At 43.4% G+C, this 57,671-nt stretch carries 33 protein-coding genes (1 of these 33 running past the window's edge); 9 read left to right on the plus strand and 24 right to left on the minus strand.

Features of this window, described 5'->3' with window-relative positions:
* Positions 1–364: 364 nt before the first annotated feature.
* The 7 genes from INQ51_RS18805 to INQ51_RS18835 form a co-directional block, all read right to left on the minus strand.
* Positions 365–2,671, minus strand: coding sequence for a GH92 family glycosyl hydrolase (locus INQ51_RS18805; protein WP_233379495.1), 2,307 nt, complete (start codon positions 2,669–2,671; stop codon positions 365–367).
* Between the two features lie 319 nt (positions 2,672–2,990).
* Complete coding sequence (locus INQ51_RS18810) at positions 2,991–4,631, minus strand: DUF4998 domain-containing protein (RefSeq protein WP_233379496.1); 1,641 nt, start codon at positions 4,629–4,631, stop codon at positions 2,991–2,993.
* Positions 4,632–4,652: 21 nt separating this feature from the next.
* Positions 4,653–5,930 (minus strand): DUF4959 domain-containing protein, encoded by a 1,278-nt coding sequence (locus tag INQ51_RS18815; RefSeq protein ID WP_233379497.1) that lies wholly within the window; start codon positions 5,928–5,930, stop codon positions 4,653–4,655.
* Between the two features lie 29 nt (positions 5,931–5,959).
* Positions 5,960–7,924: a RagB/SusD family nutrient uptake outer membrane protein gene (locus tag INQ51_RS18820; protein WP_233379498.1), complete on the minus strand. Its 1,965-nt coding sequence runs from the start codon at positions 7,922–7,924 to the stop codon at positions 5,960–5,962.
* 17 nt (positions 7,925–7,941) lie between these two features.
* Complete coding sequence (locus INQ51_RS18825) at positions 7,942–11,310, minus strand: SusC/RagA family TonB-linked outer membrane protein (RefSeq protein ID WP_233379499.1); 3,369 nt, start codon at positions 11,308–11,310, stop codon at positions 7,942–7,944.
* A gap of 143 nt (positions 11,311–11,453) precedes the next feature.
* The gene (locus INQ51_RS18830; RefSeq protein WP_233379500.1) at positions 11,454–12,638 is read right to left on the minus strand and encodes a FecR family protein; all 1,185 of its coding nucleotides are present in this window, start codon (positions 12,636–12,638) and stop codon (positions 11,454–11,456) included.
* A 52-nt stretch (positions 12,639–12,690) separates the two neighbouring features.
* The gene (locus INQ51_RS18835) at positions 12,691–13,311 is read right to left on the minus strand and encodes an RNA polymerase sigma factor (RefSeq protein WP_233379501.1); all 621 of its coding nucleotides are present in this window, start codon (positions 13,309–13,311) and stop codon (positions 12,691–12,693) included.
* A gap of 324 nt (positions 13,312–13,635) precedes the next feature.
* On the opposite strand from INQ51_RS18835, the gene INQ51_RS18840 reads away from it, so the two are divergent.
* Both INQ51_RS18840 and INQ51_RS18845 read left to right on the plus strand, forming a co-directional pair.
* Positions 13,636–15,666: a DUF3857 domain-containing protein gene (locus INQ51_RS18840; protein ID WP_233379502.1), complete on the plus strand. Its 2,031-nt coding sequence runs from the start codon at positions 13,636–13,638 to the stop codon at positions 15,664–15,666.
* Positions 15,667–15,738: 72 nt separating this feature from the next.
* Complete coding sequence (locus INQ51_RS18845) at positions 15,739–17,649, plus strand: DUF3857 domain-containing protein (RefSeq protein WP_233379503.1); 1,911 nt, start codon at positions 15,739–15,741, stop codon at positions 17,647–17,649.
* A 74-nt stretch (positions 17,650–17,723) separates the two neighbouring features.
* Here INQ51_RS18845 and INQ51_RS18850 read toward each other — a convergent pair whose 3' ends face one another.
* The 4 genes from INQ51_RS18850 to INQ51_RS18865 form a co-directional block, all read right to left on the minus strand.
* Positions 17,724–19,541 (minus strand): hypothetical protein, encoded by a 1,818-nt coding sequence (locus INQ51_RS18850; RefSeq protein ID WP_233379504.1) that lies wholly within the window; start codon positions 19,539–19,541, stop codon positions 17,724–17,726.
* 33 nt (positions 19,542–19,574) lie between these two features.
* Positions 19,575–22,232 (minus strand): hypothetical protein, encoded by a 2,658-nt coding sequence (locus INQ51_RS18855; protein WP_233379505.1) that lies wholly within the window; start codon positions 22,230–22,232, stop codon positions 19,575–19,577.
* A 121-nt stretch (positions 22,233–22,353) separates the two neighbouring features.
* Entirely contained in the window at positions 22,354–23,925 is a 1,572-nt protein-coding gene (locus INQ51_RS18860) for a SusD/RagB family nutrient-binding outer membrane lipoprotein (RefSeq protein ID WP_233379506.1), read from the minus strand.
* 11 nt (positions 23,926–23,936) lie between these two features.
* The gene (locus INQ51_RS18865) at positions 23,937–27,050 is read right to left on the minus strand and encodes a SusC/RagA family TonB-linked outer membrane protein (protein ID WP_233379507.1); all 3,114 of its coding nucleotides are present in this window, start codon (positions 27,048–27,050) and stop codon (positions 23,937–23,939) included.
* A gap of 408 nt (positions 27,051–27,458) precedes the next feature.
* On the opposite strand from INQ51_RS18865, the gene INQ51_RS18870 reads away from it, so the two are divergent.
* A complete protein-coding gene (locus tag INQ51_RS18870; RefSeq protein ID WP_233379508.1) occupies positions 27,459–30,002 on the plus strand; it encodes a hypothetical protein in 2,544 nt (847 codons plus the stop codon).
* Positions 30,003–30,065: 63 nt separating this feature from the next.
* On the opposite strand, the gene INQ51_RS18875 is transcribed toward INQ51_RS18870, so the two are convergent.
* The gene (locus tag INQ51_RS18875) at positions 30,066–32,477 is read right to left on the minus strand and encodes a thiamine pyrophosphate-dependent enzyme (protein ID WP_233379509.1); all 2,412 of its coding nucleotides are present in this window, start codon (positions 32,475–32,477) and stop codon (positions 30,066–30,068) included.
* 139 nt (positions 32,478–32,616) lie between these two features.
* Between INQ51_RS18875 and INQ51_RS18880 the strand changes: the two genes are divergently transcribed.
* The gene (locus INQ51_RS18880; protein WP_233379510.1) at positions 32,617–34,437 is read left to right on the plus strand and encodes a right-handed parallel beta-helix repeat-containing protein; all 1,821 of its coding nucleotides are present in this window, start codon (positions 32,617–32,619) and stop codon (positions 34,435–34,437) included.
* A gap of 101 nt (positions 34,438–34,538) precedes the next feature.
* Entirely contained in the window at positions 34,539–35,345 is an 807-nt protein-coding gene (locus tag INQ51_RS18885; RefSeq protein WP_233379511.1) for a hypothetical protein, read from the plus strand.
* Positions 35,346–35,417: 72 nt separating this feature from the next.
* Here INQ51_RS18885 and leuB read toward each other — a convergent pair whose 3' ends face one another.
* The 12 genes from leuB to guaB form a co-directional block, all read right to left on the minus strand.
* Complete coding sequence (gene leuB / locus INQ51_RS18890; RefSeq protein WP_233379512.1) at positions 35,418–36,482, minus strand: 3-isopropylmalate dehydrogenase; 1,065 nt, start codon at positions 36,480–36,482, stop codon at positions 35,418–35,420.
* A gap of 93 nt (positions 36,483–36,575) precedes the next feature.
* Positions 36,576–38,159 carry an alpha-isopropylmalate synthase regulatory domain-containing protein gene (locus INQ51_RS18895; RefSeq protein ID WP_233379513.1) on the minus strand — a complete coding sequence of 528 codons (1,584 nt, stop codon included), beginning with the start codon at positions 38,157–38,159 and terminating at the stop codon, positions 36,576–36,578.
* Positions 38,160–38,273: 114 nt separating this feature from the next.
* A complete protein-coding gene (leuD, locus tag INQ51_RS18900; protein ID WP_233379514.1) occupies positions 38,274–38,861 on the minus strand; it encodes a 3-isopropylmalate dehydratase small subunit in 588 nt (195 codons plus the stop codon).
* 33 nt (positions 38,862–38,894) lie between these two features.
* Entirely contained in the window at positions 38,895–39,263 is a 369-nt protein-coding gene (locus INQ51_RS18905; RefSeq protein WP_233379515.1) for a four helix bundle protein, read from the minus strand.
* A 70-nt stretch (positions 39,264–39,333) separates the two neighbouring features.
* Positions 39,334–40,734: a 3-isopropylmalate dehydratase large subunit gene (leuC, locus tag INQ51_RS18910; RefSeq protein ID WP_233379516.1), complete on the minus strand. Its 1,401-nt coding sequence runs from the start codon at positions 40,732–40,734 to the stop codon at positions 39,334–39,336.
* A gap of 117 nt (positions 40,735–40,851) precedes the next feature.
* Positions 40,852–42,357, minus strand: coding sequence for a 2-isopropylmalate synthase (locus INQ51_RS18915; RefSeq protein WP_233379517.1), 1,506 nt, complete (start codon positions 42,355–42,357; stop codon positions 40,852–40,854).
* 590 nt (positions 42,358–42,947) lie between these two features.
* A complete protein-coding gene (locus INQ51_RS18920; protein WP_233379518.1) occupies positions 42,948–44,558 on the minus strand; it encodes an OstA-like protein in 1,611 nt (536 codons plus the stop codon).
* Entirely contained in the window at positions 44,558–45,520 is a 963-nt protein-coding gene (locus INQ51_RS18925; protein ID WP_233379519.1) for an AAA family ATPase, read from the minus strand. The genes INQ51_RS18920 and INQ51_RS18925 overlap by 1 nt, the downstream gene beginning before the upstream one ends.
* A 16-nt stretch (positions 45,521–45,536) precedes the next feature.
* Positions 45,537–46,880, minus strand: a complete 1,344-nt coding sequence (locus INQ51_RS18930) for a peptidylprolyl isomerase (protein ID WP_233379520.1) — start codon at positions 46,878–46,880, stop codon at positions 45,537–45,539.
* 1 nt (position 46,881) lies between these two features.
* Complete coding sequence (locus INQ51_RS18935) at positions 46,882–47,748, minus strand: hypothetical protein (RefSeq protein ID WP_233379521.1); 867 nt, start codon at positions 47,746–47,748, stop codon at positions 46,882–46,884.
* Positions 47,741–49,636 carry a peptidylprolyl isomerase gene (locus INQ51_RS18940; protein ID WP_233379522.1) on the minus strand — a complete coding sequence of 632 codons (1,896 nt, stop codon included), beginning with the start codon at positions 49,634–49,636 and terminating at the stop codon, positions 47,741–47,743. Before INQ51_RS18940 ends, INQ51_RS18935 begins: the two co-directional genes overlap by 8 nt.
* A gap of 54 nt (positions 49,637–49,690) precedes the next feature.
* Positions 49,691–51,166: an IMP dehydrogenase gene (guaB, locus tag INQ51_RS18945; RefSeq protein WP_233379523.1), complete on the minus strand. Its 1,476-nt coding sequence runs from the start codon at positions 51,164–51,166 to the stop codon at positions 49,691–49,693.
* 306 nt (positions 51,167–51,472) lie between these two features.
* Between guaB and INQ51_RS18950 the strand changes: the two genes are divergently transcribed.
* The 4 genes from INQ51_RS18950 to INQ51_RS18965 form a co-directional block, all read left to right on the plus strand.
* Positions 51,473–53,380, plus strand: a complete 1,908-nt coding sequence (locus INQ51_RS18950; protein WP_233379524.1) for an ATP-dependent DNA helicase RecQ — start codon at positions 51,473–51,475, stop codon at positions 53,378–53,380.
* Positions 53,381–53,814: 434 nt separating this feature from the next.
* Entirely contained in the window at positions 53,815–54,351 is a 537-nt protein-coding gene (locus INQ51_RS18955) for an RNA polymerase sigma factor (RefSeq protein ID WP_233379525.1), read from the plus strand.
* 65 nt (positions 54,352–54,416) lie between these two features.
* Positions 54,417–55,574 carry a FecR family protein gene (locus tag INQ51_RS18960; protein WP_233379526.1) on the plus strand — a complete coding sequence of 386 codons (1,158 nt, stop codon included), beginning with the start codon at positions 54,417–54,419 and terminating at the stop codon, positions 55,572–55,574.
* Between the two features lie 96 nt (positions 55,575–55,670).
* Positions 55,671–57,671, plus strand: the 5' portion of a protein-coding gene (locus tag INQ51_RS18965; protein WP_233379527.1) for a SusC/RagA family TonB-linked outer membrane protein. Its footprint extends 1,497 nt past the window's final position; only the first 2,001 of its 3,498 coding nucleotides appear in the window; it begins with the start codon at positions 55,671–55,673; its stop codon lies beyond the right edge, outside the window.

Genomic DNA, 57,671 nt, shown 5'->3' on the forward strand with positions numbered 1-57,671 from the left:
TTCTTTGCTTATTTGCCCGGTTAAAACTTCAGCAACTACCCGTCGCTTGAAGCTTTCATCATAAACTATAAATCCTGACATAAATTTACTTTTTGTGTAAACCTATTTTAGGACAAGACATCATTTGCCTGACTGGGATTTCCCCCTTTGGGGGATCAAGGGGGTGTTTATCGCTTAAGACGTTCTCCTTAAGTTTATTTTTCACGGATACTCAAGTACGAAAATGAAAGCGTGAAGATTTGTGGGCTATCTCTTTAGCGAAGCACAGGCTTGCAAAAAAAGATTCCATCTTTTTTCCGTGAGGAATGGAAAGATGGAATCTTCGTTTACAAGCGCTGGGCCTGTTTTTATATGTACAAGCTTCTTATTTCATCTCGTTGGTCATCGAGTACGGATAACTTTCCGGATTCGTTCCCCGCTCTTTATTGGGGGTGTTTGACATGGAGAAAGTCATTTCACCACCGTTTTGGATGGTGGCGTGTTTCAGGTAATTCTTCGTGTAGTTTTCACCGTTTACGGTGGCAGCATCCACATAAATATTTTCCTTTGAATTGTTGGGCGCATTGATCACAAAGGTATTCCCGTTTTCAAGCTGCAGGGTAACTTTATTGAACAAGGGTGCTCCCAGTACGTATTCATCGGTTCCGGGGCAAACCGGATAAAAACCCATGGAGCTGAAAACATACCAGGCAGACGTTTGCCCATTGTCTTCGTCGCCACAATAGCCGTCGGCCTGGTACGAATACAACTTATCGAGTACGTCGCGCACATGGTATTGCGCTTTCCAGGGCTGGCTAGAATAATTGTAGAGGTAAATCATGTGCTGGATCGGCTGGTTTCCGTGTGCATAGTTACCCATTCCGGCAATCTGCATTTCGCGTATTTCGTGAATAGGGAAACCATAGTACGAATCGTCGAAAATGGGCGGAACCACAAAAATCGAGTCGAGCATAGCCACAAAACCATCGTTTCCTCCCATTAGCTGTTTTAGCCCTTCCACATCCTGGAAAACGCTCCAGGTATAATGCCAGCTGTTTCCTTCGGTAAAGGCGTCGCCCCATTTGTAAGGACTGAACGGAGCCTGGAAAGTTCCGTCTTCGTTTTTACCACGCATCAGTTTGGTTTCCGGGTCAAATACATTGCGGAAGTTGCGGGCCCGTTTCTCAAACAAATCAATTTCTTCCTGCGGACGCTCCAGTGCCTGGGCCAGTTTCCAGATACAGTAGTCGGCATAGGCATATTCCAGCGTACGGGCTGTATTCTCGTTGATTCCCACGTTGTAGGGAATGTAACCCAGTTTGTTGTAGTAATCGGCCCCGTATCTGCCCACCGAGGTAATGTCTTCCATCCAGTTTTCGGTGTTTTTCAGAATGGCCTGGTACAAGGTTTCAATGTCGTAACCGCGGATTCCTTTTAAGTATGAATCAGCAATAAGCGAGGCTGAATTGGAACCAATCATACATCCACGGTGCCCGGGGCTTGCCCATTCAGGCAACCAGCCACTTTCTTTGTAGGTGTTTACCAGTCCTTCCATTATCTGTGCATTCAGCTCCGGGTACATCAGCGTAAAAAACGGGAATACTGCCCGGAAAGTGTCCCAAAAACCGTTGTCGGTATACATATAGCCGGGGAGCACCTCGCCGTTGTATGGGCTGTAATGAATCACTTTGTTGTCCTGGTCGTACTCGTAAAAACTACGCGGGAACAGCAACACGCGGTACAAGGTAGAGTAGAATGTTTTTTGCTGTGCTTCAGTGCCTCCTTCTACTTTTATTCTCGATAGTTCTTTTTCCCAAATGGCCGCTCCTTCATTTTTTACCTGCTCCAGGGTTTTATCGCCGATCTCGCGGGAGAGGTTCAGTTCTGCCTGTTCCTGAGAAATAAAGGAGGAGGCGATTTTTACGTTCACTTTTTCTCCCTTTTGGGTTTTAAAACCTACAATGCCGCCCACGTGAAAGCTTTTGGCTTCGGTGCTTTCCTGAAGGTTTTCGTCTTTCCAGGTTTTTACTTCTTCAAAATCTTTGTCGAATACGGCCACAAAGTAGTTTTTGAAATTGGAAGGAACGCCACCGCTGTTGTTCTGGCAATAACCGATAATTTTTCTTTCCTCGGGGATGATTTTTACCATCGATCCGCCGTTGAACGCATCCAGAACAATGTACGAATGATCGTTCTCTGGAAAAGTAAAGCGGAAAGAAACCGCACGGTCGGTAGGAGAGAACTCGGTTGTTACATCGTAATCGGCCAGGTAAACTTTGTAGTAGTGAGGGCGCGCCACTTCGGCTTTGTGCGAAAACCAGGAAGCGCGCTCGTCTTCATTCCATTTCAGATCGCCGGTTACGGGCATTAACGAAAAAGCTGCGTAATCATTGATCCACGGACTTGGCTGATGGGTTTGTTTAAAACCACGAATTTTATAAGCATCGTAGCCATAGCACCATCCGTCACCCATTTTCCCGGTTTGGGGCGTCCAGAAATTCATACCCCAGGGGCGTGCAATAGCCGGGTAGGTGTTCCCGTTGGAGAGTTTAAACTCCGAATCGGTACCCATCAAGGGGTTTACAAGATCGACCAAACTCGCAGTAGCATTGTTTTGAGAATGGTTCTTTGTCTCCGAATTTGTACAGCCCAGAAAAAGGGCCAGCATAAAAATAAAAATTGAAAATTTCATTATAAATCGAATGTCAGTTTAAGTATTGAGGCAAATGTAAAACTTATGTACTGATTTCCGTGATTGAACTTGTCTATGATCCAATTGTTGACTTGCTGTTCATATATCATTTTGTTCAATATTATTTTGAAACGAAGGTTTTTGAGCGGGAATTAAGGGGATGGTAATAATGAAAAAAGTGAGTTTGAAGGTTGCATGTTTGGTCGTTAATAAAGGCTATAAAAAGAAATTTCCTTCCCGGAAAACCGGGAAGGAAAAACCTTAATGTATGAATTAGTTGGTTTGGGTCCTCAATTTAAGAGGTAAAATCCGTTCAGGTCTATTCCTTTTCGAAACGGATATTCGCAAAATAATAAACCACATCAGGCGAAGGGGCAACGCCGGGTTCTCCTCCAATATTCAGAATGATCACCCTGTTGTGCTTATCCAAAGCCTGCGACATGTCTATCGTAATGTCAGTCCATTTTTGTAACTGAGTATCGTCAATGTAAAATTTATCCAGCGCCCAGTATTGCTGGCCATAGCTTGAGTTGGAGCCAAAAGACCACATTCTGTTCATGAAACGCGGCCATAGACGTTGAAACTCTTTATTGTCGCCGGTAAATACACTTTTAGCAGGTGCATAAACTCTAAATTTCAAATACCTGTAATCCGTCACATTGAACTCATATTCCTTGGGTAAAGCAAATACCATGGAGGCACTTTTGGCCTTGCAAACCACTTTGTAAATATTTTCCAAACCTTCGCCTGTCGGAGCATCGGTGGCAGGGTAGGTCACATCGATGTTAAAGTTGGTCGACTGAACATTTCCGTTTAAAAGGAACTGGTTGTCGATCAGTACCGATGATGGTCCTTCCACTAACTCAACAATTCCGCTTTCAACAAAAGGCTGCAGCAAATTGTCGAGGCCCATTGAATTGGGTCTGTAATAAACCTTTTCCAAAATGCCTGCTTCCATCAGGTCTTTCAGGGTTTGCGCATTTGCTTCCGACATGTCGCCTACTTTTCTCATGAACGGAGAATAACTACCTCCGCCAACTACGTCAGTATACCCACCGCGGTCATAAGTTAATTCAGGCAACAGGAACAGATCTCCTCCTGTTAAATCCAATTCTTTTAACCCCGGGAAATAGAAGATATCCTGCAGAGTATTGGCATGAACCGGGTAAACCAGTTTGGAAACCGATGAAACAGCATCAGAAGTAAAGGTTTCAACCCCGTTGGCGAGTAAGATATCCCTTTCTGCCACTGAAAATTCGGTAGAACCTGTTGGCATATCGATCATCAGTTTGTCGTTTAAAACAACGGTATCCAGAATAGGCGTGCTATTGACAATCGGTATGATTTTATAATCGATATTGATTTCAGTAGCTTGTCCGGCACTAACGTTTCCTACAAAGAAACGGGAATTATCGCCGCGCACACCTTTTCGGGTAACGCCATCCTTGTCAACATATTCAAACGATAAGCCGTAATAGTTGAGCAGAACCGAAGATAATCCGTTGGGCCAGTCGATAACGGCCGCTGTTGGCGATTTCAAAATTCTGGGAGTACTCACTTGCATAGAGGCCAGATCATCTGCGGTGAACGGAATAAGAGCAATTTCCTGTGGTACCGACGGATTGTTGTGCTCGTCGATGGTGTAAATTTTAAAACGGTACAACTTTCTAAGTGATAGTCCGGTAATATTTACATACGATACCAGTGAATCGATGGTAAGCACCTGATCGTCATACTCGACAACGGTTTTTTGAGCCTTGCCCAATTTAATTTGACTGGAAGGGACACGGCCGGCTTTCATCAGATCGATTTCAACGCGCTCATAACCTATGTGCCCAACAATCGTGTCGAAACGCGCCGGATATACTATTTCTCCTTCGTACTTCTCCTGCAATTCATACATATCACTGCATCCGTAAAGAGAAGCAGCTATAATTATTAATAATGCTATGTATTTCATATGATAAACTTTAATCTGTTTTTATTGACCGGCTTTTCGTCCGTAAAGAGTTAGTTCCGATAAGCAGTTTGCATCTTCACGGGTATAATTGGCTGTAAAACCTTTCATAGCCCTGTACCTAAACCATCGGGTAGGTTTGGTGTACTGCGGATCATCGGGATACATATAGGCCATATCGCCGGCTTCTCCTTTTTTCACAAACTCTAATTCGCTTAAGCCAACCGGAACCGGAATCTGGTGTTCAGAGATGATGCTCCACTTTGACGAATCTTCGTCCCAGTAATACATTTCGTAAATACCAACGTTCTCTGACTTGTAGTACTGGCCTCTGTTAACATTGTTCAAGCCACCTGAGTGTCTTTGAACGGTAACGATCCGGCTCAATTCGTAGTAATCTCCCAGGTCAATGATAAAATTCCAGGGCATATTTCCATCATCTTTATTACCGGTACGTCCCCTTGCTTGGGTATGCATAAAGTTGAGGTTATCTCCACGGTCAATAATTCCATCGATCACATAACGCAGGCGTCCTTCCAGGCCGTCGCCAAAACACTGAGGAACTCCTCCGATGGAGTCATTCGCAGCAGGCAGCACCCATTTTTCCTTCGAAATTTCCATGTCTTCGTATAAGGTCAGGGTTCCTTTATCTATTGACTCGGTAATGTTTCCGTAAATATCTTCAACACGCAGCTTTACGGAAATGGGATTGTCAGGTCCCAAATCAAGGTCTTCGACAAAGCGTCTTTCCTCTTGCAGGTTGGACGAGAATACGGATGTGAACGAATGATCCGCTCCGTCTTTGCTGAACGTAAAATCTACGTATACGTTGATGCTTTGTTCCAGATCGTTTTTCCAGTCAACAAAGAATGAACTAAACCCTGGTTTTACTTCCATCGATTCGGCTACCCGGGTGATGGCGGGCTGCAATGGTTTTACCATTACCTTTACCGGAGCTGATTTATTGCCGGCACGGTCAACCGCATAGAGGTCAACCTGGTATTCAATCGTATCTCCAAATCCGTAAACATCCAGAGAATCTTTAAAATAACTCGACGAGAAAGAGAAGGTTTTCCCTTTTTTATTGGTGTAAACAGCATCCACACTTAATAAGTCTTCGTCGCCGGGTATTTCGTAATAGAAACGGGCGCCTCCGTATAGAGGACTATAAGTAATATCGGTTGGCTGGTTAGGCGGAACAGAATCATCAGATCCACTTATGCGTGTTTCTTCCTCGTTACAGGAGAAAACAATGCCAACCAAAGCGATTAAAAATAAGATATTAAATATTCTTGTTTTCATAAGTTCCTTTCTTTAAAGGGTTTTACATGCTACCATCCAGGGTTCTGGATCAACATGGAATTTGTATTCAATTCATTTAAGTCGATAGGCCACAGGCAGTTGTTGATGGTAAACTGACGCGACTGTTTCGCCTGAAGTATAAAAAAGTCGGCTCCGGTTTCGCCTGTGTGAGTCCATCCCCATACCGGGGAAGAGAATTCGTTTATTGCTTTGCGATGTCTGATCATATCCCAGAAATGACTTCCTTCAAAAGCAAACTCAACACCTCTTTCTTCCAGGATAATATCGCGCATGCCTTCTTTGCTTTTGTGCTTGTTAGCTGTTCTTACGATACTTGGATCAGCCCAAACATCTTCAACGTTTGGAATTCCTGCACGTTCACGAACCAGGTTAATGGCATCGTAAACTTCCTGTGTCGGAGCATCGAAATACTCGTTCAAAGCTTCTGCTTTCATCAAATACAGGTCGGCCAAGCGAATGATCGGGTAAGGGTATTTGATGGTACGTTGCCATGCACCCGATTTCGACTCGGGGTGAACAAATTTCTTAATGGCAATTCCTGTTTCGTAAAAGTCTGTTGTATGTTGCGAAGAATTGTAACCGCCATCTTCTCCGGCATACATCATGGTATTGATGCGAACTCCGTGTGTACGCCAGTAACCTCCGGTTATTCCCAGGTTGGCATAAAAGCGCGGTTCACGGTTCAGATAAAGTTTGATTGTTTCCGCCCCCGGCTGCATAATCCCTTTTAACTCGGCATATTCTTCGTCGTCTACTCCCGGAGTTTGTATAATTTCGAATTTTTTGTCATTTTCAAAAGTTACATCCTGCTCAATCGGTACTCCGTTTTTTGTATAATAGCGTTCTGCCATGCGGTAAGTGGCACCCATCCACTGCCATGAAAAGCCAGCTGTATTGGTTGTTCCATCTCCATAACCTTCCGGTAGACGCATGTTGGTTGAGTGGGCTAATTCTCCCTGGTTGTAAATATCAATATTTGAGTATCCCCAGATAAGTTCCTTATTCCAGGGGTCGGTAATCACCATTCTTAAATCATAGAGCTTTTTCATCTTCTCCTGATTTTCGGCAAAGTCTTCACGATCGAATAGATAGGGCTCTTTTTCGTACGTATAAAGAGCTATTCCGGCAGATTCGCAGGTGCTTATTGCATCTTCGATGGCATCAATAGCGTCTTTCCATTTTTCTTTATCGTACTGCAATGGGAAAAATGCCTGGCCGTCGGCATCTACAAAGTCACCAAAGTACTCCATATTGCCGTTGAAGAAAGGACTGGCACGGAACAACATTACACGTGCTTTAATGGCTTTGGCTACCAGCTGGTCAACCTGACCTAGCAGAGTGGCAGGAGCTTTCTCTTTCAGATCAGGAATAGCTTCGTCCATAAGGGTGATGATGTAATCAAAACACTCATCCACTTTCGAACGTGTCAGAAAGAGTTGATCAGGCGAGGCATCTGCTGTAATTAATTCATCGGCAATAACAATCGGGCCGTAGCGCTGAACTAGCAGAAAGTTGTAGTAGGCTTTTAAAAACTTCACCTGTGCTTTCCAGTCTGCTCTTTCCAGATCAGTCATATCAGGTACTTTATCGATGTGCGCAAGGAATACATTGGCTTGCCGGATTCCTTCGTACAAAGGACGTCCACCACCTGTACCTGACCAGTTACCCAATAAGGGGGAGTTGGCAGATTGCAAACCTCTCATAATTCTTATACCTCTTAAATGACCGGTATTGTCGTTAAGGTCCAGTCGTCCCAGCCACTCGTCTCCAAGTGTCCATGAGGTGTTGTGTGTTTCATCATCTGAGGGCATGTAGTTGTACACTTTTGCCAAAGCGTCCCATGCCTCTTCTTTCTTTTTGAACAAGTCCTCCAGCGTAATGGTATTATCCGGAACTACATCCAAATATTCTGTACACGAAGGTATAACTGAAAGAATGTATATGACTGCTAATATTCTTGTCAATATTTTCATATCAAATTTTTTTTAAATTAAAATGCTAATTGAATTCCAACGTTAAACCTTCGGTTGGGTGGATATCCCAGTCCGGCACGCCCCATTTCAGGATCCCACAACTTAAATGGACTAACTACAAACAAGTTTACTCCACTACAATAGATTCGCGCATTTTCAAGCCCAATCTTTTTAAACTTTTTGGAAGAAATGTTGTAACCCATTTCCACCGTTTTCAAACGAAGGAAAGCACCGTTTCTGAGCCACCAAGTTGAAGTCTGGGTGTTGTTGGCGAGTGGATCAACCGATAAACGAGGCCAGAATGCATGTACATCCGGATTGGTTTCAGACCAGTGGTCTTCTGCAATTAAAGCAAGTGCATTTCGGCGCGAAGCAAACGGGGCGATACCATCATCATTTGTTCCCGGGTTAATGAACAGAGAAACCCGTGCATTACCTTGGAAGAAGAAAGATAAATCGAAATTTTTATAACCACCCGACGCTCCAAAGCCGTATTGAACTTCCGGAACAGTTGGTAATCCCAAAGGAACTCGGTCGTTTGAATTAACAATACCATCGCCGTTTACATCCTTGTATTTAATATCACCGGCCTGGTAAGTTCCGAAATCTTGTTTGGGAGAGTTGGCAATTTCAGCTTCGTCGACAAACAAACGTTCGGCAATTAAGCCCCACCATTGATTAATAGAATGACCTTTACGTTTCAGGTATTCATCGGCATATTCTTTTTCGTCAAGCTCAACATATTCGTTGGTGGCAAAAGTAAGGTTGGCGCGTCCGGTCAGCCACCAGTCGTTGGTAGAAATATACTGGTAGTCTGCTGAAGCTTCGTAGCCCCACGATTTCACTTTCCCTACGTTTCCGCTTATTGCGGCTTCCAAGCCTGCTGTTGACGGGAAATTTTGACGCTGCATGTAAATATTATCCCTTACATCCTTGAACATATCTCCCTGTATTTTCAAGGCATCATCCAAGAATGTAAGTTCAAGTCCCAGGTTCATTTTTGTTGAAACTTCCCAGGTAATTTCCTCATTGGCATAACGGTTGATCTGATAGCCACCGTAAGAATTCATGAATGTATTTCCCCAACGATAGCCGTTACCACCTTTAGAGATGTCAGAAAGATAGAAGAAACGGTCTTTGCGCTGAGCAATGGCATCGTTTCCTACTTTACCCCAGGTTGCTTTTAATTTAATGGTGTTGACTATTTTCTTCATCGGTTCCCAGAAGCGCTCGTTGGAAATTAACCAACCCCCACCCACAGAGGGGAAGAAACCAAATCTTTTTGCTCCACTAAATTTTTCCGATCCGTTATAACCATAAGCGAATTCCAGAAAATACCGGGTATCATAATCATAGGTTAAACGTCCTGAATTACCCATGTTTCTCTCGGGCAATGTTTCGTAGATCGAGTTACTGTTTCCACTGGTTAACAGGTATTCTTCGAACATTCCAACGGTCATTAATCCAAGGCTGTGTTTTCCGAATTCTTTGTCCCAGTTCAAACGTGCTTCGTAATAATAATGCGCACTTGCGTCGCGTCCCGGGTTAACGTCTCCCAGATAACCTTGTCCGCTTTGCGAGTTAAGTTCGAATAATTTGTATTCGCCGGTAATCTGGTTGTAGCTTTCCAGGTCGTAATAGAAAGGACTGTAAAAACGCTTACTTGAATACTTGCTCCAGGTGTTTACCGAAGCTTTCGCCTGAAATTTCAGGTTCTCGGTGATAAAGTCCAGGTCTTGCGAAAGCGTGGCCATGGCAGTAATTGAACTTTCGTTTTTGTCCTCATATCCGCGAACCATTTCTGCGTATGGGTTTTGTTTTAAACTACCTGATACGAATGTATTTCCAAACAGGATATGATCGGCATACTTATGTGCCTCGTCCGGTTCATAAACCGCCGGGAAGTCAACCGGGTTGGAGTTCATTACCATGCGGAAGATGGAGCTGGCTGATGCGTTCGGTCCGTTGTATCTTTCGAACCTTCCCTGCAAACGGGTGTCGAGTTTGGTAGTTGGAGTGATTCTGATCACAACGTTGTTACGCAATTGTACACGGTTAATATCAATGTTGTTGTTGAAATTGTTTTTCGAGTCAACTTTTAACAACCCTGTTTCGTTTTCAATTGATCCGGCAACGTAATAGGTTGCCACTTTACCTCCGCCGGAAACATTGAAATTTGCTTTTTTGTTAGTGGTTGATTTTTCAAAAAGTTCATCGTACCAATCAATATTCGGATAAATCATTGGATTTACACCGTCAGCGGTCGACTGAATCTTTTGCTCGCTATAATAGGTGCCTAGTATTGGGTTACGCGAAACCCTGGCTTCGTTGTACAATTTCATGTATTCTACACCGTCGAGCAAGTCATTCATTTTGGTAGGCGTTGCCAGGTGTGTTTCAAGTCTTACATTGATTTTGGCAGGGCCTTCACGTCCCGATTTGGTTTCAACAATGATGATACCGTTGGCGCCCCTTGCACCGTAAAGAACGGTAGCCGAGGCATCTTTTAAGATCGAAAAACTTTCAATGTTGTCCGGTTCCAAACGGGCCAGGTCGTCTGAAGATGCTTCAAATCCGTCGATTAGGATCAAGGGATTGGTTTTATAACCAAAGGTGGTAACCCCGCGAACAAAAAACTGTGCGTTGTCGGCCCCCGGTTCTCCGGATGTTTGGTATGAAATAATCCCGGGAATTTTACCAGCCAGGGCAGAAGTAAGGTTCGATGCTGGTTGCTTCAATTCAGCAGGGCGTACAGTTTCGATCGAGGAAATTACGCTTTCCTTGCGTTGTTTTCCAAAAGCAACTACTTGTACTTCTTCTAGTTGTGTCTCGTCGTCGTACATAGTAACGTTCAGAATGTTTTGAGCACCGATCACTTTTAGTTCACGATTTTTTCCTACAAACGAAAACTGAAGGGTATCGCCCCTGGCAACATCAATATTGTACTCTCCGTTAACATTGGTAACCGTCCCCCGGGTTGTTCCCATAATTATAATTGATACACCGGGAATCGGTTGTCCGTCAACGCCGCTTACAACCCCCGTAACTTGTTTTTGGGGATCCTGTTTTACAGGCTGCAATTCGTTCAGTCTCTTTTTTAGGATAATCTGGTTCTCTTCAATCTCGGCTGAAACGGAAGCCTGATCACAGAATTCCTTTAAAACAACATCCAGAGATTGATTTTTGGCCTGGATCGTAATTCGCTGTCCCTGAACAAAAATCTCGTCACGGTACAGAAAGTAATAATCAGTTTGATCTTCAATCTGATTGATTAACTCCTGAACAGTCGCATTTTTCAGGTTAAAACTCAATTTTGCATTTTGAGAATAGGAATTAGCCCATCCAACCGTACAGACTAAGAAGGTAAAGATAAGTGTTAGTTTCATTTTTTTGAAATTGAGAACATTACCTTTTCTCTTGAAAAGGTATTTCTTTCGTAATTTTCTCATAAATTTGCTAGGTTAAATTATTTATTATTTACACTATTTAAAGCCGGGAAGTGGTGGCTCACGACCTGGCTTTCTCTTTTTTATCTTAACATATATTCAGATTCATTTGTATTTACCAAATCCAACGATGCGGCTTTGGCAAAGATGTTTAATACTGTTTCTTTATCGCCCCGCAGTTCCAGCTTCCCGGTAATTCTCAACATTCCCATGGTTGGATCGGCCAAGCCAATCTGTATGTTGTAGTACCGTTCCAGCTTTTTGATGACTCTGTTTAGCTCCTGAGTTTCGAAGATCAGGTATCCCTGGTGCCAGGAAATGTAGTTCTCGACATCAACCTTTGAAATACTGGTTTTCTTTGTTTCGATGTCGAAGGCTGCGCGTTGGTTGGGTTCCAAAATGTATTCCTTGCTTCCCAGGTGAAAACCGGGTTTGCTTATTTTCACTTTTCCTTCCACCAAGATGGTTTCAACGATTTTGTCAGCCGGGTAGGCTGATAAGTCAAACTGGGTGCCCAGTACTTCAATATTCAGTTCTTCCGTTTTTACAATAAAAGGTTTGCTTACATCGTGCGCTACTTCAAAATAGCCTTCACCTATTAAGGAAACAACCCTTTTCCCGCCGTCAAAACTGGAAGGATATGCCAAACGCGACCCTGCATTCAAATGGGCAAGTGTTCCGTCGGGTAGTTTTATCGATGCATTTTTGCCATAGGGAACAAAAAGCTCGTTAATATTTTCATTGTTGGTTATTCTGGGAGTTGAAACCGTATCTTTTTTATTGATAACAATTTGTCCGTCCGATTTATATTCGATCTCCGATTTTTTTTCCGGTATCTGAACATTACTCCCATCAGAAAGGATCAGAGTTGAATAGCCAGGGGAATTACTAACCTGGATATTCTCGAGAACCCCGTTATCCTTATTATTATTTAAATATTGGTTGATTGCGACACCCATAACAAAGAAGAGAATTCCGACTGCCGCATACCGGAAGTACGAAAACAAGATGATCTTCTTCCTTGATTTTCTTCCCTTGTTGTCGAGTTCCGTTACAATGGAAGAAAAAACTTCTTTTGATACACCTGATACATCGGGGGTAGGGGCAGACTGAAGATGTGAGACGATCATGCGCGCGATCCGGATTTGTTCTTTTTCGGATTCATGCTTTTTTATGTAATCATCCCAGTACTCCTCCAGATCTTTGGTGGGATTGAGTACCCATCGCACAAAGTTCTGATCTTCGTAATATTTCAAAAATTTATCCATTGGCATAAGAGACTTACACTAGTAAGGGCTCTTATGAATTAAAACATGGACATTAATTCGAGAAAATTTTTGAAGAAAGAAGAAAAAAGATGGGAGCGAAGCTGTCAGTATGAATTTCACTGCGCAGTGATAGTAATGCCCTGTATAAAAGTTTGCGGGCCGATTCAACCGAAATCATCATAATATCAGCTATTTCCGGATAGCTCATTTCCTCTTCGAATTTCAGATAAATGATTTCTTTTTGTTTGGGAGGAAGTTTTAATACGGCCGCCTTGAGGGTTTGTCTTATTTCTCGGGTTGTTTCTTCTTCAATAAGCTTGTCCTGGTAACTGTATTCAATGGTAAAATCAAAATCAAATTTGTCTTCTTTAATATCGAGGAACTCAATTTTTTTACTGCTTTTGATCTTTTTTAGCAGGCTGTTTCTTAACGAGACAAAGAGATAGGCTTTCAGGTTTTTGATATCGACATTCAGTTTCTTTCGTTTCATGAACAGATCGATAAAGATTTCCTGCAAACTGTCGTGGACTATTTCCCGATCGGCACAAAGCTTATACCCATAAGAAATCAATTGATTTATATGCAGCTCATAAAGAGAGGAAAAGCTTTTATCGTTTCCACTCAAAAATGATTCCCATAAGTAAATTACATACTCGTCACTGTACTGTCCCATTCGTCACAAGTTGGAAGGCTTGGTAAAGTTCACCTTTTTTCTAAAATAATAAACAACGTAATCATATAAAAAGATTTTTTTCAACAAATTCAAAGAGTGCACTTCTATATAATTACGGAATTAATTGAAGATTCAAGTTTGCTCCGGTTTTACTTTTTACTTAAAAATCAATCCCGTGAATTTCGTTTATTATTCTGAAACAAAGCAGTAGAAAATAGAACTGGTCTAAATTGCTGACTTTTTAAAACAGTGTCTTTCCCGAATGTTTTTTTTTCTAACTTCAACTGTTTAAAAACTAATTTTTAACCAAGTAACCAGAGACTTATGAAAACTCTACTAATGCTAGCTCTTTTGTGTGTATTTTACATCACTTCTGTGGGGCAAAACAGCAAAATCAAGTTTGGAAAGATTGATGAGAGTGACCTCGAAATGCAGGTGTACGCGCCAGATACTTCGGCAGTGGCTGTTATCTTATTTGAAAAGGGGAAGAGTGAGATAAAATATGATCAATCGAACGGATGGAAGCTGCTTTTTACCAAACACCAGCGAATAAAAATACTGAAGAAAGAAGGAGTGAGTTACGCCGATTTTCAAATCGGACTGAGTTCAAACCAAAGCAATAGCGAGGAAGTTAATGGCTTAAAGGCTGTTACTTTTAACCTCGAAAACGGGAATGTGGTAAAAGACGAGCTCACCAAAAAAGATGTTCACCTGGAGGAAGTAAACAAGTATTACCAGCTTCAAAGTTTCTCGCTGCCCAATGTGAAAGCCGGTTCGGTTATCGATGTGGTTTATACCATCGATTGTAAAGCTTTTTTCCGGAATATGCGGCCCTGGAGGTTTCAACACTCTATTCCAACTGTATTTAGCGAATACGAAGTGCAAATTCCGGAATATTTCAGGTTCCGGAAGTTTACCTTGGGTTTTGAAAGTTTTACGCTTGCCGATGAGACTACCGTATCCGACAAAGTCACTTTAATGTCGAAGACAAGAGTTAGTAACGGGTCTCCTGGGGGTTTCAACACCGAATTCAACTCAGATATTGTAACATTCAATTCAGCCAGGTATCATTTTATTGCGGAGAATGTGCCTGATTTTAAAGAGGAAGCATTTACATCAACGGTTGATAATTACATTCAGCAGGTTCAGTTCGAGCTGCAATACGTCCAATTTCCGGGAGATAAATTATATTCCTATGCCGAGTCGTGGGAATCCATCAACAAAGAACTAACCGATGATGAAGACTTTGGAAAGATTGTTTTTGGCCCGGTGAAATTTCTTCAGGAAGAAACCGATGCTTTGATTGCCGGTGCAGGCAGCAACCAGGAGAAAGTGGAAAGATTGCTTTCGCATGTCCGTGCCAATTATAAGTTCAACGATTTCCGACGAATTTACTCCAAGGGACTTCGGAGTGTTGTGAAAGATAAAAACGGGAATGTGGCGGACATTAATTTTTTGCTGGCAGGTTATTTAAGGTCGGCCGGCTTCGATGTAAAACCTGTTGTTTTAAGTACGCGCGAGAACGGTGCCTTTATTTTTCCCACCGTAACCGGTTTTGATTATGTTGCTTTGGTTTGCGATGTTGACGGAAATAAGGTATTGTTAGATGCTGCCAACAAGTACAATGGAATTAACGAGCTCCCTTTCGAATGTTTGAATGGCAGGGGACTGATTATCGGGAATACCAACCCTGAATGGGTGGAGTTGATGGAAATCGGGAATTCGACCGCCAATTATATTGCAACGCTAAACGTAGAGCCTGACGGGAAGTTGTCGGGCAGCCTGGGGGTGGCACGTAATGGGTATTCGGCGCAGGCGTTCCGCGATAAAGTTGATCAGTTTAGCAGTGTCGAAAAGTTCACCGAAGATTTTGCAAAAGATAACCAGGACTGGGATATTGCTCTGCACGAGATAAACGGGTTGAGTTGTTTGGAACCCCGGGTGGTAGAAAAAATGGAGCTTTCGGTGGGCAATAAAAGCATCTTTGCCGGAGATAAAATATATGTTTCGCCCATTATTTTTAATACAATGGACGAGAATCCGTTTAAATTGAAAGAGCGAAAATACCCGGTTAACTTTGGGTTTACTTTTAAAGAAAATGAAATGATCGTACTCAATGTCCCCGAAGGGTATGTTGTGGATGAGTTACCCGAAGCTACCAAAGCAGGGCTGCCTGATAGTAAGGCCGTTTTTATGTTCTCGGCCAATAAAATCGGAGAAAAACAAATTCATATAACCACTTCTTTAACAATCAATAAACCGGTAATGCTCGCGGAAGACTATGTGAACCTGAAAGAGTTGTTCAATATGATTATTGAGAAGCAAAATCAGCAAATCGTTTTGAAGAAGATATGATTCTGAAATAGTTTATTTCGCCCGGGAGCTGTCCCTGAAGTTAATACTGTGCAACAATCAACCCAATTACCCATGAAAGTAAAACTGTTGTTTTTATCGCTTATCCTACTCATTGCCGTTACTGTAACTTCGGCTAAAGATGTATTTTATCCGGTATCGGAAATTGCAGCCAACTTGCTGACCGACGCAAATTCGGTTGTGAGAACCAGTGAAACAACGCTGGAAATTTTCTCAAAAACAAAAATCAGGTATTCCATAAAAGAGGTGATTACCATTTTTAATGAAAACGGGGAAGGCGAGGGAGTTTTGTTTATTCCTTACGATTCGAACAGTGAGGTGGATATTAAAGTGGCTAATTTTTACGATAAAGAGGGCGAACTGATCAAAAAAGTGAAGAAAAGCGAAGTGTACGACCAGACGATGTTTGATGGCTTTTCGATGTACACCGACGGCCGGTTTAAACGCATCACTCCCCAGATTAGTACCTATCCTTATACGGTTGAATATGAATGCACGATTGAACAGAAAGGGGCCATCGATTTTTACAACTGGATGCCTTGCGATGCTTACAACAAATCGATCGTATACGCCAGTTATAAAATTCTTGATTATGAAGATGAGGGGATCAGGATTAAACCGAACAAGTTGGTTAATACGGTTAAAAATGGAGAATTGGTTGATGATGTAAAAACCTACTTGTGGGAATTGGAAAACATGGAGGCACTGGAACATGAGCCGTTGACGGTATCGATGGTTAATTTTGTTCCGCGCGTGGTAGTTGCTCCCCTTACTTTTGAGTTTTACGGAACCAAAGGGAGCATGGACAGCTGGAAAGCGTTTGGAGATTGGGTATATAGTTTAATCGAAGACAGAAATGACCTGCCGGAAGACCGCGTGCAGTTTCTGAAAGAATTAACAGCTTCTGCAGATGATCCTGTGGAAAAAATAAAGCTGGTTTATGAGTTATTGCAGAAAAACACCCGCTATGTCAGTATTCAGTTGGGAATCGGTGGATTTCAGCCATTCCCGGCACAAAAAGTAGAGGAGGTAGGATACGGCGATTGCAAGGCATTGACCAATTACATGAAGTCGATGTTGCAAAGTATTGGCATCGAATCGTTCTATACGCTTGTTAAGGCCGGGGCAAACTCCGGCGAAATCGATGTTGATTTTCCATCCCAGAATTTTAATCACGTCATTCTTACCGTACCTGTTGAATCGGATACGATTTTTCTGGAATGTACCAGCCAGTTCTCACCCTTTGGCTTTCAGGGGAGTTTCACTTCGGAACGAAGTGCGCTGCTGATTGATAAAAACAACAGTCGCCTGATTCAGACAAAGAATTATGGTTTGAACGAGAACACCTGGAAAATGAAAGCTTCGATACTTGTTAACGAGAGTGGGCATGCGGTTGTAAACGATACAGTAGAATTCAACGGGCTTCAGTATGAATCCATTGAGAGAGACCTGCGGAAAACCCACGAAGATATAATTGAAGATGCCTATAAAACAAGTAATATTCCCGGGGCAAATTACCGTACGATTGCCTATGAAAACCGCCCGGAAAGAATTCCTTCAGCTACCCGGACACGCTTGCTGGAGGTTGATCGCTTTGCGACAAAAATGGGCGACCGTATGTTTGTGCCGGTAAACATTTTAAACAAGCACAGTTCAGTCCCGAAAAAAACAAGCGACCGAAAATTTCCGTTTAAAACGCGGTTGTCGTACCAGGATGAGGATTGCGTTACTTTTGTTATTCCGGAAGGCTACGAAATTGAATATTTGCCTGAACCTGTAAAAATTGAAACAGAGTTTGGTGCGTATCAATCTGAGTTGAAACACAGCCAGAACTCCATTGTCTATACGCGGAGAAGTGTCAAAAACAGGGGGGTATTTCCGCCTGAGAAATATGCCGATTATGTGGAATTTACCCGAAAAGTTGTGGATGCCGACAGTCAAAAAATGATCCTGAAGAAAAAGTAGTTTTTACATCCTCCGGTTGATTTTTAACAGGCTTATTTATGTACACGGTTGGAAACACGCCTAACCCGGAAACTCTATTTGTGTTTTCCGGTTTCGCGTTCTTCCCAGCCGCTTTTGCCTTCGTCCATATAAATCTCAACCAGCGATTTGGAAACACGTTCATCCACTTCTTCCACCAACTGAACCCGCAACGGCTGGGTTAGTTTTTTCTGCCAGTTTAATACTTCCCGGTAAGGAACTTCCGAATCGGTTTCATAAACCAGGTAGGCCCATTTTTCGGTGAACAAACTCCCTTTCATGGCCGGAATTACCTGCTGCATGTTCGAGCCCAGAAAACTTAGCGATAAGGCCCTGGCCCAGTATATCCAGGGGCCGGCAGTAATGTAGAAGTACGGATTGAGCAGGCGTGACCTTGATTCGAGCGAGGCATTGGCATAATCGAGCTGAATACCGGCAAAGCCAATCCCGGTGTTTTCGTTGTAAAAAGTGATCCACGGTATATCGGCTTCCATTTTCAGATCGGTAAGATCGGCCATGTTGGCAACATCGTAAGTAATCACTTCGTCTCTGATTACATCGTACCACGCGGCATGGGTCATCAATTCGCGTTTAAACACAATTTCTGCATTTCGCAGGGCAATGGTCTGAACGGTTTCGTTGATGCGCATGTTGGTGGTGCTTTCAAAATACGGAACGCCGGGATAGAAAGTATAGCGTACCGAAGCATCCACTTCGGGCATATTGCGCAGGTTTCCCCAAAATTCGGCAGTGGCAAGCACCGGGCCGGAGGTGGAATACATGTTCTGGTCGTGTTTCCAATCGGCAGTGTGTGTCCAGGCGCGGGGAGGCACATAAATTCCCGGGTTCCAGTGTATGGCTCCGTTTGTTTCCATCCGGTGAAACAAGGGCACTTCCGGTTTGGTTTTCAAGGTAAGCTGATCGAGATGCCCTGAGTTGGGATGAAGGACCGCATTAAAATAGTTGTTGTCGATCCGAAGTCCGGGAAGTTCTCCCTGAACTCGCAGATCAGTTTGCCAGGTTTTAGCCAGGGATTTTTCGTTGTTGTAGTATACCAGGTACACCTTGCTGCTTTTGGCGGGGACATTGGCCAGAAATGCGAGTTTGCAGGTAGCGGTAGGCATCCACAGTGGAATATGTCGTTTGGGCTGTCCTTTCTTATCCGGTTCGAGATCATCCTCAACGGTGTACTGCTGAATGTCGAATACTTGGCAGGGAACCTCCGTTAAACTGAAATTTTTCGGGTCGACCTCCACAACCCGGATCTCGCGTTTTAGGTCGTTCGCTTCATCGGGATAAAAGGGAAGCAACACTTCTACCGGTTCGTTTTCGCGATCAATTCCGGCAGTTTCACTCAGCACAAGCGATTTATAGTTCTTCCACGCTGTGTCAAAGGTCTTAGTCTGTTCCGGTGCTTTTACAATCCGGGTTGCCGATAAAAAGGTATCGTCATCCGAAGGTCGTGCCGATTTTTTTACCCGAACGGTAAGCGTAATTTCGTACGATTCTCCCGGATTCCATTTCATCCATCCGGTAATAACTGGCTGTTTGTACAAAGTATTGTCCTGCGATAGTGCATAGCCCGAGGGAGGGCGGTGCGTCAGCGCGGGTTTATCCAACTCTTCGTGAAGATCGCCTTTGTAGAGGTTTACAAAACGCATGGGTTTCCCGTTTACTGCGGCCTCCACTTCGATAATGGATGCTTCCGGCAAATCAAGTTTGGCAATAAAATGATAAAAAGGGATCGCCGGTACCGGATATCCCAGTTCCATGCTTTCAATTGTCAGCTTTGCTTGCTTTTCTTTTGCCTGGCTTGTTGTGCAAAAGCTAGCGAAGGTAAAAACTACCAGGATGATGTATAAGAAGTATTTCATTTGCTGTTGCTTTTAGTGTTGAAAATATCCGGTTTATTGCCGGGTGCTTATCAGGTTTCGGGCTCTGAGTTCATTAACGCCCTGTTCCCAGTAACTACCGCTTCCCCATAAATAATAGGAAAAGTACATGGTGGTTTTCTGAATGATCGGAGTCCAGGGTTGAAATTCCACATAATAGTGCGGTGCTTCCTGATTATCGGGGTGATTCATCCACATGTGCAGAAACAATGGTTGCGAGACAGGGAAAGCGCCAACAAAGCTGACTTTTGCCTGGGTATCGTATCCGGCATTCCAGCCTTCCTGCACCTGAATGGCCTGACCGTAGTATTGTTCCGGTCTCATGCGGTATTCCTTTAATCCATTGGTGGTTGGGACCGTAAAAACATCTTCGGTCCAGTGTTTCTCTCCCAGTTCCAGGATGGGTTGCGGCCCGATAACATTGGCTTCCGGATTTTTGAACGTAAGCGCATACCGAACTTCCAGCAGAGGCGAGTTTCCGTAAAGGGTAAAGGTTTTTTTCAGATGGTTTCCAAAGTAGTCAGCTTCCATTTCTACCCGCACAAAATCGCCCTCAGCCTTTACTAAACGGGCATTGTATATTTTGTGTGTTTCCATGCTTGCCTGCCCCAGAAAATCCTCAAAACCGCCGTAGGGATAATAACCGTATTTTCGAAACGGCTTTTTATCGTTGTAGGTTTTTTCGGGCCATATTTTAAACAGCACATTGTCTTTTTTGCTTTTCACGATGTATTCGATTACCCGTGCGCCGGTGCGAAGTAAGGTTACTTCCACCGAATCGTTTTCCATGCGGTATTCATTTATCCCATCGCTGTTTAAATCCATTTCGTAAGCATAGGAATTGCCGGTTTTTGCTCCAACTCCCAGTTGTCCCTTAAATTCAGTACCAAGTGCACGAACCTTAACTTCGTATTGTCCGGCATCCAGATGGAGGTTGAAATTTAACTCCTTGAAAGTTGAAATACCGGTTTGGCAGTTTATCGTTTGTTCAAATACCGCTTTGTCCGGGCTATTTTCTTTGAATACTTCCACGGTTACCGGAAATTCTTCTTTTTCCGAAAAGTTATGTACGGTTACCGGAAACTGAACCTCGGGTTCGTGACCGTATAGTAACTGATGCGCTGAAATAGCAGGAGGTAAATCAAGCATGGCAACGGTGTTCTTTGTTTCGTTCCCATGTTTAAAATGAACGGCTACGGGATTAGTCAACCCCATGGCTTGTTTGCTGATTGTAAGCGGAACATTGAATTGCCTGGATTCACCGGGCTCCAGCGAAACTGAAGCGTTGACGTTCCCGGCAGTTTCAATACCGGAAGGGAAGGTAAATGACAAGCTTCCGTTTAGGGGGCTGTTGGTATAATTTCGGAGCATCACTTGCAGGTTATATCCATTAACAGAAGCTTCCATGTCGATGTTATCACTGAAATAACTTTCAAGGAAATACCGGTCGAGATACAGCAATTGTAGGGCATTTCTGAATTTTGAAGGCCCCATCATCAGTGCATTTTCAAAAACGGCTACAGCTTTTCGGCTTAAAATGGCATCCCACAGAGCGGCTTGTGTAAATTCCTTTTCTTTTTCAACAAATAGCACCATTGAAGACGTCATGTTCCCGTTTAGCATCCCGGTTTTATTGATGAAGGGCATATTTTCGTTGTCGATCTGTTCTTTGTTGCCTTCAACGGCGATGTATCCGTCGAATTCGAAAGCATCGCAGGACGGGTCATAAACAGGGCGAAAGGCATAACCGCCTTTTTGATGTGCATAGTCGATCCATGCCTGTTTCGTTTGCATGTCCTGTACTTGCAGACCATCGTAATCTTTACATCCGTAAATGGGCGAAAATCCTACATCGGCTAAAACCGGTAAGTCGACTTGCTGCACCCATGTTTTTATTTCCTGTTGGGCGAGGAAATCCATGTATCCATCAAAAATAAACCAGCTGTTTCCTTCGTTCATTCCGCGGCCAATTAATTCCAGCGGATGACCTGGAGTGCAGGTAACGCTTTTTAGTAGGGTAGAGGCACCAAACCATCCTTTTTTCAGACTGAACTGTGTTAGTATTTCTTGGGTGTCAGCAATCAGTTGAACGAGTTGCTCTGCTTTGGTGTGATCGGCGGTTACAACGACGAAAAGATCTTTATCCCCGGCTTTGGAAACGAAAGCGTAAACCGGTTCAAAATCGGTTGCACCGAACTGATAGCTGTTTAATGCATCCGTCCAACCAAAAATAGCTTTTGCCTCTGTTTCCAGTTCTGCACCAAGAGGCGTTTCCGAGTTTATGATCGCTAGTACATTGGCATCGGTTGATTCTTTGGAAAGTTCTTCTTTTGAGGGCTGGTCAAAAACTTTACAAGGGTTTTGTAAAAGAGCGGAGATGAAGCCCTCCTGCATAAATAATCCGGGAATTCCCATGTCGTCGGCTGCATCAATTTTACTTTGCAAAATGGTGGGGGGGAGATCAGTGATGGCGGTTTTAAAAAGGCTTCCGTAGCGGTTCCACACGGTGTAATTGTTTTGCCAGTGGTTGGTGTAACCGTTGAACTCAAGTTTGTTTTCGATGGGCTTGGTTAGTTTATCCTGCTCTTTATTGCTCTGTCCGTTGGAAGAGAACGAGTTGAACAGGAAAAGAATAGAAATTACAGCTAACTGAATTTTAAAAGTTGATTTCATAAGCCTGGTGTTAAATGAAGTGTAAAAGAAAGGGGTAAAAGCCGAATAGAAAGAACGTAGAATAAAAAAGAAAAGGCCGCCACAATCAGGCGGCCTTTGTATCATTCAATGAATAAAAACATTAGAAGTTGGCACCACCGGTATCCCACCAAAGATGGGTTGCAATGTCGTCTTTGGCACCTGTTCCCATAGTCGCAACGGCAGCAGCAACTCCACTGGCGTTATTATCCCTTTCGCTTTGAATAAATGGCATTCTTCTTAAGAAATCATTAGCAGCAATCACACCCCAGTCAGAATTACTGTCATTTTTCGTATTGTATGGTAACTTGGGATATCCTGTTCTGCGGTGGTCGCACCAGGGTTCATTGGCATTCTGGAAATCATTCAGCCATTTTTGAGTAATAATTTTTTCCAGTTTCCTTTCATTGCTGTCGGCGTCATTCCATGCAGGAGTTATATCAGTACGCGACGTCCAGTTATTTCTTGAATCTTTTGGATCCACATAGTTGATTGGAGTACTGGTTGCATCGGCAAGATATTCGTCTACACCACCAGCTCCCCAGTCTGCAAATGAAGCTTTTACCCCATCTTCGTAGTTTGTTTTTGCATCTCCTGCTCCGGCCCAACCTCTTAGAGCAGCTTCGGCTTTAGCAAAGCAGACCTCAGCATAGGTAAAAGATCTTCTTGAACTAACCGATTTAAAATCACTTGAGGCAGTGGAATAGGCTAATCTTTGGTCTTTTGCTTCGAGCCATGCTCCACTATGTATTCCTTTGTATGGCCAGTCTGGATGATCAGGATAAAGCGTATTGTCGGTTGCCGGATCGAACATTTTTCCAATCCTGTTATCTTTCATTCCTACCATATATGATTCCATGGCTGCTCCCATACGTGTGTCGCCCCATTCAAAACAGATTACAGAAAGATACAGTTTTTCTCCGTAGAGAGATACAAGGAAATTATCACCGTTTGAACTGATCAACCCAGCCGGATCACTCAACGCTTTTTCTCCTTGTGCTTTTGCTAAATCTTTATCTACTTTAGAAATTCTTATGGCAAGACGTAAACGCAGCGAGTTTACAAGTTTCATCCATTTCTCGATATCTCCACCGTAGCTGGCATCAAACTTAGCTATTCCTGCATACTCCTTATTAGCTGCGAAAACTGATTGAATTTCATCTAAATCAGCAAAAAGGTAATTGTATAAATCTTGTTCGCTGTCATATATATTAGCTTCACCCTTAATACCATATTTAGAGTAGATAACTGGTCCATAGAAAGATGTAAGCTTTGAAATTCCATACACCTGAACCAATTTGGCCCATGCGGCGAAGACATCGTAACCGCCCTCATTGGCCATTTTAATTACCTGGGCACCTGGCGACATTATATTGTTATAAATACGCCCCCAGTTAGGGTTCCATGTAATATAGTATGTGGTATTATTTCTGCCTCCGACAAATGGAGTCGGGGTTCCAACGTGACGAACAAAGTTATCATGCGCAAGGTCTTCATGAATCTGACCTCCAAAAATATTATATAACATACCTTGAAATGGAGAACCAAGCAGGTTGAAGTCCTGTTCCAATTCGGTGTCTGAAATCAAATAATGATTTCTGTTTGCCTCTTCGAAATTATCGGTACATGCGAAAAATCCGAGAGCGAATATTACTATTAAAAATATCTTTTTCATGGTTCTTCAGATTAGAAAGTTACTTTTAAATTAAACCCATAGGTTCTGGTAGCAGGCACGTTAAAGTTGTCGAGCGACTGTGAACTATTATTGGTACTCATTGCTAATTCAGGATCGAACGGCGCTTTTTTGTAAAAAATGATCAAATTCTGTCCTACAAGTGAAACGGATGCTCCCGCTAAGGGTAGGTTAAGTTTTTTTACATCAAGCTCATAAGCAATCGATAATTGACTTAAACGAATGCTTGTTCTGTCGTAAACATAAGGTTCGAGAATACCATTTCTTCCACCGGTACCGCCACCTTCAGCATAATATTTGAACGGATCGACCTGACTAACGGCCTTACCGCTAGGATCAACTCCGTTTACTGGAACATAGCCTAGATCTCTTGCATAGCCTGATCGTTTACTAACACCCCATCCGTCAAGCATTGATTCAGTTTGACTAACCGACTTTCCACCAAATTTACCGGAAATAAGAGCTCCGATATTTATACGGTCAATCTGTATGTTGTTGTTCCATGAAAGCGTAAAGTCTGGCAATAAATTACCCAGATACCCCACAGACCAATCGTTTACATCATGTTTAACTGCAGTTTTTAACGGGCGGCCGTTTGCGTCGAGCATAATACGTCCCTGATCGTCTCTTCTGAACATAAAACCGTAGAGGTCACCGAAAGAACCACCTGCTCTCAGGAATGTTTCATAACCTTCTGAAGAGCCCATACCGATTATACGGCCTGGATCATCCGGATCTAGTTCAACAATCTCATTATCATTCGTAAAGAAGTTAAAGGCTGTAGACCATGTAACGCTGTTACTTTGAACCGGAATGAAATCAACAGTAAGTTCAATACCTTTGTTTACAATTTCACCAACATTAATATTTTGGTTTGTATACAAACCTTGTTCTTCAGGTGGTAAACTTACATTCAGGAACTGGTTTGTACTTTTGTTGTTATAGTAGGTAAAATCTGCACCAACACGTCCTTTAAACAATTTAAATTCAACTCCAAGCTCATTACTGGTTATCTTTTCAGGTTTCAAATCAGTCCATGGCTGTCTTAAGTTTCTGGTTATACCTCCAAGAGAACCAGAAATTGAATTATCAGAACGGATAGAATTCCAAGGTACCTCTTTAGCAGCCTGTGCACTTGAACCCCTCAATTTGAGGAATGAGATAAAATCAGGCAATTCAATTATATTATTAACGATGGCAACTAATCCAACTGAAGGATAAAAATAGGAAGGACCATCAGTTGTTCCGATAAGTGTTGAAGACCAATCGTTACGAGCAGAAACATCAAGATACAACATATCGTTATACCCCAGGTTAATACTACCATAAACCGATTGCAGAATGGTTTCACCACCCGATTCGGTTATTACAGTGTTGGTAGGATAGTTTTGTGTGGAAAATACATTCGGATACAGCAGCGTGTTTGTTCCGTTGTTTGCACTCATACCCTGCCAGTTATGTTTGCTGTAACTTGAACCAATAAAGGCAGTTAGATTCAGTTTGTCAAAAGTATTGTCATACTTTAACATCGCATCTGAATAAAGCTTGGTATCTGTACTGTTTGAGAACACATATCTTCCGTTTGCAGAAACGTTGGTAACGTTTGAGCCAGCCATATCTTTCTGTTTAAAACGATAGTCCACATATTCGTAGGTTCCCCTGGTAATAAAAGACACATGGTCACTTATGCTGTAGTCAGCAGATGCCATGGCAATAATTCTTTTATTCGTTTCTTCAATGGGTTCCATATTAATTATCCAGTAAGGGTTACTGATATGGTGGTCAACTACATACACATTTTGAAGCCACATGTTTCTGTCTTCATCAAAATATTTATAATTTGTTGAGTAGTCAGCCCAGTTCCTTTCACGTGGAAAATTGTACAGACCGGTAAGAGGATTAAGATAATATCCGGCAGCATTTCTGTTGTTGATTACTTCCGACGCAAGTATAACATTTGACGACAATGTCAATTTTTCATCTAACAACTTGGTTGATTGTTTAAATGAAACGTTGTTTTTATTGTATTCATTGTTGCGAATGATACCATCGGCCGAAGTATTTGAGTATGAGAAATACGCCGTTGTAACTTTATTTCCTCCACTAACGGTAACGCTATTTACTAAGTTATTACCAACTTGAAAGAAATCTTTCATCTGATCTTCAGAATAGTTGGTACCTCCTTTTGTTGTCGACCAGCTTTCTTTTGCTCCGTTTACTGCTCCATAATCAAACTGAAGTTCAGGATAAATCAAAACACTCTCAAAGGTGGTGGTAGAACTTAATGTTACTTTAGTTTTTCCTTCAGCCCCTTTTTTAGTGGTAATCAGAACTACCCCGTTTGCACCCTGACTACCATACAGGATGGAAGCGTTCAAGCCTTTTAATACGTTTATACTTTCGATATCGTCAGGATTCAATTGTGACAGGCCATCACCCGAATCGTTTCCACCCCACATACCGGGTTGCGAACGTTTGATGTTCATAATCGGGATACCGTCGATAACATATAATGGTTCACTAGTTCCACCTAGCGATTTGAAACCCCTGAGTACAACTCTTGTGGAACCGCCGGCTCCGGATGAACTCTTTTCAATTTCCAAACCGGCAGCCTGACCATTTAAGGCATCCATAAAGTTGATGCTTTTGGCTTTCAACAACTCTTCTCCTGATACTTGCTGAGAAGCATAAGTCAGTGTCTTTTTATCGCGCTGAATACCCAAAGCAGTAACAACTACCTCCTCAAGACTTTTAGTATCAACCAGCATCTGAATATTTTCTACCGCTTGTCCTGAATAGGTAATTTCCTGAGAAATCATGCCAATAAAGCTAAAAACAACAACATCACCGGTTTTTACATTATTAAGGACATAGTTTCCATCTATATCCGTAATCGTACCGTTTGATGTGTTTTGTACTACTACCGAAACTCCCGGGAGAGGTAGGTTGGAATCGTCAGTTACCTTACCTTTTAATACACCTTGAGCACTTGATCCTGATGCCAGGCAAGTCATTATTAGTGCATTTAAAATGAAAATAACCACTGATTTTTTAATCGTCAGCCATTTCAGATGGCTATGGCTGAGCATAGAGTAAATTTTTTTCATAAGTAGTTTATTAGTGAATATTTGGGTCAAATTACGGTGGATAGATCACTTTCTATTTTTGCGCTGAGGTAAATTTTTCTGATTTCTTGTTAATCAAGATTAATATTGGATTAATATATTTGTAATAGAATGTTTGTCAGAAGAATGGAGGGCAGGTATTATTTGGTAAAAAAGGCTTCGTTTTTCACGGATTGAAGGTCTTGATGGATGAATTTCCTGTTTTTTGCATTGTTCCGACAGAATGAGATGCTTCATTTTTATAGAGTTTTTGTTTAAGCCAGATAGTCTAAACTCGTTCAGAACCTACAGGAGGTTAAATAAGATTTACCGTTTTTGAATTATGATTATAAGACAGTTCAGAGCCATCGCACTGTTACCCCATTGGTTTAACAATAAACTCATATGCCTGTGAAAAGACTATTTCATATTGCGTGGGTACTATTGCTGTTAGCCATAAATGTGTGTGCAAACGAGCGCCGCGGAGTTTTCTTTCAATCCAAAGAAGTGGGCGTGGAAGAAAGAACGGGAATCGATTTAACAAAGAACGGTGCCATAAAATACAAAGGGAAGTTTTCGATTGAATTTGAAATCTCTTTTCGAGATTATGCCGAACGTTACGGCTACGTTTTCAGGCTAATGGATAAAGAGGGTGAGCATAAAATAGATTTAATATGTAAAATCGATGAGGTCTCACCCGATCTGCTTGTGCTGGTTGACAAGAAAGAGACAAACCTGCAACTTGGCATGACCACTGAACAAAAGAAGCTGGTGAATGTGTGGTACAAGATCAGGTTACACATCGATCCTGATTCGAGTGAAATTACGCTTCAATTTGCTGACAAAATCATTACAGATCATATTCCGTTTCCTGAAACACTCAAGTTAGAATGGGGGTTTGGTTGTGTGAAGGATTTTGGAAGAGGAATTGGCGAAGTTCCTCCCATCTCTGTTCGGAACATAAAGTTTTATAATAACGATTGCCTGAGCTATTTCTGGCCATTGTCGTTTACCGATGGTACAACCGTACGGGATTCGGTGCGAGGTAAAGTGGCAGAAATAATCAACCCTGCCTGGGTGGTTGAGCAGCACCAGGTATGGAAAAAAATCAGGACGCTGGAACTCGATGAATTTCCGCAAATTGTTTACAACGAAGATAAAGAGGAAATTTATTTTGTTCAACGAACTAAAAAGCTACTGAAATACAGTTTGAATAGTGGAAGCGAAACAGCTTTGCCGTATGCCAGTGGAAACCCGTTTTACGAAGAGGGACAGCAAGTGTTCTTCAATAAAAAGGGGGAGCTGGTGACTTATTCTGAATACCGGAAACTTTCTCCAAAATTCGATGAAAAAACACTGAGCTGGAATAATGATTTTGATACCATCGCTTATCTTCCCAAGTATTGGCATCATAATCAACTGCTGCATCCCGAAACTGGAAATTATACGGCAGTTTGCGGCTATGGCTTTTTTACTTTCTTCAATACAATCCGGGTTTTTAATGAAGATTCGTGCAGTTGGTCGGAATTGAAAATGACCGGCGACCGGATAGGCCCCCGTTACATGGCTTCACTCGGGCAAAGTCAAAAAGACAGTAACATTTATTACCTCTATGGCGGTGTGGGAAACGAAGACGGTAAGCAAATTTTCGGTAAGAATTTTTACTATGATTTGTTCCGGATAAATTTCAAGACCCATCAAATTCACAAAATGTACGAGCCCCGCTTGGCGCGAAAAACCAATTTTACTCCAATTAATTCCATGATTGTGGATGATACCAGGAATTGCTTTTACACGCTTTGTTTCTCGCTCAACCATTATGTTAGCGATCTTCAACTTTACCGGGGAAGTATGTTAGGCGACCAGGGATTGTTTTTTGGCAGTAAAATTCCTTATACATTTTCCGATATAAGCTCGTATGCAGATCTTTATCAATGGCGTTCGCACAATAAACTGGTGGTGCTAACCATGCATAAAAAGGCGGACGGGAAGTTTGAAGTGAATTTGTATTCGATCAATTATCCTCCGTCAGATTTTGTATATGATAAGCCGGTTCATTTGGATTCGTTTGCTTTTTTTGATTCAATATACCTGATGCTGCTTGCTGTAGTGCTCTTAATCGTTGGAGTATTGGTATTTCTTCTGATCAGAAAGAACAATTCCTTGCGGAAAAACAGGGGTAGTGAAAGCAGGTTAAGTGAAATCCTGTCAGGCTCGGAGCCGAAAACAAGGCCGGAAGGAAAAGTGCTGTTATTTGGTGGCTTTCAGGTGTATGATAAACGAGGGAAAGACATAACTTACCGTTTTAGTCCTACGCTGAGAGAGCTTTTTTTGCTCATTTTGTTGTTTACCATGGATGACAACAAGGGAATTTCGTCCGCTACCATCCAGGAGTATTTATGGCCTGGTAAGCCAGAGTCGAAGGCTAAAAACAATCGTGGGGTGAATATAAAAAAGCTGCGATCGATTTTGGAAGATATTGGGAACATCAGTATTTCATACGACGGAAGCCAGTGGAGAATCAACCACAGCAACGATGTGTTTTGCGATCTGGAGTACATCCGCTATGTATTTACCTCAAACGATGAACAGTTCTTTGTTCGGGAATTAAAGGAAAGCGTGGCGACATTGAGCAGAGGCCGCTTTTTATTCGGAATTGAAAATGACTGGCTTGATAAGGAAAAAGACGATATAACTCGTAAAATTGTTGGTAAACTTGAGTATGCATGCCGTATTCTGGATGTAACGGAACAGGCCAGCCTTATTATTCAGATTGCGGAAGTGATTTTTATGTTTGGCCCGATGAATGAAACAGCCTTAAGGTACAAGTGCAAAATTCTTTATATGCAGGGAAAACACAGCCTGGCACAGGAAGTATATAACAATTACACCAAACTTTACAACAAGCAATACGACGAAAACTACCAGCTTGCATTTAAAGAATTGGTTAAATGATAAGATCCCGGGAACATCTTTCCCGGATCTTAGATCATATCAAGAACAATGAAAGCACCCGGATTAAAGCTCCGGGTAGTTCGCAGGCTCCACTTCCCGCATTATTTCATACGCTGCTCTGAAAAGCCTTTCTACGTTGGGTTTCGAAAAATACTCGCCGTCGATGCCATAAGCCGGACGATGCTCCATTGCCGGTAAGGTACGCGGTGCGGTATCCAGGTAATCAAAGGCTTTTTGCTCTTCCAGCACCTTTTGCATCATGTAGGCAGTACCTCCTCCGGGAACATCTTCGTCCATAAAAATCACCTTGTTGGTTTTTTTGATGGACTCAAGGATGCTGTGATTAACATCAAAAGGCATCAACGTTTGCACGTCAATAACTTCGAGAGAAATTCCCTTGTATTTCTGAATCAAATCGGCCGCTTTAATGGCGTGATGTACATTCCAGGCGTAAGTAACAACGGTTATGTCGCTTCCTTCGCGCATGACTTCCGGAACTCCCAGCGGCACTTTGTATTCGCCATGATTGGCAGGCAGTTTTTCTTTTACATTGTATGCTTTTAAAGGCTCAATCACCAGAGCAGGGTCATTTCCTTCGAGAAGGGTATTGTAAAACCCTGCCGCCTGGGTAAGGTTTCTGGGAACACACAGGTACATACCGCGTAAGGATCCAAGCAGCATTTGCATCGGCGATCCGGCGTGCCAGATTCCCTGCAGCTGATGTCCGCGTGTGCGAACAATCACCGGGGCAGCCTGTTTTCCCATGGTGCGGTACTGCATGGTTGCCAGGTCGTCGCTTAGTTGCGATTGTGCGTAGATGAGGTAATCGAGGTACTGAATTTCCGCAATGGGGCGAAAACCACAAAGCGCCAATCCCACACCTTGCCCGATAATGGTGGCTTCCCTGATTCCCGCATCCGAAACGCGGTGAATGCCGTATTTTTCCTGCATACCTTTCATTCCCTGGTTTACATCGCCCAGTTTTCCGGTGTCTTCACCAAAAGTTACCAGGTTGGGGTACTTTGCAAAGAGTGCATCAAAATTTTTATTGATCACCACTGACCCGTTTACTTCTTCCGAATTCTCATCGTATTTTACGGGCGCAGGTGAAACGTTATGAATGGAATCGGCGCCGGTCCGGTATAAATTACTGCTGTAAAATTCGCGGGAGCGTTCTTCAAACTTTCGGATCCAGTTTTTTAGTTCACTTCGTTCGGTTTGCAAATCAGCTACTAAATGCATTTCCAGGTTTAAGCGTTTGGCAAAGCTCAAATGCGAACGACGCGTAGGGAAAATCTTTTCGGTTACTTTTTCAAAACGGCGCAAACTCTGAAGGTCGCTTTTTCCGTCTATCTTTTTTAACAGGCTTACAATCGATTCGCGTTCTTTCTGAAAACCGTTAACATAGTTGTTCCAGGCATTTTTACGGGCTTCTTTCACCCTTTTTTGTGCCGATTTTTCAATCTCCTCAATCATCTCCAGGTCGGCGATACCGGTTTCCAACATCCACTTGCGCATCTGGTTTACGGCATCAAACTCGTTTTCCCAGGCAAGCCGTTCTTTCGATTTGTAACGCTCGTGCGAGCCTGATGTTGAATGCCCCAGCGGCTGGGTTAATTCGTAGATATGAAATACCACCGGAGTTTGGTTTTTCCGGCAAAAGTTAATGCCTTCTTCAAATGTTTTAACGAGCTGCGGATAGTCCCAGCCAATGCATTTGTATATTTTAATACCGTTGGTGTCTTTTTCTTTTTCAAAGCCTTTCAGTGCCTCCGAAATGCTCGATTTTGTGGTTTGCAGCTCAATGGGCACACTAATTCCGAAACCATCGTCGTAAACAGCTACAGCCATTGGAACCTGCATAACGCCTGCCGCATTAATGGTTTCAAAAAAGATACCTTCCGAAGTGCTCGCATCGCCGATGCTGCCAAAAGCCACTTCGTTACCTTTCAGGTTGTTTTTAAGTTGACTAACTAAGTCCGGGTTTTCGCGAACGATTTTCGAACCCTGCGCCAGTCCCAATAAGCGTGGCATTTGTCCGGCGGTTGAAGAAATATCGGAAGCCGAGTTGTATTGATCGGCCAGGTTTTTAATTTCACCTTCAGGCGTAATGTTTCGGGTCGAAAAGTGGTTGTTAAAGTTACGCCCGCCGGTTGACGGGTTGATTTCGATGTCGGTATCGCCGTATATCATCGAAAAAAATTCTTCGGGTTGCAGCAAACCCAGCGCCATCATAAAAGTCTGGTCGCGGTAATAACCCGAGCGCCAGTCTCCTTTTTGAAAATTTTTAGCATAGGCAATTTGTGCCACTTCTTTTCCATCGCCGAAAATTCCGAAATGAGCACGTCCGTTGTGTACTTCTCTTCGTCCGGTGATGCTTAGCTGTCTGCTCAGGAAAGCGGTGTAATAATCCTTAAGTGCTTCCTGGGTTGTTATTTGTTGGTTGGTTTTCAATGCAGTTTTTTCTGTAATCATTTCTTAACTTTTAAACCCATGCGGTTTTGGGAAAATAACGTTTTAAATGGACAATTGTTCGAGGTTTTATCTGCTGGTGAGAGTTGGTGTTTGTCTTAATTTCGATAATTTTAGAAGCAATATTCATAAAAAGTTAGCAATGATTAAGAGTCGTTCAATCCGAAACTGTTTGCTGGTAAGCATTATCCTTATGATAATCTCGTGTAGCAGGACCACCTCCGAATTTTATGTTTCTCCAGGTGGAAACGATGCAAATTCAGGAACCGCGAAGGAGCCTTTTAAAACCATTCGGAAAGCGCTGGAAAACCTGCCGCACGATGTTTCGGGCAGCTTTGTTATTCATCTTACTGAAGGCACCTATTTTCTGGACGAGCCTCTTTTTGTTGAATCGGGAATATTTTCCAACCCGGAAACTCAGCTTTTGTTGCGGGCCGAAGAAGGGGCCAATCCGGTTATTTCGGGTGGAATCAGGATTCGGGAGTGGCAGCAACTGGACGATGGACTCTGGGAAGCCCTTGTGGAACCGGGCAAAATGCCCCGAGAGTTATTTATTGGCGATAAGCGGTGTGTCCGTGCAAGATTTCCGAACGAAGGTTTCTTGAGGGTGAAAAGAGTAGGAGAGGATCGCCGTACCAACTTCTTTTTTGAAGCGGATGAGTTCCCGGCACCTCAGAGAGCAGATGATACTGAGCTGGTGTTGTTGCACGATTGGTCAGTTTCCCGGATCGGACTAAAGGAAATAAATCTTCGGGAAAAACAAATTACTGCGGTTGATTCCATCGGGGCGAAATGCCTGCCGTTCTTTAATCTGGATAACTGGGAGGAGCATCCCCGGTATTTTCTGGAGAATGACCGAGCCTTTCTTGATGCGGATTTTGAATGGTATTTCGATTCTGAAACCGGTAAGATTTTGTTGAAGTTGCCGCCTGATCAGCATCCGGAAGAATTGGATGTTGTATTCCCAATTTCAGAAGGCCTTTTATCGTTGACAGGAACAAAAGAGCATCCGGTAAAAAATATTTCTTTTGAAGGGATTACGTTCCGGCACAGTGCGTGGGGAACACCGACCCGCGGATATTGCGGCATTCAGGCCTGTTTTTACGATCCGCGACCGGCAAGCCAGCAATGGGATGTGGTTCCGGCTGCAATAAAAGCTGAATGGGCCGAGGACATTACTTTTAATAAGTGCACTTTTCAAAACTTGGGAGGCTCCGGCTTATGGTTTTCCACAGGCTGTAAAAACTGCCGTGTCAGCAATTCGCAGTTTTCCGATATTTCCGGAAACGGGATTATGATCGGAGAAGGGCAGGACCGTCGGGTAAAGGGTCAGTCCTGGTGGCAGGAAGCTCCGGAGGAAGTCGCCCTTGCCAATACAATCGAGAACTGTACCGTAACAGAGTGTGGTGTTCGGCTTTATGGTGCAGTGGGCATTTGGTGCGGTTTAACAGCTGAGGTAAACATCAAAAACAATCATATACATAACCTGCCGTATACCGGAATTTCTGTTGGGTGGATGTGGGGCCCGGTTGCCACTCCCTGCCGGGAAAATGTGATTGACGGAAACCACATTCACAATATAATGAACGTGCTGAGCGATGGAGGAGGAATTTACATGCTGGGCCTGCAGCCGGGAAGCCGCCTGGTAAACAATCACATTCACGATGTGCAAATAAATGCGGGAAGGGCCGAAAGCAACGGTATGTTTCTGGATGAAGGTACTACCGATGTGCTTGTGGCCAATAACCTGATTTACAATATCGCCAAATCACCGTTGCGTTTTCACCGGGCCACTACCAACCTGGTAAAAGAAAATTACCTGTTTTGTACGCCCGGAAATCCTCCTATTCGTTACAACCGGACCAAAGAGGACGATATTCAAAAACTTGACAATGTGGTGCTGACAGAAGGAGAGGAGGATTATGGAGTGCGACTGGAGGAAATGATTCGTAAATTTCAATGAGGAATTCTTCCATATGAAAGAGGGGCATTTCTAATAAATGATTGTATGCAACGCAACCTTCTGCCGGGTATTTTCATCTAAGTGATTAAAAACCATTATTTATGAAAAAGCTAATCTTGATCGTATTCTCGGGGACTTTGTTTGTGACCTCCTGCAAAAAAGATGATTTTACCTACGATTATCCTGATGTGGACAAGCTCCTCATGTCAGTAACCAGAATAGATGGCGATACCGAATACAGTACCAATTTTAAATACGATAACCAAAACCGCCTGGTGGAGATACAAACCATTTTCCCGGAAGACCTGGTTTTTACGGATTCATTTTATTACAATGATGAGGGACAGTTGGTTAAAAAGGTAAGTGGAGATTATGTAACTACTTATTCATATAATTCGTCCGGCTTCTTGACTGAACAGATTGTTCATTATAAATCTCAAGACAGCAACAATGAATGGAATACAAAGACGGAATACAGGTACAAGAATGGAAAAATAAGCAAGGGAATTGAATATTCTACGGAAGGAGAGGTGTTGCACTTTATAAGTTATAAATACGACGCACGTGGGAATACATTGGAAAAAATAGTACGTCCGGCTGACGGGGCGGATATAAACATGATCGAAATTAAATTCAAATACGATACCAAAAACAACCCCCATGCTGTTTCCGGTTTAAGCATGTTGAATGGATACAATTTTACCCAGAATGCCGATATTAAACAGGTTAATAATCCGGTTTATTCATCGTATTCCAATATTATAATGAGCAGTTTACCGCCCGAGTACAAGATATCGTATGAATACAATGTAGAAGGTTTACCGGTAAAAGCGGTAATGAATAATGTCCGTTTTTCGGGACAGGGACCGGTTAATGTTGTTTTTGAATACCGGGATATTGAGAAATAGAAGAATGTTGACTGTTAGATAAAAAAACCGCTCTGTTGAAGAACGGTTCTCTGTATCGGAGATTTAATTTCCTTAATTTTTTTCGATCCAGTGTGCAATCCAGTCGCCCACCTGTGAAGTTTTGTAAGCCGGCCCTCCAGCAATGTCTTCGGTAACAAAGCCTTCTTTCATTGAAGCAGCCACCGCATCGCGGATCAGTTTTCCTTCTTCTTTCAGGTTGAAAGCATATTCAAACATCATGGCAGCCGAAAGGATGGTGGCAATCGGGTTGGCAATGTCTTTCCCTGCAGCCTGCGGATATGAACCGTGAATGGGTTCGAAAACAGAGGTGTGAATACCAACCGATGCAGAAGGCAACAATCCCAGCGAACCGGTGATCACACTTGCCTCGTCGGTAAGGATATCGCCAAACATGTTCTCAGTTACCATTACATCGAAATTTTTGGGCCACTGAATGATCTGCATGGCAGCATTATCCACAAACATGTATTCCGTTTTGATATCAGGATAATTGGGAGCCATTTCCTGGGCAACTTCACGCCACAAACGCGAGCTTTCCAATACGTTGGCTTTGTCAACAACAGTAAGCTTTTTATTACGTTTAGCAGCAAATTCGTACCCCAGTTTTAAAATACGCTCAACTTCCTCACGCGTATAAATACAAGTGTCGAATGCGGTATTTCCATTGTCTTTACGGCCTTTTTCGCCAAAGTACATTCCTCCGGTTAACTCGCGAATACAAACAAAATCAGCTCCTTCCACCAATTCGCGGCGCAAAGGCGATTTATGCAGTAAGGACTCAAAAGTCTCTACCGGGCGAATGTTGGCGTACAAACCCAGTTTTTTGCGCATGGCCAGCAAACCTTGTTCCGGGCGCACAGGTGCCTTCGGGTTGTTGTCGAATTTTGGATCGCCAATGGCTCCAAAAAGAACAGCGTCTGATTTCATGCACAAATCGTGCGTTTCAGCAGGGTAGGGATCACCCACCTGATCGATGGCAGCGGCACCGGTTAATCCGTATTGGTATTCAAGTTTGTGATTAAATTTCTGCGCAATTGCTTTCACCGATTTCATTGCCTGTTCTACTATTTCAGGCCCGATCCCGTCTCCGGGAAGTATTGCAATGTTTAGTTTCATGTGATTAATAATTAACGACGATCAGCGATGCTTTTGCAGCAGATCATCGAAGTTCCCGAAGTCCCGTTTTTAGGACTCCGGTTCATCTGGTTTTTATGAATTTGTACTAACTATTTTATCTAACATTTCCGGTTTGAACTCATTTTCAATGATGTTCAGCATGCGGATGGTGGCTTTAATCGCCGCAGCATTCTGGTCCGGATCCAGCCCCTTGGTTTTGAATTCGCGGTTGTTCTGCCAGGTAATGACGGTCTCCACAAGAGCGTCGGTATGTCCGCCGGGCGGAATGGTAACCACGTAATCTACCAGTTTGGGGAACGATTTGCCCAGACGTTGGTAGATTCTTCGGAGCGCTTTTACAAAGGCGTCGTACTGACCGTCTCCATCGCTGTATTCCTCGTACTCTTTCCCGTCGATTTCCAGCGCCACATTGGCAACCGGCCGAAGCCCCATGGTGTAGGTGATGGAGTAATTCACTACCTTCACTTTTTGTTCCACCAGGTCGCTGTGAAGCACATCGGAAACAATGTACGGAAGGTCTTCGTTGGTGATTGATTCCTTTTCGTCGGCCAGCTCGATGATCCGGTTGGTCACTTTTTTCAATGATTCAGCATCCAGCTCAATTCCCAGTTCATCCAGGTTCTTTTTTATGTTGGCCTTGCCCGATGTTTTTCCGAGTGCGTACTGGCGGATTCGGCCAAAACGTTCGGGCAAAAGATCGTTGAAATACAGGTTGTTTTTGCTGTCGCCGTCGGCATGTATCCCACTGCATTGGGTGAACACAAATTCCCCTATTAACGGTTTATTCGTGGGGATGCGAATTCCGGAAAACGATTCCACCAACTTGGAAATCTTGTTCAGCTGGGTTTCGTTTACATTGGTTTTCATTTTTAAATGATCCTTTATGGTTGCAATTACGCTTGATAAAGGTGCATTTCCGGCCCGTTCACCCAAACCGTTCACCGTGGTATGTACACAGCGGATTCCGGCCTTTAAGGCATGGAAAACATTGGCAATGGCCAGGTCGTAATCGTTGTGGGCATGAAAATCAAAGTCAACGTCAGGGTAGGCTTCAATCATTTCCAGACAAAAGTCGTAGGTTTCGTCCGGATCAAGAATACCCAAAGTATCGGGTAGCATAATTCGTCCGACCTGTTCCTCTTGCAGGGCCGAAATCATAAAATGAACATAGTCTTTCGAGCTGCGCATTCCGTTCGACCAGTCTTCCAGGTAGATATTCACCCTGATGCCCATCTCGTTGGCGTTGGCAATTACTTTCCGAACATCGTTTAGGTGTTCTTCGGGTGTTTTTCGAAGCTGCTCGGTCACATGTTTGTAAGAACCTTTGCAAAGCAGGTTGATTACTTTTCCGCCGGCATCGGCAATCCACTGAAGCGATACTTTGCCGTCGACAAAGCCCAGCACCTCAATTTTCTCGAGGTGGCCTTTCTGGGCAGCCCACTTCATTACGCGTTGAGTTCCTTTAAATTCGCCTTCCGACACACGTGCCGACGCAATTTCAATGCGGTCCACTCTCACGTCTTCAAGCAGCACCCTGGCAACGCTCAGCTTTTCGTGTTCGCTGAACGACACCCCGGAGGTTTGCTCACCATCACGCAAAGTGGTATCCATAATAATGAGCTGCTTCCCTAACACTTCCACTGTCTTTCCTGTCATTTTCCTGTCTGTTTCTTTTGCCTGTCATTTCGAGGATCCGCCGGTTGACGGAAACGGGAAATCTGTTTCGTAAAGATCTCTCACCTTCAGTCTCGAAGTTCGAAATGACAGCCTTTAATTTGTTTCAAATACAGCGATCTCGTCTTTCATTGCCACCAGGTAATCGATGTCGTCCAAACCGTTTTGTAAACAGTGTTTTTTATACGGATTGATCTCAAATTCGGTCGATTCTCCTGTCGCTGTAATTGTAAAAGTTTGTTTTTCGAGATCCACCTCAAAAGTTGTTGTCGCCTCTTTTTCGATGGCATCAAATATTTTTTGAAGGAATTCCGGAGTAACAACAACCGGTAATAGTCCGTTGTTCAGGGCGTTGCCTTTAAAAATATCGGCAAAAAAGCTGGAAACCACCACGCGGAAACCATAGTCGTAAATTGCCCATGCTGCGTGCTCGCGGCTCGAACCACTTCCGAAGTTCTTGCCTCCAACCAGTATTTTTCCTGAATACTTTGTGTTGTTCAACGGAAAATCTACTTTGGGTGTTCCGTCTTTTTCGTAGCGCCAGTCGCGGAACAAGTTATCTCCAAATCCCTTGCGTTCCACAGCTTTCAGGAAACGTGCGGGAATAATCTGGTCAGTGTCCACATTCTCGATTGGTAGCGGCACTGCCGGTGTATTGATTACTGAAAATTTATCGTAAGCCATTTTTTAATATTTGAATGTCTGAATATTAGAATATTAGAATTTCTTTTGAAGCGTTTGACGTGATTTAATCAATATTGAGGTGATTTCATGTGCTTCCCTAAACAATGGAAAACATTCATTCTCGCCACAAAGATGTTCGTCTTTTGCAAACTCCAGCCAGAATTCACTTTCGTCAGCTTCTTCAATCGAAATACTCATTTTTGCAATTACGGAAGGAATCGTTTGTGCAACACAGGAAGCCCTGTAATTTGCCGCAACAGAGGTTGAAGATCTGATTAATTGATTCTGAACATGTTTGCCAAGCGGATTATTCGGAAAGCTGAGCGTAAGTTTCACACAGTCGTGCGCAAACTTTTTGGTTCGCGTTTTCATGTGTTCCTTAAATTCAGCTAGTTCGTTCATCTTAATTCGCTTTTCTATGCTAATGTTCTGGTATTCTAATTCTCTAATCCTCAAGATTCCAATCTTCCATTTATAACATTTCTCTCGGGTCGGTTACAACTCCGGTAACTGCGGCGGCAGCGGCGGTAAGCGGACTGGCCAGCATGGTTCTGGAGCCCGGTCCCTGGCGACCTTCAAAGTTCCGGTTGGTGGTGGATACCGCGTATTTTCCTTCGGGAATTTTGTCTTCGTTCATGGCCAGACAGGCTGAACATCCGGGCTGACGCAGCTCAAAACCGGCAGCTTCCAGAATTTCAGTCAAACCTTCTTCCCTGATCTGGTTTTCCACGCGTTTTGATCCCGGTACCAGCCATGCATCCACTCCCGGAGCTTTCTGCTTGCCTTTTACAAATTCGGCAAAAGCCCTGAAGTCTTCAATTCGGCCATTGGTACAGCTGCCCAAGAATACATAGTCAACCGTTTTGCCTTTCATCGAGTCACCTTCGTGGTAGCCCATGTACTGCAACGATTTGATGTAGGTTGTTTTATCCGTTCCTTCCATTCCTTCCGAAGTCGGGATGCTCTGAGTCACACCAACACCCATTCCCGGGTTGGTTCCGTAGGTAATCATCGGCTCAATATCGGCTGCATCGTAAACGTATTCTGTGTCGAATACCGCTCCTTCGTCCGATTTCAGTTCTTTCCATTTTGCAACGGCACTTTCCCATTCTTCGCCTTTTGGGGCAAACTGACGACCTTTTACGTAGGCAAAAGTGGTTTCGTCAGGGGCGATCATTCCGCCGCGGGCACCACTTTCAATACTCAGGTTGCAAAGGGTCATACGACCTTCCATGCTCAGTCCGGTAATGGCCGAACCTGCGTATTCAATAAAGTGTCCTGTTCCGCCGCTGGTCGAAATTTTTGAAATGATGTAAAGCGCGATGTCTTTTGCAGTCACGCCTTTTCCCAATTCGCCGTTTACGGTTATGCGCATTTTTTTCGGTTTGGGCTGCATGATACACTGACTGGCAAATACCATTTCCACCTCACTGGTTCCGATACCAAAGGCGATGGCGCCAAAGGCTCCGTGGGTAGAGGTGTGGCTATCGCCGCAAACAATCGTCATGCCGGGTTGGGTAAGTCCCATTTCCGGGCCGATGATGTGAACGATACCGTGTCCTTCCGACTGCAAATCGTGGTAAACGATGCCATGCTCGGCGCAGTTCTGTTTCAGTTTTTCCACCTGGTTGCGCGACAACTCATCTTTAATGGAAAGATGCTGATCCTGGGTAGGAACGTTGTGGTCGGGCGTAGCCGTGGTTTTGTCCGGGCGAAACACTTTCAGTCCCCGGTTTTTCAAGCCTAAAAACGCAACCGGGCTGGTAACTTCGTGGATCAGATGGCGGTCGATGTACAATACATTGGGGCCACCTTCAACCTTTTTCACCACATGTGCGTCCCAAATCTTATCAAATAATGTTTTTGCTTCCATAATCTTGATACTGGATTCTTGATACTTGATACTGGATATCGGATGTTCGATTCTGATTCAGAACTAGTATCTCCGTATAATTTTTATTCTTTGAACTCTAAACTTTAAACTCTGAACTTATTCTCCTACCGGCAATTTATTAATGGCATCTAGGAAAGCTTCCACCGAAGCCGTGATAATATCGGTGTGTGCACCAAAGCCATGGTAAACCGAATCCTGGTATTCCACCTGCATGTGCACTTTACCAATGTCGTCGCTACCGCGGGTAATGGCCTGTACCAGGAACTCTTCGATCACTACCTGGCGGTGAATGATCTTTTTAACAGCTGAAATGGCTGCGTCTACCGGTCCGTTACCTGCTGATGTGGCATCGAACTTTTCACCGGCAATATCCAAAACTACTGATGCCATCGGTTTCAGACTTTTGCCGGAAATCACCTGCAGGTAATTCAGCTTGATGCGGTGTTCTTTGCGGGTAGCATCTCCAACCAGTAATGCGATATCATCGTCACGTATGTCTTTTTTCTTGTCGGCCAGTTTCAGGAACTCGTCGTACACTTCATCCAGTTTTTCTTTGGTTAACTGAAAGCCCAACAATTCCAGGCGGTGTTTCAATGCCGCGCGCCCGCTTCTTGCTGTCAGCAAAATGGCCGATTCGTTGATACCTACGTCGGTCGGGTCCATGATCTCGTAATTCTCCCGGTTTTTTAACACTCCGTCCTGGTGAATGCCCGATGAATGCGCAAAGGCGTTTCTACCCACCACTGCTTTGTTGGGTTGTACCGGCATGTTCATCAAGGTTGAAACCAAACGGCTGGTCTGATAGATCTGTTTGGTGTTTACACCGGTTTCTATCTGCAAGGCCTGGTAGTGGGTTTTCAGCGTCATTACCACTTCTTCCAACGACGTGTTACCGGCGCGTTCGCCAATCCCGTTAATGGTCACTTCGGCCTGGCGGGCACCGTTCATAATACCCGAAATGGTGTTGGCAGTGGCCATTCCCAAATCGTTGTGGCAGTGGGTTGAAATAACTGCTTTGTGGATGTTAGGTACGTTGTCGACCAGGTATTTGATTTTTGCACCAAAATCCTGGGGCAGGGTATAGCCGGTGGTATCCGGAATGTTTACCACGGTGGCACCCGCTTTAATAACCGCTTCAATAACACGGGCCAGGTATTCGTTACCCGTGCGACCGGCATCTTCGGCATAAAACTCTACATCTTCAACGTACTTTTTTGCATATTTCACGGCTTCCACAGCGCGTTCAATAATCTCTTCGGGGTTGGAGTTGAGTTTGTGGTAAATATGAAAATCCGATGTTCCGATTCCGGTGTGGATACGACCTTTTTTCGCGTATTTTAGCGATTCGGCGGCTACATCAATGTCTTTCTGAACTGCGCGGGTAAGGGCACAAATGGTGGGCCAGGTAACCGCTTTTGAAATCTCTACTACCGATTCGAAATCGCCCGGGCTGGAAATAGGGAATCCGGCTTCAATTACGTCTACACCTAATTCCTGCAATGCTTTGGCAACTTCAATCTTTTCTACCGTATTCAACTGACACCCCGGGACCTGTTCTCCGTCCCTCAATGTTGTGTCGAAAATGTACAGTCTGTCGCTCATTTTAATTTATTTATCAGTTATTATTTCCTTTTTTTTTGCTGAAGTCTCAAGCTACAAGTTTTTCAAGCTTTTGTCTTCTGACTTTCAACTTTCATCTTTCAACATGAAAAAAGCCACCCTCTTACTTGAGAATGGCTTTACTTATCCAATATCGTTTATCAACATACCATTCTCATTTCTGCCTTGTTAGAAGAAGAATACCAAGAAGAATGCTAATAATGGAAATGTTGAATCTCATGTCGTTTTCTTACGATTTCCTGCAAATATCAAAATATTTTTTTAAAATGAAAATAAAACCTGCTTTTTTGTGAGAAAAGTTAAGATTAATACTGCAAACTCTGTTTTTTATCTGAAGGATAGATGGATCTTTCGGGTACCAAAGAATGAGTTTTAAACTGAACGTGTTGGAAGATCTGGCTTTTTATCCGATTGATTGCCTGTTTGTTATCATAATTATTTTTGCATGCGATCAACATCTAACCAGTACTTTTAGGTAGCAAGATGAAAATGATCGCCGAATAATCAGATAACAGGATTTAACAATCGGATGAAACGTAGCTCTGAACTTTTAAGTAACAATTGAGGCGTTTCTACCGTACCCCCGGTCCTGTTGGCGCTTTGGCATTCGCTCTTTTGGGCTCCTCCACTACGGGTTTTACCTTTTCTGTTTTACGAAATATATCGTCTTTCGAAACCGGCCTTAATTCGATCTGCCAGTTAAAATTTGAAAGCTTCTTGTTGTTCTCCGTAACATCGGCCAAAGGAGTCAGTTCTCCTTCGGGTTGTTTCTGGAAGGCAATTTTGTGGATCTTTCCGTCCTGAAAACGAATGGAAATGTTACTGCTTTCGGCCCGGTTCAAACCTATTATTTCTGCTTTTTCCCTGGCGTAATAAAGGGTCTGGCCGTTTCCATCCACATCAATGTAATCGAGCTGCCCGTTTTTTACATAGCCCACCATGTTTTTGCCCTTAATCTGGTCGAACATGCCGGTGTCCTGTTCCGAAATAATAAAGCTGTTGGAATACAAACGCAATTCGTCGGGCGCATTGGTGTGTTGTATCATTTTAATGTTTTCGGCGCTTAACTGTTGGATGCCCGACCACAAAACCGGGTTGTTGTGCAGTTCCACCGTTGAATCTTTGGTAAAATAGATCATCGAATCGCAAACGCCCTGTACATCGCTCCGGTAAAACCGAACGCTGTAATAGGCTTTCACAATGTTTTCACCTTCTATCGTATCGGGCATGGTGCGCAAAGTGTCGGCATGCAGGTACAAACTATCGGTTTGGTTGTACGAAATAAAAACGGCCGAATCGGTAACAAGCGCCACTTCCGTCTGTTCGTTGTAATCCACCTTTTGTCCTTTTACGATGCTGCTGTTTTCGTAATCCTGTAAAAATACATTTCCGAGTGCCCGTGTGTCGCCGCTTGTTTTGTTGAAGGTAATCTGCTCGGCACTGATAAACTGTGTTTCGTTGTAGATCTTTGGGAGCTTGTTCAGGTCGGCGTCCCCGGTAAGCGTGTTGTACCAGCCTTCTTCGGCGTACAAGGTGCTGGATGAATCCTGAATGGTAGTAGGCGAAGAAAAATAGATAACCTCGGTTTTGGTGTTGTATTTTATGTCTTCGCTGTTTAGCGTGTACTTATCGTTAAACCCAACCACGCTGTCGGTAAAATGTACCATGTCTTCGTTCAGGTAATACTGGCCAACTTTGCTGGTCAGGGTGTTGGTACTGTCCACAATTTTACCCGAGCAATTGTAGTACCCGATGTTGAGGTTCATGTCGTAATCCAGCGTATCGGTGTAGAGGGTGATTTCCCTTTTCTCGAGCCTTACGTTGTTGATGGCCTGCGCAAAGCTTCGGTCGCCATCGTAAAAAACCTTGCGGGCATAAAGATGCAGCGTGTCGCCCTGGTTAATGTGCACGTTCCCAAAAGCATCAACGCGGTTGGTGCCTTCGTAGGTGTAGGCACTGTCGCAGTACATCAATATGTTTTCGTGCTTAATAATAACATTGTCGAGCAGGCGTTGGGCATTGGCAATTCTTTCGCTTTGTTCCAACGAACCTGCCTGGATAATATCCACTCGTTTTTTTTCCTGAGCCTTTACCGGGGCCGTAAAAAACAGTAATAAACCCACAGCGCCAACCAGGAGCAGGGGATTTTTAATGGTAGTGATAATGTAACGGTATGTAAGCATTAAAGCAGTTTCGCAATGATGTCGTCGATGGAAATATTTTCGGCTTCCGCCTTGTAGTTTTTGATGATCCTGTGCCTCAGAATCGAAGGAGCGATGGCTTTCACATCTTCTATGTCGGGTGAATATTTTCCGTGCAGTGCCGCATGTGTTTTCGCGCCCAGAACGAGGTACTGCGAGGCTCTAGGCCCGGCTCCCCATTTCAGGTAATGCGTAGAAACTTCGGCGGCGGTTTCGGTACCCGGTCTTGTTTTGGCTGCCAGCGTAACTGCATATTTCAGCACATTGTCGTTTACCGGTATTTTGCGGATCAGTTCCTGGAAGAACATGATCTCTTTGCCCGAAATAACGGTGTTGGGTTTTGCATCGAGCGTAGAAGTGGTGTTTTTTACAATGGTAAGCTCGTCTTCCAGCTTGGGATAATCGAGCCACACCGAAAACATAAAACGGTCGAGCTGTGCTTCCGGAAGGGGATAGGTTCCTTCCTGTTCGATCGGGTTTTGGGTAGCCAGTACAAAAAACGGCCTGTCGAGGTCGAAATGTTGTCCGGCAGCTGTTACCGCGCGTTCCTGCATCGCTTCCAGTAGCGCCGACTGCGTTTTGGGAGGCGTACGGTTGATCTCATCGGCCAGAATAATGTTGGCAAAAATAGGCCCCTGTATAAATTTGAAGTTGCGTTCGTTGTTCAGGATCTCCGTACCAATAATATCCGACGGCATTAAATCGGGAGTAAACTGAATACGGTTGTATTTCAAGCCCAGCGTTTTGGCGATGGTAGTAACCAGCAGGGTTTTTGCCAGTCCCGGTACACCGATCAAAAGCACGTGGCCCCGGCTGAACAGCGATACAAGCACCTGATCAATGATTGCATCCTGGCCATAAATGACCTTTTTAATCTCCGCTTTTAGCTCGTTAAACTTTTCGCGCAGGGCATCCAGCGCAGCAACATCATTTTTGTATTCCATGGGCTTTATTCAGGTGTTACTTAATCCAGTGATCAAATTTGAAGTTACAGTTGGCGTAAGTATTGTCGATACGAATATAAGTCTGCGATTGGCGCTCGGCAATCCATTTCTCCAGTGTATCTTCCTTTTTCTTTAGTAAGTACATTTCTGCCAGCGTTTGATAATCATTCTGAAGATCGGCTTTGTGGGCATCAATCCGGTTGGTGAGCTTTATGATTTTATAAATCGTTTGCTGGTTTTCGGCATCGATGGTTTCAAAAGGTTTTGAAATTTCGTTGAGGTTCATCCCGGTAAGAATTTTACTTACATCGCCGTCGAGCTCTTCCACTGCAAATTTCGATGACATGGTGTTGGGATTGATCGCCACACCACCGTTGTTGCGGCTGTTTTTGTCGAAAGAGAACATGGCTGCTGCCTGGTCGAAACTGATTTCGTCTTTGCGGATCATGTTGGCCAGACTGTCGAGGCGGTTGTTGGCCTGTTCCTTGGCTTCCACCGAAACTTTGGGTTTCATCAGAATGTGACGGGTATTTACTTTGGCTCCCTGCTTGTCAACCAATTGGATGATGTGGTAGCCAAAAGCACTCTTTACCACGTTTGAAACCTGGTCGCCTTTCAGGTTGAAGGCAGCTGCTGCATAGGCCGGGTCCAGCTGGGCACGCCCTGAATAACCAATAACGCCTCCGTCTTTTGCCGAAGGACCTTCAGAATAAATAACCGCCATGGCAGCAAAGCTTGAACCGTTCTCAATCCTTTTTTTGATATCGCGGAGTTGCGCTTTCACGCGGTTTTCTTCTTCCAAATCAATTTTGGGCTGAATGGTTACTTGAGCATATTCATACTGAGTAGGAATGGTTGGAACCTCGTCCTTTGTCAGGCTTCTGTAATTGTAACGCACTTCGGATGGCGTAACGCTTACGTTTTCAACAATTTTATTGCGCATTTTCTGGCTAAGCAGCTGTTCGCGGATCGACTCCTGCATGTCGGACTTAACCGAAGCAATCGGCTTTTTAAAGTAGGCTTCCACGGCTTTTTCCGAACCAAAGTGGGCAATGTACATTTGCAGTGTTCCGTCCATCTGCTGGTTTACTTCGCTGGGAGTAACCGTAATCAGGGTATCCAGTTCGGCTTCGGCAACCAGCAGTTTGTTGATCAGGAATTGTTCGAGAATCTCGCATTTCATATCGCCTTCCGAGGTAATCCCTTGTGCCTGCTGGCTAATATTCATATTCTCGATATCGGACTTCAGAATAATGTTTCCACCCACAACGGCCACAATCTGGTCGATTACTTTGTCTTGTGCAGCAACGCTTCCTATTAGAAAAAACGTGAGCAAAAACGCTCCAAAAATCTTTTGCATTTTATTCATTGTTGATAGCTGTATCATAAATTTTAAATTTCTTTTGTCGTTCTCCTTCTTTGAAGATATTGGTTTCCACTTCGCGCAGGAATTTGATCTTGCGCTGGTTCAAAATTAGATTCTTTATGTCGTTTTCCACAAATTCGAGGGGAGCCAAATCGTTTGTTAGTTTGTAGTCGAGAATGCTGACAAGATAATAATAATCTTCGTCGGTCATCTCTTTCAGGCTGTTATTCCTCAAAAAAGTCTCGGGTTCATCGATCGGAACCGGCAGGTTCCGGTTTAGCACTTTGAAGTCGATCCAGTTGGTGGCGATTTCAAAATTTTTCGCATAACGCGTGCAGTAATCGCGCAAAACACTCTGGCCTTCGTCGGTCATATCCTGCACCATGGTTTTTAGCGCTTCCACGTTCGCCAGTTCCTGCGGAATGCGCACGTAAACACCCTTTACAATGCTTCGGTCGAGATTAAAGGTAGTCTTGTTTTGTTCGTAATATTGTTCAATCTGGTCGGGAGTTACCACGGTGTCCATGCGCTGCTGCATCAACTCGTTTTTGTAGCGGAAAATGATCAGCGAGTTGCGGTATTCTTCCAGTTCGCGGGTAACGTCTTTTTGCCCCGGGCTAAGGTTCTCGTTGGCTTTTTGGATCATCAACTCCTGTTTTACCCACTTGTTGATGTAGTCGGTAGCAATTAAAAGGCTGTCTTCCTTAGTGGCATTTCCGGGAAATATTTTGAGCAGGTCGGATTTGTACAGAAAGCGGTCGCCAACCTGTGCCACCGGTTCTTCGCGGGGCGCTTCCGAACAGGCATTCATAAAAACGAACGCACCCAAAATCAACCCATATAGCAAGCTTGTTTTAAACACCTTCAATCGTTTTTAATACTTTTCGGTTCACTTTTACTTTGTATCTCGCCCTGAGTTCCTTTAGCCATTTTTCTTCCAGGTACTGCTGGTAGTCCGAAATGTAAAGCCCACGGGCTTCATCGAGTAACTTGGGCTCGGGACCCACTTTGTCGCCTCTGATAAAGGTAGTGAGGCTGTTAAAATTTTCGGGCTCGCTTCCGTTCCAAACATAATAATCGACCACCGGGTTTGATCCTTCTTCCCAGGCGCCGGTTTCGAAGGTAAATACTTCTCCGTTGGTATTTAAATGTTCGGCCACTTCTTCCACGCTCAGGCCGGCACCCAGCAGGTTATCAGCCTGCTCCCGTACTTCCTCGCTTTTGCAGGTAATAATGCTGCCTTTGAAGCGCTCTTTCCACATTTGTTTGTCTTTCAGTTGCCCGTAGAACTGCTGTAGGCCAACAGAATCTTCACTGGCAAAGTTCCAGATTTTTTCCTGCGAAATATTGAACAGCAAAATACCGTCGTGGTATTCCTGGATCAGGTACCTGAAATCCGGGTACTTGTCTTCCAGTTTTGAATCTTCGAGTGCGATGATCTCTGCATCCACCCATTGGTTGTAGTATGAAAGAAGCAGGCCCGAATTTATTTTTTGCTCAGAAAGCCACTTTTGCAAATCCTTTGTAGTATAATTCCTTTGGTCGATGGAAAACAACACTAAACCAGCCGGCAGATCTTCCGAACCTACATTTTTCCCGGTCAATGATTGCTTGGATGAATTGTTTTCCGAAAAGTTGTAATCTTTTTTCAGCCTTTCCACAAAAACTTTTTCGCTGGAAGTGCGGCGTTCCGGATCGCGCGAAATGCGTGTTTCAATCTCCTTTTTGAGTTCCTCGAAAGGCGCCACTGGGAATTGATCCAGTTTCTTGACAATGTGATAACCAAACGGAGTTTCGATGGGTTCAGAAATATCACCGATATTTTTTAGGTCGAAGGCCGGGTTGGCAAATTGCGCAATAATCCTTCCTCTTGAAAAACGGGGCATTTCACCTCCTTTTACCGCTGTACGCCGGTCGTTGGATTCTTTTTTGGCCAGCTCGGCAAAGTCGGCTCCGTTTTGAAGTTGCACATAAATGGAGTCGATCTGTGCTTTCAGGGCATTTCTCTTTTCTTCGCTGGCATCGGCAGGCACGCTTTTCATAATGTGCGCCACCAAAATCTCTCCTTTGTTGGGGCGGATGTCGTTGACTTTCACAAGGTGATACCCGAACTGACTCCGAACCGGTTCCGAAATTTCGCCAACAGGTGTTGAATAGGCGGCATTTTCAAACGGATAAACCATGGTAAAAGCTGAGAAATAACCCAGGTTGCCTTTGTTGTCTTTGGCCGAAGGATCTTCAGAATACTCCACAGCCGCTTCTCCGAAATCTTTTCCGTTGAGAATTTCCTGACGAACCGTGCTGATTTTTTCGAGTACCTTTTGCTCCTGTTCGGGCGAGGCATTTTCGGCAACACGCAGCAAGATGTGACTGGCATCTACCTCCTGAGTCATTCGCCGGTACATTTCGTGTACCAGTTTGTCTTCAAAATTGATATCAGTAAGGTAGTGCGCAGCAATCTCTTTGCGGTAACCTGCCAGCTCGTTGATAAACGCGCGGCTGGTATCCATCTTCAGCCTTTCGGCCTCGGTCACTTTCAGTTTAAAATCGATGTACAAAGGCAGGTACTCTTCCGGTGTTTTTTTCTCGGAATCAGCGTAAACGTTGGTATTGTTTTTTTGATAAATGTATTCGAATTCAGCCTTGCTAACCGGTTTTCCGTCGATGGTCAGCAGGGTTTGATCATCTTGTGCCCGCAACTGAAATGCGGCACTCAAAATTAAAAGGCATGAAAAAATAACCCGATACATTTATTCAAGGTTTAAGCGGTACAAACTGCCAGGTATATCGTTACAGCAGCGCTCCTAAGAACGGCTGCTGTAGTTGGGCGCTTCGCGCGTAATACTTACATCGTGCGGATGGCTTTCCTGTACACCTGCATTCGAGATGCGGGTGAATCTGGCTTCCTGCAATGCTTTAATGTTTTGAGCACCGCAATAACCCATACCGGCACGTAAACCACCAATCAGCTGGTAAAGCACTTCGTACAGCGAACCTTTGAAAGGAACGCGGGCGGCAATACCTTCCGGTACCAGTTTTTTGATGTCTTCTTCCATGTCCTGGAAATAGCGGTCTTTCGAACCTTGCTGCATGGCTTCCACCGAACCCATTCCTCGGTAAGCTTTGAATTTTCTTCCCTGGAAAAGGATGGTTTCGCCCGGTGATTCTTCCACGCCGGCAAACAAGCCACCGGCCATGATTGAATCGGCACCGGCTGCCAATCCTTTTACAATGTCGCCTGAGTAACGGATACCACCGTCACCGATAATCGGAACTCCCGAACCTTTGATGGCTTTTGATACATTGTAAATAGCTGAAAGTTGCGGAATACCCACACCGGCAATTACACGGGTGGTACAGATCGATCCGGGACCGATACCCACTTTTACCGCGTCGGCACCGGCTTTAACCAATGCAATGGCAGCTTCGGCGGTACCAATGTTTCCGGCAACAATGTCTTTCTCAGGGTATTTCGATTTTATTCGTTGCAGCATGTCAAGCACACCTTTTGAATGTCCGTGAGCGGTGTCGATCACCAAGGCATCCACCTGCGCTTTGATCAGTTCGTCAACACGTTCCATAGTGTCTCCGGCAATTCCAACTCCGGCAGCCACACGCAAACGGCCTTTTTCATCTTTGCAAGCCAGCGGTTTGTCTTTGGCTTTGGTGATGTCCTTGTAAGTTACCAGCCCGATCAGTTTGTTGTTTTTATCCACTACGGGCAGCTTCTCAATTTTGTATTGTTGCAGGATGTCTGCTGCTTTTTCGAGGTGAGTGGAGTCGGTGGTGGAAACCAGGTTGTCTTTGGTCATCACTTCCGAAATCGGACGGCCCATGTTCTTTTCAAAACGAAGGTCGCGGTTGGTAACAATCCCTACCAGGTAGCCATGTCCGTCGACTACCGGAATACCTCCGATTTTGTACTTGGCCATCAGGTCGAGCGCATCTTTTACCTTCTTTTCTGCAGTAATGGTAATCGGGTCATAGATCATACCGTTCTCGGCACGTTTAACCGTCATTACCTGGTGCGCTTGCTCCTCAATTCCCATGTTTTTGTGAATCACTCCAATTCCGCCTTCACGGGCAATTGCAATGGCCATTTTGTGTTCGGTAACGGTATCCATAGCAGCCGACAAAATAGGCGTATTGATCATTATATTACGTGTGAAGTGCGAGGTGAGATCAACTTCCCGTGGTAAAAGTTCCGAGTATGCGGGAAGTAAAAGAACATCGTCGAAGGTGAGTCCTTCAAATTGGATTTTGTCTTCAATAAACGACATGGCAATCTTTTTTATGAATTATTTTAATGCGCAAAACTACAAAAAAATAGCAGACTGCTGGCACTTAATTTCATCGTGGAATTATTTTGAACAATAAAAATTGTTAATACCTGAAATGATTTCTTAATTTGTATGAAATGAGCATGGCAATTGGCTTACGTCGATTCAGAAAGATCATTTGCCCGCTAAAGGACATGCATACTTTGAGTGTGATATTCGTAAGTAAAGAAAAAATTAAATTGCATAAAACAAGCACGAGATTTCGCTTGGATGCGTTAACCGAATGATGATTTTGCCCACTATTGAATGAGTACATACCATCAAATATTGACCAAGTACTGGGGGTACCCCGATTTCAGGCCGTTGCAGCTTGAGATTATAGAGTCGGTGGCCAGCGGAAAAGATACGCTTGGGCTGATGCCCACCGGCGGGGGTAAGTCGGTGACTTTCCAGGTGTTTTCCTTGTCGAAGCCGGGGATGTGTTTGGTGGTGACGCCTTTGATTGCACTGATGAAAGACCAGGTGGAGAGCCTGAACCGCAAAGGCATTAAAGCGCTGGCCATCCATAGCGGCTTGTCGAAACGGGAGATCAAACTGACCCTTGACAGTGCGGTGTGGGGAGATTACAAGTTTTTGTATGTTTCGCCCGAAAGGTTGAATTCCGAACGTTTTCTGGAGCGGCTGGAGCAAATGAACATCAACCTGCTGGCTGTTGACGAGGCGCATTGTATTTCGCAGTGGGGCTACGATTTCAGACCGAGTTACCTCAACATTGTCGAAGTAAGGAAAACTTTGAAAGGTGTGCCGGTGCTGGCCTTAACAGCTACCGCCACTCCGCGGGTGGCCGATGATATTCAGGAAAAACTGGGATTTGCTGAGAAGAATCTGCAAAAAATGTCGTTTGAGCGGGAGAACCTGGCTTACCTCGTTCGACAGGTGGAAGATAAAAACGGCTACTTATTAAGAACACTTCAGAAAGTAAAAGGCTCGGGGGTGATTTATGTGCGCAACCGAAAGGCGACCCGCGAGGTGGCCGATTTTCTGAAAAAAGAAAGAATATCGGCCAGTTACTACCATGCCGGACTAAGCAACCTGGTGCGGAGTTCGCGACAGGATGCCTGGCTGAAAGGTGAAACGCGCGTGATTGTGGCCACCAATGCTTTTGGGATGGGGATCGACAAACCCGACGTGCGTTTTGTGATCCACATCGATGCGCCCGATTCGCTGGAAGCTTATTACCAGGAAGCCGGGCGTGCGGGCCGGGATGGCAAAAAGTCGGCGGCCGTGTTGCTTTTTAACAATGCCGACCGGACAAAACTAAAAAAGCATGTTGCGACTGCTTTTCCCGAAATCCCGAATATTAAGCGTATTTACGATGCGCTTTGCAATTATTTCCAGGTGGCAGTGGGCTACGGAAAGGGAATGACCTACGAGTTTGGCTTGCAGGCTTTCGCGCAGGCCTACAAATTTCAGCAGGCCATGGTGTACAGCAGCCTGAAAATATTGCAGCGCGAAGGTTATCTCGAATTTACAGAAGAAGTGGACAATCCTTCGCGGGTATCGTTTGTAGTTTCGCGCGACGAATTGTATAAATACCAGGTGGCGAATTCGGTTTTCGACGATTTTATAAAATTACTGCTTCGCTCGTACACGGGTTTGTTTACCGGCTATGTGTCGGTCGACGAAGAATTGCTCGCCAAACGAGCCGGAATCGACCGGGAGAGTGTTTACAATTACCTGAAACATTTGCGGAAATCGAACGTGATCGATTATGTGCCGCGCAGCCAAACGCCGTTTATTTATTTCAGCAAGGAAAGGGTGACAATTGACCGCCTGAAAATCTCGAAAGAGAACTACGACATACGAAAGAAAGAGTATGCCGGACGCATTGACTCGGTACTGCATTATGCGGGAAGCTCGTCGGAATGCCGGAGCCAGATTCTGCTGGATTATTTTGGGGAAGACGATGCGGCGCCTTGTGGAATTTGCGATGTGTGCAAAGCGATGAAACAAATGGAAATCTCTGCTTTCGAGTTCAAAGCCATCGGTAAAAAGATTGCCAAAATACTTGAATCGCCCTGTAGACTCGATGACCTGATCTTTCGCCTGGAGGGAAAACCCGAAAAAATGCGAGAGGTGCTTCGCTGGTACATCGACAACCGGAAAGTTATTTCCCGTGTGGATGGTTTGCTTGAGTGGAAAGGGGAGCGGTGAGTAGCGTTCAGTGTTCAGTCGCAGTAATCAGGGATTGAAGGACTGATGGACTGAAGGATTGGGGGAGCAGTGTTCAGTCTCAGTGTTCAGAAAAGAAACTCGCGGCTAGTGGCTAGCAGCTTATTCCTGCATTAGAACATTTGCCTATTGTATTCAGTCATAGTGATTAGTGTGCATTAATTGTTGGTAGCATACTCTACGAAGTTATTCTTCATTGAATTATTTATCTCCAGTTGAATCTGATGAATTGATTTCCACAAAAAAAACGGTAGCATAACTTAACTGTATGCCCATATTATCTTATACCTTTTGTTCTGTTCAAAACTGTTTGCGTCCTATTTAATTTTCGAATTAATACATTTTTCGAATTAATAGATTAGTTTTGTTAAGCTAACGAACCATGGAAAAGTCCTTGTCAGCTTTTGTTTCGGCTTATGACTTTAAATAAAATCAAAAAAAATAACCAAGATGTTTTTGAGGCGCTTTTTGAGCAGTATTATCCTCATCTTGTAAAATTTGCGGAAGGTTATTTGCACGATTTACAAAGTTGTGAAGATATTGTTCAGTCATTTTTTATATCCCTTTGGACAAATTCAGATAAATTAAGTATTACATCATCACCTAAATCTTATTTTTTTACGTCGGTAAAAAACCTTTGCCTGAACAAACTCCGGGATTTAAAAGTACAGGATAAACATCAGGTGCTGTATATTGAATCGCTCATTAACTCTGATGCTGAAAATGAAGTAGTCGACCCTGAAATTTTCAGAATGATAAGGAATGCAGTCGATGAGCTTCCTCCTCAAATGGCTGAAATATTTCAGAAAAGATACTATGAAGGCAAACAATTAAAAGAAATTGCTGCTGAATTAAATATCGTTGAGGGAACCGTTAAAACTCAGTTGTTTAGAGCCAGGTCTACACTTCGCGACAAGCTTCAGAAATCTACAAAAATCATTCTTGTTTTTTAATTTGTTTATTTTTTGTCAACCTTGACTGATTGTACGTGTCATAAATCCGTAACATCTTAATGTCAATGAAAAATAAACTGGACGTAGGTATTATCTGGAAAAAAATTCACAGGCAAACCAACGATTTGGAAGAAAAAGAGTTGGCGTCCTGGATGAAAAATCATCCGGAAAGGCAAGAATTTTATAAAAAAACATCTTCCTATTTCGAAACAGGATCACAAATAGAAATAAAAGATATCGATGTTTCTTCAGCTAAGAAGAAAATATATTTTCAGCTTTTTATTCTTCCAAAACTTAGATTTTTTGCAAGGGGGGCAGCAGTTTTTATTGGAATTGCCGTAATAGCCTTTCTTTTTAATGAGATTCAGACTAAAACAATTAGTGAAAAATTTGTCAAAAGAATTGAACCAGGGAGTTCCAAAGCAACTCTGATCTTATCCGACGGGTCAAGACACACTCTCGAAGAAGCAAGCAATAAAAAACTCAAGGAGAAGGGAACAATTATCATAAGTTCGGGAAAACAATTGAACTACGAAGCGTTATCATCTGAAAAATCAGAAGACCTTAGGCAGCTAACAAAGCGTTACAATACCTTGAATATTCCTCGCGGAGGAGAATTTTTTCTCTCATTATCTGATGGAACCAAAGTATGGCTAAATGCAGAGACAAGGCTTTCTTATCCTATTCAGTTCGAAGAAAAAGAAAGAAAGGTTGAATTAATAGGTGAGGCATATTTTGAAGTTACTCCGCATAATGACCGTCCTTTTCGAATTGTAACAAATGGTCAGGTTATTGAGGTTCTCGGGACTTCTTTTAATGTGAATGCATATCCCGACGAAGATTTGATCTCAACCACCTTGGTCGAAGGTTCTGTAAAAATAAAAGTAGATGAAACGGGTCAGGATATTCTGTTGGAACCCGGATTTCAGTGCCGGATTGATAAATCAAACAAAACATCGGCCGTTTCAAAGGTCAACGTATTAAATTTTATTGCATGGAAAGATGGAGACTATGTTTTTGACAATGAGACATTGGAAGAAATGATGTCAACCCTTTCAAGGTGGTATGATTTTACTTATAGTTTTGAAAATAATATCCCTCGTCAACTTCGTTTTGACGGAAAGCTAAAACGCACCGACAAATTTGAAGAGATATTAACCATAATAGAAAATACCAATGAAGTGAAATTTAAAATTGAAGAAAAAAATGTAATTATTTATTGAGCATCCGGTAATGGATGAAAAAATAAGCGATAGATACTCCTAATATCTACCGCTTAAAGTGTTTAAAATTAGTATTTAAAAACTCAAGCCAAAATTATGAAAAAAAAACGTATTGTTTTGCCTTTGTGGCAAGGCAATGATTTAGTATTGCGTATGAAGTTATTAAGCTTATTTCTGTTTGTGTTCATAATACAAGCGAATGCCAGTACTTATTCTCAAACAACAAAGCTTACTGTAAAAGTTAACAATGCTAGCATTGAAGAGGTGTTTGAACTGTTCAAGGGGCAAAGTGACTTTTCTTTTATTTTCCGTGCAGACCTTTTTGAAAATGAAAAAAGAATTGATGTAGATATGAAGAATATCCGCATTGAAAAGTTTCTTGAAGAGTACATCGTGCCGATTGGGTATGAGTATGAAATTATCAACCAAACGGTAGTAATAAAAAAGGCACCTGAACAAGTTAGCGAGAAAGCACAGAAACCCAAAGGGAAAACAGTAACAGGTAAGGTTTCCGATGAAAGTGGTGCATTTCTTCCTGGAGTTACGATTACTGTGCTTGGTTCAACAAAAGGAGTTATCACTGACGCCGATGGTGAATTTGAGATAAATGGAATAGAACCAACAGACAAATTGGTCTTTTCTTTTATCGGCATGGAATCACAGGTAGTTGATGTTGGTAATGAGACCTTGTTTGAAATTACGATGAAAGAAAAAATTGACGAACTGGATGAGGTCACAATTGTGGCTTTTGGAAAACAAAAGAAAGAAAGCGTTATTTCATCTATAACTACAGTGGATGTGGATAACCTTAAGTCAATTCCAACAAGTAACATTACCACAGCTTTATCCGGACAGATGACCGGGCTTATTTCTTATCAGAGTACAGGTGCTCCCGGAGATGATAATGCTCAGTTCTTTATACGTAATGCAGCATCATTTGGTAATAATGTCCAATCTCCATTAATTCTGATAGATAATGTGGAAGTTGATGTACGTTCATTATCTCGTTTAAGCCCTGATGATATTCAAAGTTTCTCAATCCTTAAAGATGCTGCGGCAACTGCCTTATATGGTGCACGTGGGGGAAACGGTGTTGTACTCATAACAACCAAGGAAGGAAAAGAAGGAGAAGCAGTCATCGACATAAGGGCCGAAACTTCTCTTTCCATGCCTACAACTCGTGTTGATATTGCCGATCCTATCTCATATATGCAATATTTCAATGAAGCAATTTTAACACGTAATCCTACAGCTTCTCCCCGCTATTCACTGGATAAAATTGAAAAAACACAGAATCCAAACCGGAACCCATATGTTTATCCTGCCACAAATTGGTTAGACGAACTTACCAAAGATTATGCAATTAACACTCGAATGAATATGAGTATAAACGGTGGTGGAAAAGTTGCATCGTATTATGTTGCTGGTTCTTATTCGCAGGATAATGGTATTCTGAATGTGGATAACATTAACAAGTGGAACACAAATATTGATTTTAAGAAGTACACTTTACGTTCTAATGTAAATATCAATGTAACCGAAAAAACGAAGCTGAACGTTCGTTTAAGTGGTTCTTTCGACGATTATCAGGGACCAATTGGAGAATTGGGAAACAATGGTAGAAATACCTACTATCAGGCACTAAATGCAGACCCTGTTCTTTTCCCGGCAGTATACAAGGCAGATAAAGAGTTCGCATATGCTCCGTACTTATTATTTGGTAATTATGACAACGGGCAGTATATAAATCCATATGCCAGATTAATGAGCGGGTATGAAGACAATAAAGCAAGTACCTTGTCAGCACAGCTGGAACTTCATCAGGACTTGGATTTTATTACTAAGGGGTTGCAACTCAGATTTATAGGGAACGTTTCGAGGTTCGGTAGTTTTAGTCTAAGAAGATCATACAATCCATACTATTTTACAATACTACCTGGAGATTACGATCCTTACGAAGACTCATTAACTCCTGAACCTGATGGTTATATCCTTTACCCCATTAATCCCGAAACAGGAAGCAGATTTATTGAGTATGACGGGGGTGATCAGGATGTAAACTCATCTTTATATAGTGAATTGTCGGTTATTTATAAT

It is taken from the genome of Maribellus sp. CM-23, from assembly GCF_021354595.1.
Taxonomy (GTDB): Bacteria; Bacteroidota; Bacteroidia; order Bacteroidales; family Prolixibacteraceae; genus Draconibacterium.

Bases quoted from the DNA above. Each gene is read 5' to 3' on its own strand.
- INQ51_RS18895 (WP_233379513.1), bottom strand. From the start codon at position 38,159: ATGACAGGAAAGACAGTGGAAGTGTTAGGGAAGCAGCTCATTATTATG.
- INQ51_RS18805 (WP_233379495.1), bottom strand. From the start codon at position 2,671: ATGAAATTTTCAATTTTTATTTTTATGCTGGCCCTTTTTCTGGGCTGT.
- INQ51_RS18960 (WP_233379526.1), top strand. From the start codon at position 54,417: ATGAAAAATAAACTGGACGTAGGTATTATCTGGAAAAAAATTCACAGG.
- INQ51_RS18845 (WP_233379503.1), top strand. From the start codon at position 15,739: ATGAAAGTAAAACTGTTGTTTTTATCGCTTATCCTACTCATTGCCGTT.
- INQ51_RS18925 (WP_233379519.1), bottom strand. From the start codon at position 45,520: ATGGAATACAAAAATGATGTTGCTGCGCTGGATGCCCTGCGCGAAAAG.
- INQ51_RS18825 (WP_233379499.1), bottom strand. From the start codon at position 11,310: ATGAAACTAACACTTATCTTTACCTTCTTAGTCTGTACGGTTGGATGG.
- leuD (WP_233379514.1), bottom strand. From the start codon at position 38,861: ATGGCTTACGATAAATTTTCAGTAATCAATACACCGGCAGTGCCGCTA.
- INQ51_RS18955 (WP_233379525.1), top strand. From the start codon at position 53,815: ATGACTTTAAATAAAATCAAAAAAAATAACCAAGATGTTTTTGAGGCG.
- guaB (WP_233379523.1), bottom strand. From the start codon at position 51,166: ATGTCGTTTATTGAAGACAAAATCCAATTTGAAGGACTCACCTTCGAC.
- INQ51_RS18865 (WP_233379507.1), bottom strand. From the start codon at position 27,050: ATGAAAAAAATTTACTCTATGCTCAGCCATAGCCATCTGAAATGGCTG.
- INQ51_RS18880 (WP_233379510.1), top strand. From the start codon at position 32,617: ATGATTAAGAGTCGTTCAATCCGAAACTGTTTGCTGGTAAGCATTATC.
- leuC (WP_233379516.1), bottom strand. From the start codon at position 40,734: ATGGAAGCAAAAACATTATTTGATAAGATTTGGGACGCACATGTGGTG.
- INQ51_RS18830 (WP_233379500.1), bottom strand. From the start codon at position 12,638: ATGGATAAATTTTTGAAATATTACGAAGATCAGAACTTTGTGCGATGG.
- INQ51_RS18950 (WP_233379524.1), top strand. From the start codon at position 51,473: ATGAGTACATACCATCAAATATTGACCAAGTACTGGGGGTACCCCGAT.
- INQ51_RS18820 (WP_233379498.1), bottom strand. From the start codon at position 7,924: ATGAAAATATTGACAAGAATATTAGCAGTCATATACATTCTTTCAGTT.
- leuB (WP_233379512.1), bottom strand. From the start codon at position 36,482: ATGAAACTAAACATTGCAATACTTCCCGGAGACGGGATCGGGCCTGAA.
- INQ51_RS18815 (WP_233379497.1), bottom strand. From the start codon at position 5,930: ATGAAAACAAGAATATTTAATATCTTATTTTTAATCGCTTTGGTTGGC.
- INQ51_RS18920 (WP_233379518.1), bottom strand. From the start codon at position 44,558: ATGCTTACATACCGTTACATTATCACTACCATTAAAAATCCCCTGCTC.
- INQ51_RS18810 (WP_233379496.1), bottom strand. From the start codon at position 4,631: ATGAAATACATAGCATTATTAATAATTATAGCTGCTTCTCTTTACGGA.
- INQ51_RS18915 (WP_233379517.1), bottom strand. From the start codon at position 42,357: ATGAGCGACAGACTGTACATTTTCGACACAACATTGAGGGACGGAGAA.
- INQ51_RS18835 (WP_233379501.1), bottom strand. From the start codon at position 13,311: ATGGGACAGTACAGTGACGAGTATGTAATTTACTTATGGGAATCATTT.
- INQ51_RS18855 (WP_233379505.1), bottom strand. From the start codon at position 22,232: ATGAAATCAACTTTTAAAATTCAGTTAGCTGTAATTTCTATTCTTTTC.
- INQ51_RS18875 (WP_233379509.1), bottom strand. From the start codon at position 32,477: ATGATTACAGAAAAAACTGCATTGAAAACCAACCAACAAATAACAACC.
- INQ51_RS18905 (WP_233379515.1), bottom strand. From the start codon at position 39,263: ATGAACGAACTAGCTGAATTTAAGGAACACATGAAAACGCGAACCAAA.
- INQ51_RS18850 (WP_233379504.1), bottom strand. From the start codon at position 19,541: ATGAAATACTTCTTATACATCATCCTGGTAGTTTTTACCTTCGCTAGC.
- INQ51_RS18860 (WP_233379506.1), bottom strand. From the start codon at position 23,925: ATGAAAAAGATATTTTTAATAGTAATATTCGCTCTCGGATTTTTCGCA.
- INQ51_RS18840 (WP_233379502.1), top strand. From the start codon at position 13,636: ATGAAAACTCTACTAATGCTAGCTCTTTTGTGTGTATTTTACATCACT.
- INQ51_RS18940 (WP_233379522.1), bottom strand. From the start codon at position 49,636: ATGTATCGGGTTATTTTTTCATGCCTTTTAATTTTGAGTGCCGCATTT.
- INQ51_RS18885 (WP_233379511.1), top strand. From the start codon at position 34,539: ATGAAAAAGCTAATCTTGATCGTATTCTCGGGGACTTTGTTTGTGACC.
- INQ51_RS18930 (WP_233379520.1), bottom strand. From the start codon at position 46,880: ATGCAAAAGATTTTTGGAGCGTTTTTGCTCACGTTTTTTCTAATAGGA.